Below are 57,252 nucleotides of genomic sequence, written 5' to 3' on the forward strand. Positions count from 1 at the left end.
GGATCAGCTCCGCTCTTATTTCAGGAAGTAGATAACGAGGAACAGCACGATCCAGACGACGTCGACGAAGTGCCAGTAGTAGGACACCACGATCGAGGAGGTCGCCTCCTTGTGCCGGAAGTTCTTGACGGCGTAGGCGCGGCCGATGACGAGCAGGAACGCGACGAGCCCACCGGTGACGTGCAGGGCGTGGAAGCCGGTCGTCAGGTAGAACGCCGAGGCGTAGGAGTCGGCACCGATCGGCATGCCTTCAGCGACCAGCTGCGCGTACTCCCAGACCTGGCCGGACACGAAGATCGCGCCGAGGGCGAAGGTGAGGAAGAACCACTCGACCATTCCCCAGCCGAACAGACGACGGCGGCCGGCGCCGTTCTTCTGCCCCTTGCCGATCTTGTAGGGCTGCAGGTCTTCTGCCGCGAACACGCCCATCTGGCACGTGAAGGAGGACAGGACCAGGATCGCAGTGTTCACTGCGGCGAACGGGACGTTCAGCAGCTCGGTCCGGTCAGCCCACAGCTCCGGTGAGGTGCTGCGGAGGGTGAAGTAGATCGCGAAGAGTCCCGCGAAGAACATCACCTCACTGCCGAGCCACACAATGGTGCCGACAGCTACCGGGTTGGGCCGCTTAATCGTTCTCGCCGCCGGGGCATACGTCGCTGAGGTCGTCACCCCTCCATTATGGCCGATCTCGGGCGTGATTCTTGCACCAGCGGCCTTCGATTCACCCGTCTGCGACTTAGGGGACCCTAAGAAAACCCTGCGAATACCTGGTGAATCCGCGGGAAACAGCGGTCGGCCGCGGATCGGAGCTCCGATGCGAAGGATCTGCATGTTTTCTCCGCGCCGATAGGATCGCACACATGGCTGATTCGCTGACCTGGTCCGACGTGCTCACTTCTCTGCTGGAGCGTCGCGATCTCAGCGTCTGGGAGTCCACATGGGCCATGCGCCAGATCATGCGGGGAGACGTCAGCGAAGCCCAGCTCGCAGGTTTCCTCATCGCGTTGCGGGCGAAGGGCGAGACGATCGACGAGATCGTCGGCTTCCGTGATGCGATCCTCGAGGCGGCCGTTCCGCTGCCGGTGTCGCCGGATGTGCTCGACATCGTGGGAACGGGCGGCGACCGCGTCGGCACGGTGAACGTGTCGACCACGGCGGCGATCGTCATCGGTGCGACTGGCGTTCCGGTGGTCAAGCACGGGAATCGGGCCGCAAGCTCGGCTTCGGGTTCGTCCGACGTCCTCGGGGCGCTGGGACTCGAGCTCTCCCTCGATCCGGCGGCCGTCGCGACCATCCTCGACCGCACCGGCATCACGTTCGCGTGGGCGGGCGCATTCCACCCCGGTTTCAAGCACGCGGGCGCCGTGCGCGCCGAGCTGGGTGTCCCCACCGTCTTCAACATGCTCGGGCCGCTCTGCAATCCCGCACGTGCCGAAGCCAATGCCGTAGGTGTCGCGCAGATCGAGCGCGTTCCTCTCATCACCGGTGTCTTCCGGACCCGCGGCGCCACAGCGCTCGTCTTCCGTGGGGACGACGGCCTCGACGAACTCACCACGACCGGGCACAGCCGGATCTGGGAGGTCACGCGCGGCGACATCCACGAGCATGACCTCGACCCGCGCGACCTCGGCATCCCGATCGCCGATCTCGCCGATCTGATCGGTGGCTCGCCCCAGCACAACGCGGAGGTGCTCCGGCGCACGCTGGCGGGGGAGCCCGGCGCGGTGCGCGACATCGTGCTGTTGAATGCCGCTGCCGGCATCGTGGCCTTCGAGCTGTCTCAGGATGCAGGTCAGGTGCAGCGCCCGATTCTGGAGCGACTGCGCGAGGGCTACGAGAAGGCGTCGGCAGCGATCGACGATGGGCGCGCGCTCGCGAAGCTCGACCAGTGGATCGGTGTGAGTCGCGAGCTGTCGTCACCGAAGGAGTGACCGTGGATCCCGTCGACGCGCTGCTCGAGATCGCCTCCCTGCTGGAGCGTGAGCGTGCGTCGCGGTACCGCGCGAAGGCCTTCCGACAGGCAGCTGCGACGCTGCGGGATCTGCCCGACGACGTTCAGCGCGATCCCACGCGGCTGCGTGCAGCCAAAGGTATCGGCGAGTCCACCTTCGCGGTGATTCGTCAGGCGCAGGCCGGGCAGGTCCCCGACTACCTCGTCGAGTTGCGCGGTGATGTCGAGCCCGAGCGCATGTCGGAGCTCCGCGGGAAGCTCCGCGGCGACCTGCATGCGCACACCGACTGGTCTGACGGGACCACACCGATCTCGGTGATGGCTGCCGCTGCCAGGTCGCTCGGACATGAGTACCAGGCGATCACCGATCATTCGCCGCGCCTCCGGGTCGCTCGGGGACTGTCGGCCGACCGCCTTCGGGAGCAGATGCCGCTGGTCCGCGCGGAATCCGGTGACGGCTTCACCCTGCTCGCGGGCATCGAGGTCGACATCCTGGAAGACGGGGGCCTCGATCAGGAGGACGGTCTGCTCGCCGAGCTGGACATCGTCGTGGCGTCGGTTCATTCCAAACTGCGCATGGATGCGCGGGCGATGACCGCACGCATGATCGCCGCGGTCGCGCACCCTCGGGTCAACGTGCTCGGGCACTGCACCGGACGCCTCGTGCAGGGCGACCGAGGAACGCGCCCTCCGTCGACGTTCGATGCCCAGGCCGTTTTCGCCGCCTGCGCGGAGAACGGCGTGGCGGTCGAGATCAACTCGCGACCGGAGCGGCAGGATCCGCCGGACGATCTGATCGCGATCGCTCTCGCTGAGGGATGCCTGTTCTCGATCGATTCGGATGCGCACGCGCCCGGCCAGCTCTCGCTGCTCGACCACGGAGCAGAACGTGCAGAGCGCGCCGGCGTCCCGTCAGCGCGGATCGTCACGACCTGGGGTCTCGAGCGGCTGCTCGCCTGGGCGGAGTGATTCGCCGTCGAACCCCGGCCGTCAGTCTGCGGCGAGGGCGGCGTTCGACACGGCAGTGAGGGCACGCGTCATCGAGCCGCCGAGGTTCCATTTCTCGGCGAGAGCCGTTGCGGCATCCGCCTCCGCGGGGTCGAGCACGCGCAGGGGGACGTCGGGGACCGTGATCGGCAGCGACGTCGCGACCGCGACCACCGTCGGGGCGACGTCGAGATAGTCGGACGCGGCGAGCAGCTTCGCCCGTACTCCGGCGCTCACCCCTTCGCCCGCTTTCGCCGCGGCACGGATACCCTCCAGGTCTGCGTGCGTCTGCAACAGGGTGGCCGCGGTCTTCTCACCCACGCCAGCGACTCCGGGCAGGCCGTCCGAAGCATCGCCGCGCATGGTCGCGAAGTCGGCGTACTGCGAAGGGAGTACCCCGTACTTCGCGACGACGGTGGCGTCGGTCACGACCTCGAGGTTGCTCATTCCGCGGGCGGTGTAGATGACGCGGACGTCGCGTGCATCGTCCACGAGCTGGAACAGGTCACGGTCGCCGGTGACGATGTCGACGGGCATCGTGGCCTTCGTGGCGAGGGTGCCGATCACATCGTCGGCCTCGTGCTCGGCGACACCGATGATGGGAATGCCGATGGCCGCCAGAGTCTCGCGGATGAGGGGGATCTGCGCTTCGAGGGGGTCGGGTACCTCTTCGACATCGGGGCCGCTGGCGACCACCTCCACGACACGGTGGGTTTTGTAGGTGGGGATGAGGTCGACACGCCACTGCGGTCGCCAGTCGTCGTCCCAGCAGGCGATCACGTGCGTGGGCTCGTAAAGGGTGACGAGCTTGGCGATGATGTCGAGGAGACCGCGAGCAGCATTGATCGGGGAGCCGTCCGGTGCCGTCACCTTGTCGGGGACGCCGTAGAACGCGCGGAAATAGAGGCTGGCGGTGTCGAGCAGCATCAGTCGATCGGTCACGAACGACAGTCTGGCACGGCGTTCCGACGCAGGGTGCGGAGAGCGGACTGTCCTGGCGCTCAACATCCCGTGGCGCGGGGTCGTTCGGCACAGGTACGAGCGACGAGAGCGGTGTCGGCCTCGTAGATTCGGATCCGCTGCGCGGAACCCTCGATGGCGAGTTCGCCGACCACCGGGAACCAGCCTCCACCGATATCGACCTCTGCCGTGTAGTACGCCGTGACGTGGGTGAGGAAGGTTCCGCGTGTGCGATAGGTATGGCTCGTCGGCGTCGGAGTGAACGGCGCCTGCCCGAGTGCGGTCCACGTCTGGCCACCGCCTGCTGTGGTCGCCGTGCTCCCATCCCCATAGGAGAAGACGAAACGAGCGGGGGAGAACCGCACGCTGACCGGTCGGCCCAGGAGAGTGCCGCTGCGAGTCTGCGCCGATGCCGAAGCCACGAAGTTCATCGGCAGCCCTGCGACGCCCACGTTGCCGGGCTCGCCCACTGTCGTCACGGGCGCGGGCGCGAACTGCGCGACATCGGTGATCGTGAGCGGCGCGCCGTCGTCGTTCGTCACGCGCTCCGCCGAGATCCCACAACTCGTGGTCCGGACTGGATCGGGAACACACGGCCGCGGTGCGTCGGGGGTGTCTGGTGAACCGGGGGAAGCGCCGTCCGGAGACTTCTCCGTTTCGGTGGCTGAGATCGTCAACTGGCTCCCGTCGTTCTGAGCGCAACCTGAAACCATTGAGACGGCAGCGTTGCATGAACTGGCTGCGGGGAGTGAGATCGCTGCAGTTGGGATCCACAAGGCGATCACGAGGATCAACGCACGCATCGGTCATCCTCGGAGGATTCCAGTTCGGAAATCGTCAGGCTGTCGCCACCCGGGCCCGCAACGAAGCGCACGCTTATGGACTGACGGGGCGGGCGATCCACCGACACTATCGATGTGCCTGAAGCGTTGGTGACTTCGACATCGCTTACGTCAGTGCAAACTTCCGCTTTGACGACTCCGTTGTGCGGATCTGCCGAGACGCCGATGAACGAGTCGTAGTGCGTAGCACCGGCCTTCCGAATGCCCTCGGCATGAAACTCGCTGAACGCCTTCCTGGTGGAGTCCGCGGCGGTCTCCGAGAGTAACGAGTACACCGGCTCGAAAGTCTTAGGTTTCGCGAAGTCGACCTGATTCAACGCGTCGTTGTACGCGCGGTAGGTGGCCTCGGCGGCGGCGAACGCGTCTTCCTCGGACGCGAAGGCGGCGGTCGGGGTCGGGGTCGGCACGGGGTCGGGGGCGCACCCCACGAGCAGCGCGACGGCGGCCACGAGGATCGCAAGTCGCGGCGGAAGGGCGGGGGTCAGGGGAGTAGCCGGTGTCACCCCGCCACCGTAGGAGGAATGGGGCTCGGCCGGTTCGAGTTATCCACAGGGAGGGCGTTCGGATCCGACTCCTGCGGTGCGCTAACTTCTGATAGCCTTAACCGTCACTCGTGGCGTGCATGCGCATGCCCTCGTGACGAGAAAACCAAAATCCAACTGCTGAGAAGCATGCTGTCGGCCGTGCGCGGTCGTTGACTCTCAGCCCGAGTCTCCATTCAACAAGGACAACCCACTACATGACTACCGCAACGACCGCCCCGGCCACCAAGCAGGTCGCCATCAACGACATCGGATCTGCTGAGGACTTCCTGGCCGCGGTCGAGAAGACCCTGAAGTTCTTCAACGACGGCGACATCATCGAAGGCACGATCGTCAAGATCGACCGCGATGAGGTCCTCCTCGATGTCGGCTACAAGACCGAGGGTGTCATCCCCTCGCGCGAGCTCTCGATCAAGCACGACGTCGACCCCAACGAGGTCGTCGCTGTCGGCGATCTGGTCGAGGCACTCGTCCTCCAGAAGGAGGACAAGGAAGGCCGCCTGATCCTCTCCAAGAAGCGTGCTCAGTACGAGCGTGCATGGGGAGACGTCGAGAAGATCAAGGAGAACGACGGCGTCGTCACCGGTACGGTCATCGAGGTCGTCAAGGGTGGACTCATCGTCGACATCGGCCTCCGTGGCTTCCTCCCGGCTTCGCTCATCGAGCTGCGTCGCGTCCGCGACCTCACGCCGTACCTCGGCCAGGAGATCGAGGCGAAGATCCTCGAGCTCGACAAGAACCGCAACAATGTCGTCCTGAGCCGCCGCGCGCTGCTCGAGCAGACGCAGTCGGAGTCGCGCACCACGTTCCTGAACAACCTGCACAAGGGTCAGGTCCGCAAGGGTGTCGTCTCGTCGATCGTCAACTTCGGTGCGTTCGTCGACCTGGGTGGCGTGGACGGCCTCGTGCACGTCTCCGAGCTGTCCTGGAAGCACATCGAGCACGCCTCCGAGGTCGTCGAGGTCGGCCAGGAGGTCACCGTCGAGATCCTCGAGGTCGACCTCGACCGCGAGCGCGTCTCCCTGTCGCTGAAGGCGACGCAGGAGGACCCGTGGCAGGTCTTCGCCCGCACCCACGCGATCGGTCAGGTCACGCCGGGTAAGGTCACGAAGCTCGTTCCGTTCGGTGCGTTCGTTCGCGTCGCAGACGGCATCGAGGGCCTCGTCCACATCTCCGAGCTCTCCAGCAAGCACGTCGAACTGGCTGAGCAGGTCGTCTCCGTCGGCGAAGAGGTCTTCGTCAAGGTCATCGACATCGACCTCGAGCGTCGTCGCATCTCGCTGTCGCTGAAGCAGGCCAACGAGTCGGTCGACCCCAACGGCACCGAGTTCGACCCGGCTCTGTACGGCATGCTCGCCGAGTACGACGAGAACGGCGAGTACAAGTACCCGGAGGGCTTCGACGCCGAGACCGGTGCGTGGAAGGAAGGCTTCGACGCCCAGCGCGAGGCATGGGAGCAGGAGTACGCTGCAGCCCAGGCTCGCTGGGAAGCGCACAAGGCTCAGGTCGTCAAGGCGGCCGAGGCCGAGGCCGCAGCCGGAGAAGACTTCGGTGGCCAGGCCTTCGCCACCGAGGTTGCCGGCGCCGGCACCCTGGCGGACGACGAGGCTCTCGCGGCTCTGCGCGAGAAGCTCTCGGGCGGCAACGCTTAAGCACGTCTCTGAAACGGGTCGTCGCCTCGCCTTCGGGCGGGTGCGGCGGCCCGTTTCGCGTACCCGCTGTTCCCTCCACGTCTTGCGTGACGGAACATTACGGCCCCATTCGTAACATCGGAGCCCGTCGGCCAGCATGAGGGTATGACCACGCTGTTGCCCTCGCCGCGCCTCGCCGACGCATCGACCGCGGCCGGGTCGGCGCAGAGCGTGCGGCTCGACGGCGTGGAACGCTCCTTCCCGCTGCCGCACGGGCGACGCGACGTGCTCCGGGGGATCGACCTCGACATCAGCGCCGGCGAGATCCTCGCGGTGGTCGGTCCGTCCGGCTGCGGCAAGTCGACGCTCCTGCGCCTCGTCGGCGGGCTGGACACCCCGACCCGTGGCAACATCCGCCTCGATGCCGTCGGCGTCACCGATGTCGACGAGCGCACCGCCATCGCCTTCCAGGAGCCCCGGTTGCTGCCGTGGCGCACGATCGCCCAGAACGTCGAACTCGGCCTGCCCCGGGGAACGGCCCGTCGTGCCGGACGTGAGCGCGTGCGGGAGCTACTGCACCTGGTGGGCCTCGAACAGGCCGCCGATCAGCGTCCGCGCGAAGTCTCCGGCGGAATGGCCCAGCGTGCCTCGCTCGCCCGCGCTCTCGCCCGGAACCCTGGTGTGCTGCTGCTCGACGAGCCCTTCGGCGCGCTCGACGCTCTGACGCGCCTGCGCATGCACGATCTGCTCCTCAAGATCCATGCGGCCGAGCCCACCACCGTCCTCCTCGTCACGCACGACGTCGAAGAGGCCCTCTATCTCGCCGACCGAGTGCTGTTGCTGCGAACGCTGAGCGGTGCAGACGTCGACGAGCCGTCCATCTCGCGCACGATCCTCGTGCCGGGTATCCGTCCTCGCGACCGCGCCGATCGCGGACTCGCCGACCTGCGCGCCGAGCTTCTCGAAGGCCTCGGCGTCGACACCCACCACCGCATCACCGAGGAGTCCAGATGAGCATCACCACCCGCCGAATCATCCCTGCGATCGCGGTCGCCGGGACGATGATGCTCGTCGCGACCGGCTGCGTCGCCGGTGAGAACGCCACCGCATCCGACACCGGGAGCACCTCGGGGTCCACGGAGTGGTCGTCCGACACGCTGTCCGTCGACTTCGCGACATACAACCCGCTCAGCCTCGTCGTCCGCGACCAGGGGCTTCTCGAAGACATCCTCGGGGACGACGTCGACGTCGAGTGGGTGCAGTCGGCCGGCTCGAACAAGGCCAACGAGTTGCTTCGTTCGGGGTCGGTGGATGTCGGCTCGACAGCCGGATCGGCTGCGTTGCTCGCGCGTGCCAACGGTTCTCCGATCCAGGTCATCGACATCTACTCGCAGCCGGAATGGTCGGCCATCGTCGTCGGCCCGGACAGCGACATCGCTTCGATCGAAGACCTCAAGGGCGCCTCGATTGCGGCCACGAAGGGCACGGACCCATACTTCTTCCTGCTGCAGGCGCTCGAAGAGGGTGGGCTGTCTCTCTCCGACGTCGAAGTGCAGAACCTGCAGCACGCCGACGGCAGGGCCGCGCTCGACGGCGGCTCGGTGGACGCATGGGCCGGACTCGACCCGATCATGGCCGCGGCCGAGGTCGAGTCGGGGGACAAGCTGATCTACCGGAACGTGGACTTCAACACCTACGGCTTCCTCAACGCCACCGAGGACTTCCTCACCAACCACCCCGACCTCGCGCAGGCCGTCGTGGACGCCTACGAGGAGGCGCGCGAGTGGGCGCTCGAGCACCCCGAGGAGACCGCGGCGCTGCTCGCCGAGGTCGCAGGTATCGATTCCGAGGTCGCGACGACGGTGATCCAGGAGCGTTCGAACCTCGACGTCAGCGGGATCCCGGGCGACGACCAGATCGCGGTGCTCGAGAAGATCGCTCCCGTGCTCGTCGAATCCGGCGACGTCCAGGGCGGCAAGGAGTCCGTCGACAAGGCACTGGCATCCATCGTGAACGACACATTCGCGAAGAAGGCGGTCGGCGGCGAGTGACGATTCCGGATCGGCTGATCGTCCCTGCGGACTCGCAGGACGCCCTCGACTTCGCCACGGGGAAGCTCGCGAGCTCGGAAAGCGCGAGTCGCCGCACCTGGGATCGTCCCGCGGTCCGGGTACTCGGCGGGCTTCTGCTGCCGGTGGTCATCCTCCTCGTGTGGCAACTCGCGACGACGTCCGGTCTCGTCGAGTCCTATCGTCTGCCGACGCCCGCCTCGGTCTATCAGGCGGGTGTCGAGCTGGCCGAGAGCGGGCAGCTCTGGACGCACATCGCGATCTCGGTGCAGCGCGTCCTCCTCGGGTTCGCGATCGGATCGGTGATCGGGCTCGCCGCGGCGGGCATCGTGGGGCTGTCCCGCTGGGGCGATGTGCTCCTCAGCCCGACACTCGCTGCGGCCCGGGCGGTGCCGTCGCTCGCCTGGGTGCCGCTTCTCATCCTGTGGATGCAGATCGGCGAGGAGTCGAAAGTCACACTGATCGCGATCGGCGCGTTCTTCCCGGTCTACACGACGGTGGCCTCGGCTCTCCGGCACGTCGACCCGCATCTGGTGGAAGCCGGACGCTCGTTCAGCCTGCGCGGATGGTCTCTGTTCCGCACGGTGCAGCTTCCCGCCGTCGTCCCCTCGGTCGTGTCCGGCCTTCGTCTCGCGCTCGCGCAGGCGTGGCTGTTCCTCGTCGCTGCGGAGCTGATCGCCTCATCCATGGGCCTCGGCTTCTTGCTGACCGACTCGCAGAGCACGGGGCGCATCGACCGCATCCTCCTCTCCATCGTGCTGCTCGCACTGCTCGGAACGCTGACCAGTGGCATCCTCGCGCTGCTGGAGAAGTACCTGCTCCGCCGATGGGTGTGAGCGTGACCGAGGCACGGCTGCAGGAGTCGCGGGTGTACGCGGCGGCTTCCGGGTTCGGCGACGCGAACGTCACCGAGGAAGCATATGCACGGGGCGCGGCGGATCCGATCGCGTTCTGGGAAGAGGCAGCGCGTCGGCTCGACTGGTCTGTCCCGTGGGAGACGGCGCACGAGTGGGATCCGCCGGTCGGGGACGCCGTCCCTGCCGCGCGCTGGTTCGTCGGCGGGCGTCTCAATGTCGCCGTCAACTGTGTCGATCGGCATGTCGACGCCGGACGGGGTGACAAGGTCGCACTGCACTTCGAAGGCGAACCCGGCGATCGCCGCGCCGTCACCTACGCCGAGCTGCAGGAGCGTGTCGCCCGCGCGGCAAACGCCTTGCTCGCACTCGGCATCCGACCGGGTGACCGCGTGGTGATCTACCTCCCCGTGCTCGTGGAGACGATCGTCATCACGCTCGCGTGTGCTCGGGTGGGCGCCGTCCATTCTCTCGTCTTCGGTGGGTTCTCTGCGGATGCGGTGCGGTTCCGGCTCTCGGACACCGGGGCGAAGCTCCTCGTCACGAGCGACGGTCAGTACCGACGCGGCGTCGCCACGGAGGTCAAGTCCACGGCCGATGTCGCCGCCGCCGATCTTCCCGAGCTCGAGCACGTTCTCGTGCTCCGCCGCACGGGCCAGGACGTGCCGTGGACCTCCGGTCGTGATGTGTGGTGGCACGACGTCGTCGACTCGGCCTCCCCGGTGCATGAGGCGGACTCGTTCGACGCCGAGCATCCGCTCTTCATCATCTACACCTCCGGCACCACCGGAAAGCCCAAGGGGCTCGTGCATACCTCCGGCGGATACCTCGCCCAGGCGAGTTGGGCGCATTGGGCGCACTTCGATGCCAAACCCGATGACGTGCACTGGTGCACCGCCGACCTCGCGTGGGTCACCGCGCACACCTACGAGATCTACGGCCCGCTCTCCAACGGACTCACACAGGTGATCTACGAGGGGACGCCGGACACCCCGCATCGCGAACGCCACCTCGAGATCATCGAGCGCTACGGGGTGTCCGTCTACTACACGGCGCCAACGCTGATCCGCACTTTCATGACGTGGTTCGGTGCCGAGCTTCCCGCCGGTCACGACCTGTCGACCCTTCGGCTCCTCGGCACGGTCGGCGAGGCGATCAACCCCGAAGCGTGGGTCTGGTTCCGTCGCAACTTCGGTCGCGACGAACTGCCGGTGATCGACACGTGGTGGCAGTCCGAGACCGGTGCCGCGATGATCGCTCCGCTCCCGGGGATCACGAGCCTCAAACCGGGGTCGGCGTCGGTGCCGCTTCCGGGGATCGATGTCGCGGTGGTCGATGCGGACGGACGCGAGGTACCGCCCGGCCGTTCCGGGACACTCGTCGTCCGACGTCCCTGGCCGGGGATGGCCCGCACCGTGTGGGGAGATCCGCAGCGCTATCGGGACGCGTACTGGTCCACGTTCGCCGGACTCGGTGAGTTCGGCGGTTTCTACGTCGCCGGCGATGGCGCGACGCGGGATGCCGACGGGTACATCTGGATCCTCGGTCGTCTCGATGACGTCGTGAACGTCTCCGGTCATCGGCTTTCCACGATCGAGATCGAATCGGCGCTCGTCGCTCACGACACGGTCGGAGAGGCCGGGGCTGCCGGAGTCTCCGACCCGGTCACGGGGCAGGCCGTGGCGGTCTTCGTGACCCCGTCCGGGCGTGCAGACGTGAGCCCGTCCGATCTGCGCACCCAGGTCGCTCAGGCAATCGGCCCCGTCGCGAAGCCGAAGCACATCGTCGTCGTCCCCGATCTGCCGAAGACGCGTTCGGGCAAGATCATGCGCCGACTCCTGGCACAGTTGTGGGAGGCCGAGCAGGACCGCCGCGCGGGGCGCGAGCCGCTTCCGCTCGGCGACACCACTTCGCTGCAGAACCCTTGGGCCGTCGACGACATCGCCGACGCGCTCACCGACGCCGAACTGAGGACAGCATGACGGAAGAACACCGTTTCGGATTCCGCACCCGAGCCCTGCATGCCGGGGGAACCCCCGACGCGTCGACCGGCGCGAGGGCGGTGCCGATCTATCAGACGACGTCCTTCGTCTTCGATGACGCCGCGGATGCGGGCAATCTCTTCGCCCTGCAGAAGTACGGCAACATCTACTCCCGCATCGGCAACCCGACCGTCGCGGCACTCGAGGAGCGTCTGGCCTCGCTCGAAGGCGGCATCGGAGCGGTGGCGACCGCGTCCGGCATGAGCGCGGAGTTCATCACCTTCGCTGCGCTCGTCGGTGCCGGCGACCACGTCGTCGCTGCAGCCCAGCTCTACGGCGGGACGGTGACGCAACTGGACGTGACCCTGCGGCGGTTCGGCGTCGAGACCACGTTCGTCGCCTCGACCGACCCCGCTGACTTCGCTGCGGCGATCCGTCCGGAGACCAAGGTCGTCTACGTCGAGATGATCGGCAATCCGTCGGGCGAGATCGCCGATATCGAGGGGCTCTCCGCCGTCGCGCACGAGGCGGGGGTGCCGCTCGTCGTGGATGCGACGCTCGCCACGCCGTACCTCGCACGCCCGCTGGAACACGGCGCAGACATCGTGATCCACTCCGTCACGAAGTTCCTCGGCGGTCACGGTACGACTCTCGGCGGTGTCGTGATCGAGAAGGGCACGTTCGACTGGGGAAACGGCAAGTTCCCGCAGATGACCGAGCCCGTCGAGTCGTACGGCGGCATCAAGTGGTGGGACAACTTCGGCGAGTACGGCTTCCTCACCAAGCTCCGCTCCGAACAGCTCCGCGACATCGGCCCGGCGCTCAGCCCGCAGGCGGCGTTCAATCTGCTGCAGGGGATCGAGACGCTGCCGCAGCGGATCGATGCGCACCTCGCGAACGCACGGGTCGTCGCGAACTGGCTCGCCACCGATCCCCGGGTCGCGTACGTCACCTGGGCAGGACTCGAGGGACACCCGCACCACGAGCGTGCGGCGAAGTACCTGCCTCTCGGACCGGGTTCCGTCTTCGCGTTCGGCGTCGCAGCGGACGACGGCCGGAGCGCGGGGGAGAGCGTGATCGAGAATCTGCAGCTCGCCTCTCATCTTGCGAACATCGGGGATGCCCGCACGCTGGTCATCCATCCCGCGTCGACCACGCACCGCCAGCTCACCGAGGAGCAGCTCGCCGGCGCCGGCGTGCGCCCCGACCTGATCCGGATCTCGGTGGGCCTGGAAGACCCCGAGGACATCATCTGGGACCTCGACCAGGCACTCACGATCGCGACGGGAGCGAACAGATGACCGCGACGCAGACCACCGGCGGCGAGGCGTGCAGCCTGCCGTCGACGACGGAGGCCGTTTCCTGCGCACTCCCCGGCACCGCGGCCGCACATCCGGAGCGGAGCTGGCGGGGACCGAATCAGCAGGCGCGCTTCTCGCTGATCCGGCGCGCGACGTCGATCGCGATCGTCGGGGCATCGAACAACCCTGCGCGCGCCTCCTTTTTCGTGGCGACGTATCTGCTCTCCAGCACGGCGTACGACGTGTATCTCGTCAACCCGCGCGAGAAGGAGATCCTCGGGCAGCCCGTCCACGCATCGCTGAGCGATCTGCCCGTCGTCCCCGACATCATCGATGTGTTCCGCCGGCACGATGACCTCCCCGGCGTCGCGCAGGAGGCGATCGACATCGGCGCGCGGACGCTCTGGTTGCAACTGGGTTCCTGGAACGAGGAGGCGGCAGCGATCGCGGAGGGGGCGGGACTGTCGGTCGTGATGGATCGGTGCATCAAGATCGAGCACGCACGCTTCCACGGCGGGCTCCACCTCGCAGGTTTCGACACGGGCGTGATCAGCTCACGGCGGCAGCTGCTCGCACGCTGAACCGCATTCGGGCGAACCCTAGACTGGCGTCATGCCTCTCATCGCGCTCACCGGTGGTATCGCCTCCGGGAAGTCGACCATCGCCCGGCGTCTGGCGGAGCACGGCGCGATCGTCGTCGACGCCGATCAGATCGTGCGCGACGTGCAGGCTCCGGGCTCAGCGGTGCTCGATCGCATCGCGGAGACCTTCGGCCCCGAGATCATCGGCGAGGACGGCGCGCTCGATCGCACTGCCCTCGGTTCGAGGGTCTTCGGAGAGCCCGAGCTCCTCTCTCAGCTGAACGCGATCGTGCATCCCGCCGTCCGCGAGGAGGCTCAGCGTCGATTCGACGATGCCTTCGCCGGTGATCCGCACGCCGTCGTCGTGTACGACGTGCCTCTCCTGGTCGAGGCCCGAGTGGACGATCCGTGGGATCTCATCGTGGTCGCCCACGCGCCTTCGGCCGTCCGACGCCGTCGACTCGTCGAACTGCGAGGCTTGGACGAACGTGCGGCGCAGGACCGCATCGATGCCCAGGTGTCCGATGATCGGCGACTCGCCATCGCTGACGTCGTGATCGACACGTCGGATACCCTCGAGCGGACTCATGAGCAGACGGACGCTCTCTGGGAGCGGATCAGCGCGCAGTGACCTTCTCTGGTCACGCGCGTGGTTCACGTGAGTATCGGCGTCTCATCGTCGGCCTGTTCTTCGCGGGCATCGCGACCTTCGCGCAACTCTATTCCGCGCAGGGCGTGCTGCCGCAGATCTCATCCGACCTCTCGGTCAGCCCGGCGACGGCGGCCCTCAGCGTGTCGGCTGCCACCCTCGGCCTGGCGCTGGCCGTGGTCCCATGGTCGATGGTGGCGGACCGTATCGGTCGCGTACCTGCTATGGCCACAGGTGTGCTCACCGCGACCGCCGTCGGTCTCTCGGCGCCGCTGAGCAACGAGATCTTCGCTCTGCTCGCCCTGCGGTTCGTGGAGGGAGTGGCGTTGGGGGCGGTCCCGGCAGTCGCTCTCGCATATCTCAGTGAGGAGGTCGAGGCGGGCTATGCTACTGCCGCGGCCGGCAGCTACATCGCGGGCACCACAGTGGGGGGATTGCTCGGCCGGATCGGCGCGGGGATCGTCGGCGAAGTGGCCGGATGGCGGGCCGGGGTCCTGGCCGTCGCCGTGATGTGCGCGGTGGCCGCGGTGCTCTTCCTCTGGCTCACTCCCCGCGCCCGAGGATTCGTCCCCGGTCGACTGCGTACGGACCGGGGCCCGGGCATCCTCGAGAAGCTCCGTGATCCGTTGCGTTCACCGCGCCAGTGGGCGCTGTACGCGCAGGGGTTCCTGTTGATGGGAGCGTTCGTCGCGGTCTACAACTACCTCGGCTTCCACCTCGCGGCAGAGCCGTTCGACCTGCCGGCGTGGCTGGTGACGATGCTCTTCCTCGCCTACCTCGCGGGCACGGTGTCCTCGCCTTGGGCCGGCGTGCTCGCTTCGCGGATCGGACGCTTCCCCGTGCTGCTCGCCTCGATCGGCGTCATGGCTGTGGGGGCCGTGCTGCTGCTGGCGCAGGTCGCGGTGTTGGTGTTGTTGGGGCTCGTGCTCTTCACGGGCGGCTTCTTCGGAGCCCATGCCATCGCCTCGGGGTGGACACCGGTCGCGGCCACCCCCGGCAGCAGGGCCCAGGCGTCGTCCCTGTACTACTTCGCCTACTACGCCGGATCCAGCCTGTTCGGATGGACGCTCGGCCTCGTGTTCGTGGGCGCGAGCTGGGGATGGTTCGTGGCGGCCGTCATCGTGATGTGCGCGGTCGCGGCTCTCGCTGCCATCTCGGCACTTCGTGGCGCTCCGGGCGTTCACCGGTCTTCCTGATCCCCGCGTCTCTCTCCGTTCGAGGTCGAGTCCGCCGCTCACGGCCTCGATGTCGGAGGGGCGGCATACGCTGGAGTCATGCAACCCACGCGCAGCGTCCGCCCCTTCGAGGTCATCAGCGAGTACGCGCCGGCCGGAGACCAGCCGCAAGCGATCGCCGAGCTCGCGGCACGTATCAATGCGGGGGAGACCGACGTCGTGCTGCTCGGAGCGACGGGTACCGGAAAGTCGGCGACCACCGCGTGGCTCGTCGAGCAGGTGCAGCGTCCGACGCTCGTGCTGGCGCACAACAAGACCCTGGCCGCGCAGCTCGCGAACGAGTTCCGTGAGCTGATGCCGAACAACGCGGTCGAGTACTTCGTGTCCTACTACGACTACTACCAGCCCGAGGCCTATGTGCCGCAGACGGACACTTTCATCGAGAAGGACTCGTCGATCAACTCCGAAGTCGAGCGGCTCCGGCACTCGACGACGAACTCGCTGCTCAGCCGACGCGACGTCATCGTGGTCTCCACGGTCTCGTGCATCTACGGTCTCGGTGCGCCCGAAGAGTATCTCCGGGCGATGGTGGCGCTGCAGGTGGGAGAGCGCTACGACCGTGATGCACTCATCCGGCAGTTCATCGCCATGCAGTACAACCGCAACGACGTCGACTTCTCCCGCGGCAACTTCCGTGTCCGCGGCGACACGATCGAGATCATCCCCGTCTACGAAGAGCACGCCATCCGGATCGAGCTGTTCGGAGACGAGATCGAAGCGCTGTACTCACTTCACCCGCTCACGGGTGAAGTCATCGAGAAGCTCGACTCCGTGCCGATCTTCCCCGCTTCGCACTATGTGGCCGGGACCGATGTGATTCAGCGTTCGATCGGCACCATCGAGGCCGAGCTGGAAGAGCGTCTGGCGGAGTTCGAACGGCAGGGCAAGCTCCTCGAGGCGCAGCGCCTGCGCATGCGGACCACCTTCGACCTCGAGATGCTTCAGCAGCTGGGGTTCTGCTCGGGGATCGAGAACTACTCGAGGCACATGGACGGTCGCGAGCCGGGGGAGCCGCCGCACACGCTGCTCGACTTCTTCCCCGACGACTTCCTCATGGTGATCGATGAGTCGCATGTGACGGTGCCGCAGATCGGGGCGATGTACGAGGGAGATGCCTCCCGCAAGCGCACCCTCGTCGACCACGGGTTCCGACTCCCGAGCGCGATGGACAACCGTCCGCTGCGCTGGGACGAGTTCAAGAACAGGATCGGTCAGACCGTGTATCTGTCGGCCACCCCCGGCAAGTACGAGATGGGAATCGCGGACGGCGTCGTCGAGCAGATCATCCGTCCGACCGGGCTGGTGGATCCCCACATCGTGGTCAAGCCCTCGAAGGGGCAGATCGACGACCTGCTCGAAGAGATCCGCCTCCGTGTCGAGCGCGACGAACGCGTGCTCGTGACCACTCTGACGAAGAAGATGGCCGAGGAGCTCACCGACTTCCTCGGCGAGCACGGTGTGCGGGTGCGCTACCTGCACTCCGACGTCGACACGTTGCGTCGTGTGGAACTGCTCAGCGAGCTGCGGTCCGGGGTCTACGACGTGCTCGTGGGCATCAACCTGCTCCGAGAGGGTCTCGACCTTCCCGAGGTCTCGCTCGTGGCGATCCTCGACGCCGACAAGGAAGGCTTCCTCCGTTCGGGAACCTCATTGATCCAGACGATCGGGCGTGCCGCTCGTAACGTTTCGGGCGAGGTGCACATGTACGCCGACAAGATGACCGATTCGATGGCGAAGGCCATCGAGGAGACCGACCGTCGTCGCGAGAAGCAGATCGCCTACAACAAGGAGAACGGCATCGACCCGCAGCCGCTCCGCAAGCGCATCGCGGACATCACCGAGGTGCTGGCACGCGAAGGTGCTGACACCGCAGAGATGCTGTCGGGTCGTGGTCGCGCGTCGGGCAAGGGCAAGTCGCCGACGCCGAGCCTTCGCCGGACCGGCATCGCCGCCGAAGGGGCCCAGCAGCTCGAGGCCACGATCCAGGATCTCTCGGATCAGATGCTCGCGGCCGCATCCGAGCTGAAGTTCGAGCTCGCGGGGCGACTGCGCGACGAGGTGCAGGACCTCAAGAAGGAGCTTCGCGCGATGGAGCGCGCGGGACACGCGTAAGCGAGGCGGGGATCGATGGATGCAGCAGGAGACGAGCTCGCCGACCGGATCAGGGCACTGTTGAGCGCCGACGTCGAGATCGAGGAGCGGCGCATGTTCGGCACGCGGGCCTTCCTCGACGACGGCCGCATCCTCTTGGGAGCGCGACCGGGCGGCGTCCTCCTGGTGCGGGTCGATGACGAGAGCGGGGCGACGCTGCTCACGCGACCGGGAGTCGCGCGCGCGGTGATGGGATCACGCACGATGAGCTCAGGCTGGCTCGACGTCGTGCCCGGTGTGATCGAAGACGACGACGAGCTGATGTTCTGGCTCGACGTCGCGCGAGAGTCGACAGGGTCAGCCGTGGTGTCGCCGGAGACGGACTGACATCAGGGGCAGTGCACGAGCGGTTTCGGCCCGGAACGGTCGATCGTGTGCAGCGTCATGGGTGCCCCGCAGAGCGGACATGCCCGTTCGGCTCGTTCCGCAGGGCTGGGCGGAGGAGTCTTCTCGTACGGACCGACCGAGGCGGGGCCGGCGAACCGGATCAGGTTCGTGTTCACCCAGGAGTAGACGCCCCCTGCCTCGCGGATGCGCGTACGGAGAGGTGGGCGGTCGGAATCCTTTGCCATGTTGGTTAGTGTACTAATGATTAGCGCGGATGTATAGTTTCCCCTGTGACGGCGACCGATGACCTGCTCAAGTTGGAGAACCAGCTGTGCTTCGCGCTGGTGACCGCGGCGCGCAATGTCGTCGCCCTCTACCGACCGATCCTGGAGCCGTTGGGGCTCACGCATCCGCAGTACCTCGTGATGCTCGCGCTCTGGGAGAAGGCCCCGCGCACGTTGAATGAGCTGGCGGTCGACCTCGCACTCGAACCGGCCACGGCATCGCCTCTGGTCAAGCGGCTCGAATCTGAGGGGCTGGTGGCCAGGCAACGCAGCACTGAGGACGAAAGGCGCCTCGAGATCACGCTGACGACGGCGGGGGCGGCCCTGCGCGAGAGAGCCGTCGACGTCCCTCGTCGAGTCATGGCGGCGGTGGGTATGGACGTCGACGAGATCGCGGCACTCAGGGACGGCCTCAGCCCGTTCGCAGGGCGGCGTCCCGAGCTCGGCTGACTCGTCATCGCTTTCGCCTCGACCCGCGGCGGAGGCGGAAGAGATCGCGGGAGGCTCCAGCGGAGCCGATGTCGGTGGCCCCTCGTAGACTTGTCGGGTGCCCATCGTCCCCGTTGCTTCCTCAGGAAAACTCAGTGTCCGCGGTGCCCGCGTCCACAATCTCAAGAACGTCGACATCGACATCCCCCGCGACTCTCTGGTCGTGTTCACCGGCCTGTCCGGGTCGGGGAAGTCCAGTCTCGCGTTCGACACGATCTTCGCCGAAGGGCAGCGTCGCTATGTCGAATCGCTGAGCGCCTATGCGCGCCAGTTCCTCGGTCAGGTCGACCGTCCAGACGTCGACTTCATCGAGGGGCTGAGCCCGGCGGTCTCGATCGACCAGAAGTCCACCAACCGCAACCCGCGGTCGACCGTCGGCACCATCACCGAGATCTACGACTACATGCGTCTCCTCTGGGCGCGCATCGGCGTCCCGCACTGTCCCGAGTGCGGTGAGCGGATCCAGCGTCAGACGGTGCAGCAGATCGCCGATCAGCTCATGGAGCTGCCCGAGCGCACCCGGTACCAGGTCGTCGCCCCGATCGTCTCGCAGAAGAAGGGCGAGTTCGTCGACCTGTTCCGCGAACTCGGTGCCAAGGGGTACTCCCGGGCGATCGTCGACGGGGAACTGATCCAGCTCGCTGAGCCGCCGACGCTCAAGAAGAGCTACAAGCACGACATCGCCGTGGTGGTCGACCGCCTCGTCGCTTCCGATGACATCCTCGGTCGCGTCACCGACTCCGTCGAGACCGCACTCGGGCTCGCCGGGGGAGTGGTGCAGATCAACTACGTCGACGGCGAGGGCGACGACGCGTGGCAGACGTTCTCCGAGAAGCTGGCATGTCCGAATGGGCACGCGCTCACTCTCACCGAGATCGAGCCCCGCACGTTCTCTTTCAACGCGCCGTTCGGTGCCTGCCCCGCGTGCTCCGGCCTCGGCACCCGGATGTCCGTCGACGTCGACCTGATGCTCGGCGACGAAGACCTCTCGATCCGTGAGGGCGTCATCATCCCGTGGACCACCCAGGGCAAGGGTCTGTTCCAGTACTACGAGCGCCTTCTCGAAGGGCTCTCGCGTGACCTCGACTTCTCGTTGGACACGCCCTGGCGCGAGCTCCACTCCGATGTGCAGGACGCCGTGCTGCGGGGGGAGAACTACAAGGTCACCGTCAAGTGGAAGAACCGTTACGGGCGTGAGATGCGCTACGCCTCCGGTTTCGAGGGCGTGGTGCCCTACATCGAGAGGCAGTACCTGCAGGCGGAGTCAGATAACCAGCGCAACCGGTGGGGCGAATACCTCCGCGAGGTGCCGTGCCCGGTCTGCGACGGCGACCGGCTCAAGCCCGAGGTGCTCGCCGTCCAGGTCCACGGCCACTCGATCGCAGAGGTCTCGCACCTGAGCCTCGCCGACGCCCGCGCGTTCATGGAGACGCTGACCCTCACCGACCGCGAGGCGAAGATCGCTGCGCAGGTTCTGCGTGAGATCCGGCTTCGTCTCGACTTCCTGCTGCAGGTCGGGCTCTCGTACCTCAATCTCAGCCGCTCGGCGGGGTCGCTCTCGGGTGGTGAGGCGCAGCGCATCCGGTTGGCCACGCAGATCGGTTCCGGCCTCACCGGCGTGCTCTACGTGCTCGACGAGCCCTCCATCGGACTCCACCAGCGTGACAACCGTCGCCTGATCGAGACCCTGCTCACGCTGCGCGATCTCGGCAACACGCTCATCGTTGTGGAACACGATGAGGAGACGATCGAAGCGGCAGACTGGGTCGTCGACATCGGACCCGGTGCCGGCGTCAACGGCGGCGAAGTCGTGCATTCGGGCCCCTACTCGGCTCTGCTCAACGACAGCGCGTCAATGACGGGGGAGTATCTCTCCGGCCGCCGCGAGATCCCGATGCCGACGAAGCGTCGCAAGATCGACAAGAAGCGGATGCTGAGTGTCGTCGGTGCGCGGGCGAACAACCTCCGCAACGTCACGGCCGACTTCCCGTTGGGCGTGCTGACCGCGGTCACCGGCGTGAGCGGTTCCGGAAAGTCGTCGCTCGTCAACGACATCCTCTACCAGGTGCTCGCTTCTCGGTTGAACGGTGCCCGCACGGTTCCGGGAAAGCACACGCGCGTGACGGGACTCGACAACCTCGACAAGGTCGTGCACGTGGACCAGGCGCCGATCGGCCGCACCCCGCGATCGAACCCGGCGACGTACACCGGCGTCTTCGACCGCATCCGCACCCTGTTCAGTGAGACGCCCGAGGCGAAGGTCCGCGGGTATCTCCCCGGCCGCTTCAGCTTCAACGTCAAGGGTGGCCGCTGTGAGGCCTGTTCCGGCGACGGCACCATCAAGATCGAGATGAACTTCCTGCCCGACGTGTACGTCGACTGCGAGGTCTGCCACGGCAAGCGCTACAACCGCGACACCTTGGCGGTGCACTACAAGGGCAAGAACATCGCCGAGGTCCTCGAGATGCCGATCGAGGAGGCGGCGGAGTTCTTCGAGCCGATCCAGGCCATCCACCGCTACATGAAGACCCTCGTCGACGTCGGGCTCGGCTACGTGCGTTTGGGGCAGTCGGCGACGACGCTCTCGGGCGGGGAAGCGCAGCGTGTCAAACTCGCCACCGAGCTGCAGCGCCGGAGCAACGGACGCAGCATCTACGTGCTCGACGAACCGACCACGGGCCTGCACTTCGAAGACGTTCGCAAGCTCCTCGAGGTCCTCAACGGTCTGGTCGACAAGGGCAACACCGTGATCGTCATCGAGCACAACCTCGATGTCATCAAGTCCGCCGACTGGGTGATCGACCTCGGCCCCGAGGGCGGTTCCGGCGGCGGTCAGATCGTGGCCACGGGCACCCCGGAGCAGATCGCGCGTGTCGAGGAGAGCCACACCGGCCTGTTCCTCGGCGAGATCCTGGGTGAGGGGCGCGCTGCGCGGAAGGCCAGCTGATGGCCGACGTGCTGCCGTACAAGCCGCGCCCGGGGGAGATCCCGACCGACCCCGGTGTGTATCGCTTCCGGGATGCCGCCGGGCGCGTGCTCTACGTCGGCAAGGCGAAGAACCTGCGTCAACGGCTCTCGAACTACTTCGCGCCCCTGCGGACGCTGCATGAGCGCACTCGACGGATGGTCACCACGGCGGCCTCCGTCGAGTGGACCGTCGTCTCCACGGATGTCGACTCCCTGCAGCTCGAGTACATGTGGATCAAGGAGTTCGATCCACCCTTCAACGTGCGCTACAAGGACGACAAGTCCTATCCCTTCATGGCGGTGACGCTCGCGGACGAGGCACCTCGCGTGATCGTCACCCGAAACAGGAAGATTCCTGGAGCGCGGTATTTCGGTCCGTTCCCGAAGGTCTGGGCGGTGCACGAGACGATCGATCTGATGATCAAGGCGTTTCCGATCCGCACCTGCAGCGACTCCAGCTACCGGCGCGCCATGCAGACGGGCAGACCCTGCTTCCCCGGACAGATCGGCAAGTGCGGTGGCCCGTGCTCGATGACGGTGAGCATCGAGGAGCATCGCGCGATGGTCGACGACTTCGTCGCGTTCATGGCCGGCGGTGATGAGCGCTTCACCCGGGAACTCACGAAGCGGATGCTGGCTGCATCCGCGGCGATGGACTACGAGGCCGCGGCGAAGTACCGCGACAAGCTCTCCGCGATCGAGGCTGTGCTGGGGAAGAGCGCGCTCGTGCTGCCCGCGGACGAGGACGCGGATCTGTTCGGCATCGCGGAGGACGAGCTCTCCGCCGCGGTGCAGCACTTCGTGATCCGCGGCGGCCGAGTGCGGGGTGTGCGCGCGCTGACCATCGAGAAGGAGATCGACATCTCCAGTGGCGAGCTCGTCGAGCAGGTGCTGCAGCAGGCATACGGTGAAGCGCAGGACGTCCCTCGTCGCATCCTGGTTCCGACACTGCCCGACGACGCCGCGGAACTCGAGACGTGGTTGCGCGAGCGACGCGGCAAGAGAGTCGAGATCGCCGTCGCCCAGCGCGGCCAGCGCGCCGACCTGATGCGCACGGCGACATTGAACGCGCAACAGGCGCTGATCCGGCACAAGACTCGACGCACGACAGACTATGTCGCCCGCACCCAGGCCCTCACCGACCTGCAGGAAGCGCTCGGCATGGACGAAGCCCCGCTGCGGATCGAGTGCTTCGACATCTCGCACCTCGGAGGGACGAATGTCGTCGCGTCGATGGTCGTCTTCGAAGACGGGCTGCCTCGCAAGGACCAGTACCGGTCGTTCAACATCGCCGAGACCACGGACGACACCGATTCGATGTACCAAGTGCTCCGTCGGCGGTTGGCCTATCTCGACCGTCCCGAAGAGGAGTCCGAGGTGGTCGACCCGACGACCGAAGAGGTCGTGTCCGAGGACGTCGGCGCAGCGACGGTGCGTCGCAAGCCCCGCTTCGCCTACCCACCCCAGCTTCTGCTGGTCGATGGCGGGCAGCCCCAGGTGGAGGCCGCAGCACGAGCACTCCGCGACGCGGGGCACACGGAGATCGCGGTCTGTGGGATCGCGAAGCGCCTCGAAGAGGTCTGGCTGCCCGGAGATGATTTCCCCGTCATCCTGCCTCGCACGAGCGAGGCCCTCTATCTGTTGCAACGACTGCGTGACGAGGCACACCGATTCGCGATCACGCATCAGCGCAAGAAACGGCGCAACGACATCAGTTCGGTGCTCGCAGAAGTGCCGGGACTCGGCAGTTCACGGATCAAAGTGCTGCTCAAGCATTTCGGCTCGGTGACCGCGCTCCGTGCGGCCGCGCCAGCGGAGATCGAAGAAGTCCAGGGAATCGGCCCCGTGCTCGCCCAGAACATCCACACGCACCTGTCCACTCGCTAGGCTGGAGTCCGAGGGGGAGAGGGAGCACTGAGTAATGGCTGACGAGGAAAAGGGCGAGTTCCTCATCGTCACAGGGATGTCTGGCGCGGGTCGGACCACCGTGGCGAACGCTTTGGAAGATCTCGGCTGGTACGTGGTCGACAACCTCCCGCCGCAGATCCTGCGCCCTCTGCTCGACCTGACCGACATGGGCGGCACCGCATTGCCGAAGGTCGCTGCCGTCGTCGATGTGCGCGGCCGCAATCTCTTCGACGATTTTCCGGGTGTGGCGCGTGCCCTGCGCTCGCGCGGCTCCGTGCGAGTCCTGTTCCTCGATGCGTCCGACGATGTGCTGGTGAGACGGTTCGAGTCCGTCCGACGCCCGCACCCGCTGCAGGGCGAAGGTACCCTGCTCGATGGCATCCGTGTCGAACGGACCCGGCTGGCCCCGATCCGCGAGGGCGCCGACATGGTGATCGACACGTCCACGCTGAACATCCATCAGCTGGCGACCCAGGTCTCGGACATCTTCTCGGAAGAGGGGGAAGCCCGTCACCGCGTCACCCTGCTCAGCTTCGGTTTCAAGTACGGGCTGCCGACCGACGTCGATATCGTCGCCGACATGCGGTTCCTGCCGAATCCGTTCTGGAATGAGGAGTTGCGCGGTCTCACCGGCCAGGACGAACGGGTCAGGGAGTACGTCCTCTCCCGAGAGGGTGCGACGGAGTTCCTGGATGCCTACTCGTCGGCGCTGGTGCCGGTGCTGGAGGGATACCAGCGCGAGAACAAGAGTCACTCGACGATCGCGATCGGCTGCACCGGCGGGAAGCACCGCTCGGTCGCGATGTCGGAAGAGCTTGCGCGCAGGCTCGCCGCCGTCCCCGGCGTTGCCGTGAGCGTCCGTCACCGGGACCTCGGCCGAGAGTAGCGAGCCTCCCGGCCGAGTAAGCTGGACGTTTGCGTCGCGATCCGACGCGTGAACGTGAAGGAGTGTCGTGGCACTAACCACCGACGTCAAGGCCGAGCTGGTCAGCATCCGCAACGCACCCCCGACGGTGCGGGTTGCGGAAGTCACCGCGATTCTCCGGTTCGCCGGTGGTCTGCATTCGATCGCCGGTCGCGTGGCCGTGGAAGCCGAGGTGGACGCTGAGACGCTCGCACGTCGCGTCGCACGAGACCTCGCCGAGATCTACGGAGTGCGCCCCGAGATCGCGCAGGTGCAGTCGAGCACCGCGAACGACGGAGCGCGGTGGGCCGTCCGTGTGATCGCCCAGGGCGAGACCCTCGCGCGCCAGACCGGTCTCCTCGACCAGCGCCGTCGCCCCGTGCGCGGGCTTCCGAACCGCCTCACCACCGGCTCTCGTGCCGAGGTCGCCGGTCTCTGGCGCGGCGCGTTCCTGGCGGCGGGGTCCCTGAGCGAGCCCGGTCGATCCGCGATGCTCGAGGTCGTCTGCCCCTCGTCGGAAGCGGCGATGGCACTCGTCGGCGCTGCCCACCGTCTCGGTGTCGCCGCCAAGGCGCGCGAAGTGCGGGGCATGCCTCGGGTCGTGGTGCGTGAGGGTGAGGCGATTCGCACGATCCTCAACGAGATGGGCGCGCAGAAGACCGCCATCGCGTGGGAAGAGCTCCGTCAGCGACGCGAGGTCCGCGCCGGTGTCAACCGCCTGGTGAACTTCGACGACGCCAACCTGCGCCGGTCGGCTCAGGCTGCCGTAGCCGCGTGTGCGCGTGTCGAGCGGGCGTTGGAGATCCTTGCCGACGAGGTGCCCGATCACCTGAAGGTCGCCGGTGAGCTTCGTCTCGCGCACCGCGACGCCAGCCTCGACGAGCTCGGTCACCACGCCGATCCGCCCCTGACGAAGGATGCCGTCGCCGGCCGGATCCGTCGTCTGCTCGCGATGGCAGACAAGCGCGCGCAGCAGGAGGGCATCCCCGGAACGGAAGCCGCCGTCCCCGTCGGACTCGACGTCTGATCCCTGTCCTTCGACGAAGACCCGCCGCCCACGATGAGGGCGCGGGTCTTCGTCATGTGGCGGAAGGTTCGAGGGCGCATCCGCGTTGTCGTCAGTAGGATGAATCACGTCCGCTCTACGCCGCACATCGGCGGCGCGGAGGATCGGCAAGCGCCGCGGCGCGGCGCGGATTGGATGAAAGCGATATGGCGACTTACACGCTCCCCGACCTTCCCTACGACTTCGCAGCGCTCGAGCCGCACATCAGCGGCAAGATCATGGAGCTGCACCACGACAAGCACCACGCGGCCTACGTCGCCGGCGCGAACACTGCTCTCGACCAGCTCGCCGAGGCCCGTGAGAGCGGCAACCTCGCGAACGTCAACAAGCTCGAGAAGGACCTCGCGTTCAACCTCGGTGGTCACGTGAACCACTCGATCTTCTGGACGAACCTGTCGCCGAACGGCGGGGGACAGCCCGAGGGTGAGCTGAAGGCCGCCATCGACGAGTACTTCGGCTCGTTCGAGAAGTTCCAGGCGCACTTCACGGCTGCCGCCACCGGCATCCAGGGTTCCGGATGGGCCGTGCTCAGCTGGGATTCGATCGGCTCGCGTCTGATCATCCAGCAGCTGTTCGACCAGCAGTCGAACACCGCGCAGGGCACGATTCCGCTGTTCCAGCTCGACATGTGGGAGCACGCGTTCTACCTCGACTACCTCAACGTCAAGGCGGACTACGTCAAGGCGGCGTGGAACATCGCGAACTGGGAGAACGTCGCCCAGCGTCTCGAGGTCGCCCGTGAGCAGACGAACGGCCTGCTGGTACTGTCGTAATCGGGTTGCGTCCCGGCGGGCCTCGGCTCGTCGGGACGCTCTCTCAGCCAAAAAACCCCCGCGCATCACGCATGCTGGAAAGTGGCGTGCTGCGCACGAGAAACAGGGAGACCTGAGTGTCTGTCAAGATCGGTATCAACGGCTTCGGCCGCATCGGACGCAACTACTTCCGCGCGGCTCTCGCGCAGGGAGCAGACCTTGAGATCGTCGCCGTCAACGACCTCACCGACAACAAGACCCTGGCGCACCTGCTGAAGTACGACTCGGTCGGCGGCGTCCTCGACGCCGAGATCAGCTACGACGACGACAGCATCACCGTCAACGGCAAGACCATCAAGGCCTTCGCCGAGCGCGACCCCGCCGGTCTTCCGTGGGGTGAGCTGGGCGTCGACATCGTCATCGAGTCGACCGGCTTCTTCACCAAGGCCGAACTCGCCAAGAAGCACATCGAGGCCGGCGCGAAGAAGGTCCTCATCTCGGCTCCGGGTACCGGTGTCGACGGCACGTTCGTGATGGGCGTGAACGAGGACACGTACAACCCGGAGACGGACCACATCATCTCCAACGCGTCGTGCACCACGAACTGCCTCGCGCCGCTGGCACAGGTCTTCAACGACGCGTTCGGCATCGACCGCGGCTTCATGATGACCGCGCACGCGTACACCGCAGACCAGAACCTGCAGGACGGCCCGCACAGCGACCTCCGTCGTGCACGCGCCGCCGCGATCAACATCACGCCCGCGTCGACCGGCGCTGCCAAGGCGATCGGCGAGGTGCTCCCGGAACTCCAGGGCAAGCTCAGCGGCTCGTCCTACCGCGTCCCGGTTCCCACCGGCTCGATCGTCGACCTCACCCTCATCACCGACCGCGAGAACCTGACGGTCGACGAGGTCAACGAGGCCTACAAGAAGGCTGCGGCCGAGGGTCGCCTCGCGGGCTTCCTCCAGTACAACGAGGACCCGATCGTCTCGAGCGACATCGTGCACAACCCGCACTCGTCGATCTTCGACTCCACCCTCACCAACGTCAGCGGAAACCTGATCAAGGTGTCCAGCTGGTACGACAACGAGTGGGGTTACTCCAACCGTCTGGTCGACCTGACCGAGTACGTGGCCGAGCGCCTCTAAACTCAGAAACATGACTCTGCGCACCCTGGACACTCTGGGGTCGCTCGAGGGCAAGCGTGTCATCGTCCGTTGTGATCTCAACGTCCCCCTGCGGGATGGGATCATCACGGACGATGGCCGTGTCCGCGCCTCGCTGCCGACCCTCAACACACTGATCAACGCGGGCGCCCGCGTCATCGTGTGCTCCCACCTCGGACGCCCGGACGGCGCGCCCGACCCGCAGTACAGCCTGGAGCCGGTGGCGCAACGCCTCTCCGAACTCCTCGGCTCCCCGGTCGCGTTCGCACGCGACACGGTCGGCGAGTCGGCGACGGATGCCGTCGAGTCGCTCGAGGACGGTGGAGTCGTCGTCATCGAGAACCTGCGGTTCAACCCGGGGGAGACCTCGAAGGATGAGGCGACGCGTGCGGCCTTCGCGGCAGAGCTCGCGAAGCTCGGCGACGTGCTCGTCTCCGACGGGTTCGGGGTGGTGCACCGCAAGCAGGCGAGTGTCTACGAACTCGCCGAGTTGCTGCCTTCCGCTGCCGGTCTGCTGATCGCAGCCGAGCTCGATGTGCTGGACCGTCTGACCGAGAATCCGGAGCGTCCCTACGCGGTCGTGCTCGGAGGCTCGAAGGTCAGCGACAAGCTCGGCGTCATCTCGCATCTGCTTCCGCGGGTCGACAAGATCCTCGTCGGCGGCGGGATGCTGTTCACCTTCCTCAAGGCACAGGGCCACGCCGTGGCATCGAGCCTCCTGGAAGAGGATCAGCTCGATACCGTTCGTGGCTACATCGCCGAGGCCGCCGAGCGCGGTGTGGAGCTCGTGCTCCCCACCGACGTCGTCGTCGCCGCGTCGTTCGGCGCGGACGCCGCGCACGAGGTCGCTGCGGCCGACGCCATCGAATCCACGCCGTTCGGCGCCTCGGGCATCGGCTTGGACATCGGTCCCGAGACGGCGGCGCGATTCGCCGAGGTGATCCGCGGCTCGAAGACGGTGTTCTGGAACGGCCCGATGGGCGTGTTCGAGTTCCCCGCCTTCGCAGCGGGGACCAAGGCCGTCGCGCAGGCGCTCACCGAGGTCGACGGTCTCAGTGTCGTCGGCGGGGGCGACTCCGCCGCCGCCGTGCGTCAGCTGGGCTTCTCCGATGAACAGTTCGGTCATATCTCGACCGGCGGCGGCGCGAGCCTCGAATTCCTCGAGGGCAAGAAACTACCTGGGCTGGAGGTCCTCGGATGGGCGTGAACTCCCGTACCCCGCTGATCGCGGGAAACTGGAAGATGAATCTCGACCACCTTCAGGCGGTCGCGTTCGTGCAGAAGCTGCACTGGACGCTGAAGGATGCGAAGCACGAAGACGGGTCCGTCGAGGTGGCGGTCTTCCCGCCCTTCACGGACATCCGCAGCGTGCAGACGCTCATCGATGCGGACAAGATCCCCTTCGCTCTCGGCGCGCAGGATGTCTCGGCGCACGACTCCGGGGCGTACACCGGCGAGGTGTCGGGCGCGTTCCTGGCGAAGCTCGACGCGAAGTACGTCATCATCGGCCACTCCGAGCGTCGGGAGTACCACTCCGAGGGCGACGACGTCGTGGCGGCCAAGGTGCAGGCTTCCCTCAAGCATGGCCTCGTTCCGGTGATCTGCGTCGGTGAGACGGCAGAGGACCTCGAGAAGTTCGGTGCGAGCGCGGTTCCCGCCGGTCAGCTCGAGGCCGCACTCCAGGGCGTCTCCGCGCAGGCGGACATCGTCGTGGCGTATGAGCCGGTGTGGGCCATCGGCTCCGGTCAGGCGGCGACTCCGCAGCAGGCGCAGGATGTCTGCGCCGCGCTGCGTGGGGTCATCGCGAAGGTTCTGGGCGACGAGGCCGCCGCGCGCACGCGGATCCTCTACGGCGGATCCGTGAAGGCGGCGAACATCGCCAGCTTCATGCGTGAGCCCGATGTGGACGGCGCTCTCGTCGGCGGGGCGAGCCTCGTCGTGGACGAGTTCGCGGCGATCATCCGCTTCGAGAAGCACGTCGGCGTGTGAGTGCAGCGGGGCTGCGGCCCCGCTGCACCGTATACTTGACCGTTACGGGGGCGCTCCGGCCCCATCGAAAGGCTCTTTCTCGTGGCAATTCTTGAGTTCGTCCTGCAGGTCGTGCTGGGTATCACCAGCGTCCTGCTGACCCTCCTCATCCTCTTGCACAAAGGTCGCGGCGGTGGCTTGTCCGACATGTTCGGTGGCGGCATGACGTCTGCCGTCGGCTCCTCCGGCCTTGCGGAGCGGAACCTGAACCGCTTCACCGTCGTCCTGGCTCTGACGTGGTTCATCTCCATCGTCGCGCTGGGCCTCATCACGAAATTCGAGGTCATCTGATGGCTACCGGTGGAAACGCGATCCGCGGCACCCGCGTGGGCTCCGGCCCGATGGGGGAGCAGGACCACGGTTATCACGCCGACCGCATCGCGGTCTCGTACTGGGACGGGCTCGGCAACGAGACCGTGCGCTACTTCGCAGCCGGTCTCCCGGAAGAGGAGATCCCGGAGACGATCGACCACCCGCAGTCCGGTCTGCCTGCCGGACGCGACAAGGAGAATCCGCCTGCGCTCGCGAAGGCGGAGCCCTATAAGACGCACCTCGCGTACGTGAAGGAGCGTCGTACAGACGAGGAAGCGGTCCAGCTGCTCGACGACGCGCTCACGCAGCTGCGTGAGCGTCGGGGCCAGTGACCTCGACCTGACATCGAAGAAGCCGCCGCGATCACTCGCGGCGGCTTCTCTCGTCTTGCCCGGGTGCGGGGCTCAGCGGCACCCGGCAGCGGCGTCGATGTACTCCTGCGGCGGGTAGCCGTATGCCCAGACTCCGTTGGCGTCATCGGTGTATCCCATGCTGATCGCCCAGGCGGTCGCCCACTTCTCGATGCTGTCCTGCGTGGAGGCGTCGTACATGTCCTCGCACTTCACGCTGATCGCGTGGCCCACCTCGTGTGCGACGAGTGCTTTGCTCCGCTCGGCGGGCCACTGTTCGGCGACCGAGTTCGACAACTCGATGATCGCGCGATCCGGGTCGTCCCACCACCACGTCGTGTAGCCGCCCATGCTGCCGTTGTACCCAGCGCCGTTCACCACGGGAGCCCAGTCGAACTCCAGCAGGACTCCGGGGGCGAGTGACCGCGCGAAGGCCTCGATCTCCAGTCTCGCGTTCTGCAGGGGCCCCGCCTTCTCCGCCAGTTCTTGGGCCTCGGTGGCGACGACCTCGGCGGCGGCTCCCTGCAGGGACAGGTACGTCGTCGCCGCAGCGGCGTCCAGGGTGGTCGTCGCGGCGGCGTCTGCAGCGGCGTTCCGCAACGCGATCACGGCATCGTTCCTCGCGGAGAGATGCGCCTTCTCGAAGCCGGCGGCGGCCTCGCCCGCTGTCGCGAGAAGGGCCACCCCGCTCCGGGAGACACCGTCACCGGCGGTGGCGATCTCGGTCGTCACCGTGCGCAGATCGTCGGAGAGGCGGCTTGTCGATGCCAGGTGCTGCTCCAGAAGCGTCGTCGATCCGAAGAGCTCCCAGAACCACACCGGCTTCTCGCCGGATGAGGGAACCTCGGTCGCCACGATCTCCTCGGCGGAGACGGCGACGATCTCCGCGTCCTCGGTCGCAGTGGTCAGTGCGGCCCCCAGCTCCGCATCCACGGCGACAGCCGGCTTCTCGACGGAGAGGATCTGCTCCGCCGCATCGGTGACATCGCGCAGTTCGGTGATGCCGCTGCGAACCTCCGTCTTCGCCGTGGACGCCGTCTCCGCGGCCACGACGTACCGCGATGCGGCGTTGTCGTAGCCGAGGTTCGCAGCCACCTGCGTGATCGAGAGCGCGGCGATCACCGCGACGCCGCCGACCAGTCCCAGGATCAGCCCACGGCGGTTCTTCCGCTGTGCGGGAGGGGAGGGGGGAGGCGGGGTGGACCAGAACGCGACGGGTAGTCGATGCTCGCCGGAAGAAGGCGTCGGCGTGTCGAGAGGTGGCGGGGTCGGGATTGTCACATCGTGCCCATTCGGTGGGGCCTTCCGGCCGGTGGCTGCCTGCATCGATGCTGTCAGCGTATTCGACTGCCGGGCGGAGAGACGAGAAGGCCCCCACCGCGGGGGTGGGGGCCTTCTGGAGCGGAGGGGCTGACGGGAATCGAACCCGCATCATTAGTTTGGAAGACTAAGGCTTTACCACTAAGCTACAGCCCCGGATCCGAGACTCCGGAAGTCTCGGTACCGACTCAACGACTATACCGGACTCTGGCGCATGCTCCGGTCCGTTAGACTCGGTGGGGCTGAATCTGCGTGCGGATTCCCCGGGGCGTAGCTCAGCTTGGTAGAGCGCCCGCTTTGGGAGCGGGAGGTCGCAGGTTCAACTCCTGTCGCCCCGACACGGCCCCACGGACCTTACAGCCGCGATACCGCGCGGAAATCACAAGGAGAACACACCAGCATGGCGAACAGCACCGTCGAGAAGCTGACCCCGACCCGGGTCAAGCTCACCATCACGGTCACCCCGGACGACCTCAAGCCCAGCATCGCGCACGCCTATGAGCACATCGCTCAGGACGTGCAGATCCCCGGCTTCCGCAAGGGCAAGGTTCCGGCGCCCATCATCGATCAGCGCATCGGCCGCGGCGCCGTCATCGAGCACGCGGTGAACGAGGGCCTGGACAAGTTCTTCCGCGACGCCACGGTCGAGCACAAGCTGCGTGTCGTCGGTCGTCCCTCGGCGGACATCACCCAGTGGCCGAGCGAGAAGGACTTCTCGGGCGATCTGCTCGTCGACATCGAGGTGGACGTCCGTCCGGAGATCGAGCTCCCCTCCTACGACGGCATCACGGTGACCGTCGACGCCGTCGAGGCGGATGACGCTGCGCTCGACGCTGAGCTCGACAACATGCGTGCCCGCTTCGGCACGCTCGTCCCGGTCGACCGTCCGGCCACGAAGGGTGACTTCGTGGACCTCGACCTCGTCGCCACCATCGACGGCGCCGAGATCGACCGCGCCGAGGGCGTTTCCTACGAGATCGGCTCCGGCGAGCTGCTCGAGGGCATCGACGACGCGATCGAGTCCCTCACCGCGGGGGAGGACACCACGTTCCGCTCGGCTCTCGTCGGTGGCGACCACGCCGGCTCCGAGGCCGAGGTCTCCGTGACGGTCAAGGCCGTCAAGGAGCGCGAGCTGCCCGAGGCGGACGACGACTTCGCTCAGATCGCGAGTGAGTTCGACACGATCGCGGAACTCCGCGAGAGCCTCGCCGAGCGTGTCGCTCAGCAGGGCGTCTTCACGCAGGGCTCCGCGGCGCGCGACAAGCTCGTCGAGGTGCTTCTCGAGCAGATCGAGATCCCGGTTCCGCCGCAGCTCATCGAAGACGAGGTCCACAACCACCTCGAGGGCGAAGGCCGTCTCGAGGACGACGTGCACCGTGCCGAGGTCACCGAGGCGAGCGAGAAGCAGTTCCGCACGCAGGTGCTGCTCGACACGATCGCCGAGCAGGCCGACGTGCAAGTCTCGCAGGAGGAGCTCAGCCAGTACCTCATCCAGTCGGCCGCGCAGTACGGCATGGCGCCGCAGGAGTTCGTCGAGGCTCTGCAGTCCTCGAACCAGCTCCCCGCGCTCGTCGGTGAGGTCGCCCGCAACAAGGCCCTCGCGATCGCGCTCGGCAAGGTGAAGGTCGTCGACAGCAACGGCAAGGCCGTCGACCTGTCCGACTTCATCGTGACCGATGACGAGGCCGCTGAGGCTGAGGCTGAGACCGCCGAGGCCGAGGAGAAGCCCGCCAAGAAGGCGCCGGCCAAGAAGCCGGCCGCCAAGAAGGCTCCGGCCAAGAAGGCTGACGAGGCTGACGAGGCCGAGAAGCCGGCCGCCAAGAAGCCGGCTGCCAAGAAGGCTCCGGCCAAGAAGGCTGCCGACAAGGCCGAGTGATCGACACGATCCAGTGAAGAGGGCGGATGCTGCGGCATCCGCCCTCTTTTCCTATCGAGGGGACAACCATGACGAAGAGCTGGGACGAGCGCGTGGATGAGGTGTGGGCGCAGGCCTCCGGCGAGGAGGTCGGAGCCGACACGATCGCGCGCATCGACGCACTGGCCGCGGAGCGCGGACCCGATGACGCCCGTGCGGAGTTCGAACGGGCCGGTGCCCGCGACTCCGCGGGCTTGCCGGCCGAAGCGGTCGCGCTGTATCGACGTGCTCTCGCGCTGGGGCTCGACGAGGAGCACCGTCCGCAGTGCGTGATCCAGCTGGCGAGTTCGCTGCGGAACCTCGGTGAGTACGACGACGCCCTCGCCGTCATCCGCGCGGAGGAGGAACGGTCGGCCGACGGTCCGTACCGCGATGCCGTCGCCACGGTGCACGCGCTCATCCTCGCGAGCGCGGGTCGGCCGGCACAGGGCCTCTCCGTGGCGTTGCTCGCCCTGGTGCCCCACCTTCCGCGTTACCACCGGTCGATGACGGCATACGCCCTCGAGATCGCTGACGCCGACACCTGATATGCCGACGGCGAACACGGCCTGGGTGCCGCGCCTGCGCCGGTAGATTCGAATCACTGAAACACGGAATCAGGAGCTGACATGGCTGCAGAACCCCTCCTCGCAACGAGCGTCTTCGACAGGTTGCTGAAGGACCGCATCATCTGGCTCGGCTCGGAGGTGCGAGACGAGAACGCGAACGAGATCTGCGCGAAGATCCTTCTTCTCGCCGCAGAGGACTCCGAGCGAGACATCTACCTCTACGTGAACTCGCCCGGTGGCTCGATCACCGCCGGCATGGCGATCTACGACACGATGCAGTTCGTGCCGAACGACATCGTCACGGTCGGAATCGGTATGGCCGCATCGATGGGGCAGCTGCTCCTCACCGCGGGCACCAAGGGCAAGCGCTACATCACCCCGAACGCGCGTGTGCTGCTTCACCAGCCGCACGGTGGCTTCGGCGGGACGTCGAGTGACATCCAGACCCAGGCGCAGCTCATCATGTCGATGAAGAACCGTCTCGCGGAGATCACCGCGGCCCAGACCGGCAAGTCGGTCGAGCAGATCAACGCCGATGGTGACCGCGACCGCTGGTTCACCGCCGAGGAAGCGCTGGAATACGGCTTCGTCGACCACATCCGCGAATCGGCCTCCGACGTCATCGGCGGCGGCGGAACCGACCAGGACACCGAGTAACGGAAAGCGAAAGGACGCTCATGTACACACCCACCTTCCGCTCATCCGGTGACCTGCCCTCCAGCCGCTACGTGCTCCCGCAGTTCGAGGAGCGCACCGCCTACGGCTTCAAGCGTCAGGACCCGTACAACAAGCTGTTCGAAGACCGCGTGATCTTCCTCGGCGTGCAGGTCGACGATGCGTCTGCCGACGATGTGATGGCTCAGCTCCTCGTCCTGGAGAGCCAGGACTCCGAGCGCGACATCACGATGTACATCAACTCGCCCGGTGGATCGTTCACCGCGATGACGGCGATCTACGACACGATGCAGTACGTCGCGCCGCAGATCCAGACCGTGGTCCTCGGGCAGGCGGCCTCGGCGGCCGCCGTGCTGCTCGCGGCCGGTGCGCCGGGCAAGCGACTCGCGCTTCCGAACGCTCGCGTGCTCATCCACCAGCCCGCGATGGGCGAAGCCGGTCACGGACAGGCTTCCGACATCGAGATCCAGGCCGCGGAGATCCTCCGCATGCGGACCTGGCTCGAGGAGACCCTGGCCGGGCACACGAACCGCACCCCGGAGCAGGTGAACCGCGACATCGATCGCGACAACATCCTCTCCGCCACGCAGGCACTCGAGTACGGCATCGTCGACCAGGTGCTCACCACGCGCAAGCGCGTCTGAGCGTCTCAGACATCGAAAGGACGCCCGTCGGATCTGACGGGCGTCCTTTCGTCGTCTCCGGCGGATGTGCAACCTCCTTCGCTCGATCTGCGCATATGAGCACACAGGTGCGCGTACGCAGTATTGGGCCTACCCTGGAGGAGGAAGGAGGATGCCGTGGAAGAAGATCTGCTCATGGTCCGCGTCGCCGAGCTGTACTACGACGAGGACAAGACCCAGGACGAGATCGGCGGACTTCTCAAGATCTCCCGCTGGAAGGTCGGTCGTCTGCTCACTCAGGCGAGGGAACGCGGAATCGTGCGTATCGAGATCGTGCATCCTCGGGCCCGGCGCCTCGGCCTCGAACGGCTCCTCGTCGAGAGGTTCGGACTGACGGACGCCGTCGTCGTTCCTTCGCCGGAGGGTGACGACGGGACGCTGGAGCGCGTCGCGCAAGCCGCGGCCGACTTCCTCACCGCTCTGCGACCGGTTCCCCGTACCCTCGGCGTGAGCTGGGGTCGCACCCTGCGCGCCGTCGCGGAGGCTCTTCCCGACGGGTGGGCCAACGGCGTCACCGTGGTGCAGCTCAATGGGGGAGTGAGCCTGAACCGCCGTTCGGGTGGCGCCGCGGGGCTGGCCGTCACGATCGCCCAGAGGGCCTCGGGTCAGGTATCGCTGCTCCCCAGTCCCGCCATCCTCGAGCGAGTCGAGACCAAGCAGGCCATCGAGTCGGACCGCACGGTCGCGGCCGTGCTCGAAGAGGCTGCGGAGGCGCAGGCGTTCCTCTTCACCGCAGGCCCCTGCGACGCCTCGTCCGCCCATGTCGAGAACGGATACCTCCGTGCGGAGGACGTGGAGGAACTCGCACGCCGAGGCGCGGTCGGCGACGTTCTCGGCCGCTACGTCGACGCGGAGGGCAACATCGTCGACTCGCAACTCGACGCCCGGACGGTCGGCGTCTCGCTCGACCGTCTTCGCGGAGCCACCCATGCGATCTTCGTGACGGCGGGTCCCGCCAAGCACGACATCGCACGTACAGTCGTGACCAGTGGCCTGTGCGGCGTTCTGGTGACCGATGAGACCACAGCACGAGCATTGTTGGAGGAACAGTGACGACCAAAGAACTCAGCCGCAGGACGGCGGTGGATGTTCTCGGCGCCGAGCCGGACGACGCCACTCTCCGGCGCTTCCTGCACGGACTTCCGGGAGTGGACGCCGTCGGTCTGGAACAGCGCGCAGCCGGACTCGGCACGCGTTCGATCAAGACCACGTCGAAAGCCTGGGCGCTCGACACCATCATCAAGCTGATCGACCTCACGACGCTGGAGGGAGCGGACACCCCCGGCAAGGTGCGCTCGCTCGTCGCGAAGGCCAAGACCCCCGATGCCGCCGATCCGTCGACACCTCGCGTTGCGGCGGTCTGCGTCTACGGCGACATGGTCGGCGACGCGGTGAGCGCGCTCGGCGGTCTGCACGGCGACCCCGACGACGGTCTGATCTCGGTCGCGGCGGTGGCCACGGCATTCCCGAGTGGGCGCTCGTCGCTCGCGATCAAGCTCGCCGACACCGCTGAGGCGGTCGCCGCCGGAGCTGACGAGATCGACATGGTCATCGACCGCGGGGCGTTCCTCTCCGGCCGCTACGGGCTCGTGTTCGACCAGATCGCCCAGGTCAAGGAAGCCTGCCGGCGCGAGGACGGCTCGTACGCCTCTCTCAAGGTGATCCTCGAGACCGGTGAGCTGAACACGTACGACAACATCAAGCGCGCGTCCTGGCTCGGCATCCTTGCGGGCGGCGACTTCATCAAGACCTCGACCGGCAAGGTCCAGCCTGCCGCGACGCTCCCAACGACGCTGCTCATGCTCGAGACCGTCCGCGATTGGTATCGCGGGACCGGGGAGAAGATCGGTGTGAAGCCCGCCGGTGGCATCCGCTCCTCGAAGGACGCGGTGAAGTACCTGGTCACCGTCGCCGAGACGGTGGGCGAGGAGTGGCTGCAGCCGCACCTCTTCCGTTTCGGGGCCTCCAGCCTCCTCAACGACGTTCTCCTGCAACGTCAGAAGCTCACTTCCGGCCACTACTCGGGCCCCGACTACGTCACGATCGACTGACGGGAAGACGAACATGTCATTTCTGGAATACGCTCCGGCACCGGAGTCCACCGCGATCCTGAACCTCAAGGACAGCTACGGTCTGTTCATCGACGGCGAGTTCGTCGACGGCTCCGGTTCCTCCTTCTCGACGATCTCGCCGGCGAGCGAGAAGCACATCGCCGAGATCGCCTCCGCCAGCGATGAGGACGTCGACCGTGCGGTCGCCGCTGCGCGCCGCGCCTATGACAAGACGTGGTCGAAGATGAGCGGACGCGACCGCGGGAAGTACCTCTTCCGTATCGCTCGCCTCGTGCAGGAGCGCGCCCGTGAACTCGCGGTCGCCGAGAGCCTCGACAACGGAAAGCCGATCAAGGAGAGCCGCGACGTCGACGTGCCCCTCGTCGCCTCCTGGTTCTTCTACTACGCAGGGTGGGCGGACAAGCTCGATCACGCCGGACTCGGGGCGAACCCGCGCGCGCTCGGCGTCGCCGGACAGATCATCCCGTGGAACTTCCCCCTGCTGATGCTCGCGTGGAAGATCGCGCCCGCTCTCGCGGCCGGGAACACCGTCGTGCTCAAGCCCGCCGAGACCACCCCGCTGACGGCGCTCCTCTTCGCGGAGATCCTGCAGCAGGCCGACCTTCCGGCCGGTGTCGTGAACATCGTGACCGGAGCCGGCGCGACCGGATCGACGCTGGTGCGCCACCCCGACGTGGACAAGGTCGCCTTCACCGGTTCCACGGGGGTCGGTCGTGACATCGCCCGGGCCGTGGCAGGAACCGCCAAGAAGGTCACCCTGGAGCTCGGCGGCAAGGCGGCGAACATCGTGTTCGACGACGCGCCGATCGACCAGGCCGTCGAGGGCATCGTGAACGGCATCTTCTTCAATCAGGGCCATGTGTGCTGTGCCGGAAGCCGTCTGCTGGTCCAGGAGTCGATCCACGACGAGGTAGTCGACCGACTCAAGACTCGCCTGTCGACGCTGCGGCTGGGGGATCCCCTCGACAAGAACACCGACATCGGTGCGATCAACTCCGCCGCGCAGCTCGCGCGGATCCGCGAGCTCAGCGACATCGGTGAGGCGGAGGGTGCGGAGCGGTGGACCGCTGACTGCGCCATCCCCGAACAGGGGTTCTGGTTCGCTCCGACGATCTTCACCGGGGTCGAGGCGTCGCACCGCATCGCCCGCGATGAGGTCTTCGGCCCTGTGCTGTCGGTGCTGACCTTCCGCACCCCGGCAGAGGCGATCGCGAAGGCGAACAACACACCGTACGGCCTCTCCGCCGGCATCTGGTCGGACAAGGGATCGCGCATCCTCGCGGTGGCCGACCGACTGCGCGCCGGTGTGATCTGGGCCAACACGTTCAACCGATTCGACCCGTCGAGCCCGTTCGGCGGTTACAAGGAATCCGGGTACGGCCGCGAGGGCGGACGTCAGGGACTCACCGCCTACCTCAAGGGAGCCGCAGCATGAGCAAGCGTCTGACCGTTCCGAAGACGTACAAGCTGGCGATCGGCGGCGCCTTCCCGCGCAGTGAGTCCGGACGCACCTATGAGGTGCTCTCGCCCAAGGGTGCGTTCCTCGCGAACGCCGCCAAGGGCTCACGCAAGGACGCCCGCGATGCCGTGGTCGCCGCGCGTGCCGCGGTGAAGGGCTGGTCGGGTGCGACCGCCTACAACCGCGGGCAGGTGCTGTACCGTGTCGCCGAGGTGCTCGAAGGCCGCAGGGCGCAGTTCATCGACGAGATCGTGGCGCAGGAGGGGGCTTCGTCGTCCGCTGCTGCCGCTCAGGTCGACGAGGCGATCGATCTGTGGGTCTGGTACGCCGGATGGTGCGACAAGTACGCCCAGGTGGCGGGCAATGCGAACCCGGTGTCCGGTCCGTACTTCAACATCTCCGTACCGGAGCCGACCGGTGTGGTGGCCATCGTCGCCCCGCAGGACTCGTCGTTGCTCGGGTTCGTCTCGGTCGTCGCGCCTGCTCTGGTCGCGGGCAACACCGTCGTGGTCGTCGCGAGTGAGCAGCACCCGCTGTCGGCCATCAGCCTCGCGGAGGTTCTGGCCACGAGCGACGTCCCCGGCGGCGTCGTCAACGTGCTCACCGGTTCGCCGGCCGAGATCGCCCCGTGGCTCGCCTCGCATCAGGACGTGAACGCCATCGATCTGGCCGGCGCGGGTGACCTCGACTGGGTCGACATGCAGATCGCGGCCGCCGACACGCTCAAGCGCGTGCTCACACCGGGTGAAGTGATCGCCTCCCCGGAGCGGATCGGTGCCTTCACCGAGGTGAAGACTGTCTGGCACACCAAGAGCATGGTCTGATCCGCGTCCGCGGATCTCTCCGAATGCTGCGGCGTCTCGACCGGTGCGCACCGGCCGAGACGCCGCAGCGTCGTCCGGCATCCGACGTGTCCGCGCCAATGCGGCCCTGTGTCACATGCAGCGGTTAGGCTCGAAGGACGATCTCTGATCCCCCCATAGGAGGACGCGCATGGCACGCATCGGTGAAAGCGCTGACCTGTTCAAATGCTCTTTCTGCGGAAAGAGTCAGAAGCAGGTCCAGCAGCTCATCGCCGGCCCCGGCGTGTACATCTGCGACGAGTGCGTCGAGTTGTGCAACGAGATCATCGAGGAGCGGATGGCGGAGTCGTCCGCCGATGGGGCAGCGGAATTCGAGTTGCCCAAGCCTCGTGAGATCTTCTCCTTCCTGGAGGAGTACGTCGTCGGCCAGGAGCCCGCGAAGCGCGCTCTCTCGGTCGCGGTCTACAACCACTACAAGCGCGTCCGCGCGCACGGCACACTTCAGACGGCGGAGCAGCGCGCCGAAGAGGTCGAGATCGCGAAGAGCAACATCCTCCTCATCGGCCCGACAGGCTGCGGGAAGACCTATCTCGCGCAGACGCTCGCCAAGCGCCTCAACGTTCCCTTCGCCGTCGCGGATGCCACGGCGCTGACCGAGGCCGGCTATGTCGGTGAAGACGTCGAGAACATCCTGCTCAAGCTCATCCAGGCCGCCGACTACGACGTCAAGCGCGCCGAACAGGGCATCATCTACATCGACGAGGTCGACAAGATCGCCCGCAAGGCGGAGAACCCGTCGATCACGCGTGATGTCTCGGGCGAGGGTGTGCAGCAGGCACTGCTCAAGATCATCGAGGGCACGGTCGCCTCGGTGCCCCCGCAGGGCGGACGCAAGCATCCGCATCAGGAGTTCCTGCAGATCGACACGTCGAACGTCCTGTTCATCGTCGCGGGAGCCTTCGCCGGCCTGGAAGACATCGTGTCGGCACGAGTCGGCAAGCACGGCATCGGTTTCGGTGCCCCGCTGCACGACAAGGGCAAAGACCTCGATCTGTTCAGCGAGGTGCTCCCGGAAGACCTGCACAAGTTCGGCCTGATCCCCGAGTTCATCGGGCGCCTCCCTGTCGTCACGAACGTGTCGCCCCTCGACCAAGACGCCCTGATCGACATCCTCACCGGACCCCGTAATGCGCTGGTGAAGCAGTACCAGCGCATGTTCGAGATCGACGGTGTGCAGCTCGAGTTCGAAGAGGATGCGCTCCGATCGATCGCCGACCTCGCCGTCGAGCGCAAGACCGGCGCACGTGGCCTCCGCGCGATCCTCGAGGACGTCCTCGGACCCATCATGTTCGAGATCCCGTCGGCGGAAGACGTCGCCAAGGTCATCGTGACTCGGGCGGCCGTCGAAGAGGGCGCGCCGCCGACCATCGTAATGGAGCGCAAGCGCAAGAGCGCGTGACCGGACGCCCGGCGCCCTGGACGACGCCGTCGGATGCGGCCGCGCGAACAGACGCTCGACGACAGCGAGGCGATCGCTGTACACGTGCTGTCACTCGAGGGACTCAGCGACCACCTCTCCCAGAGCTACCACCAGCTCACGTGGTACAAGGCGATGGACTGGCTCCGACGGTGACGACGACGCTGGTCCCGCGGGTTCGCAGCTTATGGGAAGCGGGGAAAGCGGTCAGCCTCCCACGATTCCGTCGCTGAGTCCCCGCCGTTTCAGGAGCGGTTCGATCTCGGCGTCGCGTCCACGGAAGTCACGGTAAGCGGCGAGAGGATCTTTCGAGCCCCCGACGCCGAGCAGCCGCTCGCGGAAACGATCGCCGTTGCCACGAGCGAGACCGCCGTTGTCGCGGAACCACTCGACGGTATCGGCGTCGAGCACCTCGCTCCAGATGTACGAGTAGTAGCCCGCGCTGTATCCGCCGGAGAACACGTGGGCGAAGTAGGTGGAGGAGTAGCGCGTCGGCACCGCGAGGTCATCGAGGCCGATGTCGGCCAACGCGGCAGCCTCGAACGCGGCGACGTCGATGACCTTCGCGTCGGTGCCCAGCCGGTGCCAGGCTTGGTCGAGCCAGGCCGCCGCCAGGTACTCGCTCGTCGCGTGCCCCTGGTCGAACGTCTCGGTGGCGCGCAGACGCTCCACGATCGCGGGATCCAGAGGGGCGCCGGTCTCATGATGACGCGCGTAGTTGTCGAGGACCTCCGGCCACAGGATCCACATCTCGTTCACCTGGCTCGGGAACTCGACGAAGTCGCGGAACACGTTCGTCCCCGCGAAGTGCGGGTACGTCACGCGCGCGAAGAGTCCGTGCAGGGCATGCCCGAACTCGTGGAACAGCGTCGTCACTTCGTCGAGCGTCAACAGGGTCGGCTCCCCGTCACCCGGCAGCGGCACGTTCAGGTTGTTGACCACGACGGGAGCCGTGCCGCGCAGTCGCGACTGACTCACGATCGCGTTCATCCAGGCGCCGCCGCGCTTCGAGTCACGCGTGTAGAGGTCGAGCACGTAGAGGCCGACAGGTGAGCCGTCGGCGTTGCGCACCTCGAAGACCCGCGCACCCGGGTGGTAGGCGACGAGATCCTCACGCTCGGCGAAGGTGACGCCGTACAGCCGCGTCGCCGCGTAGAAGACACCGTCCTGCAGGACACGCTCCGCTTCGAACCAGGGGCGCAGGGCACGGGAGTCGATGTCGTAGCGCGCAGTGCGGACCCGCTCGGTGTAGAACGCCCAGTCGTGGGCTTCGACGGCGAACGGCGCAGGCTCGGTCTCGTCGACGATCGCCTGGAGCGCCGCCCGCTCTTCGCGCGCATTCCGCGCTGCGGGGCCGGCGAGGCGACGCAGCATCTGCTCGACAGCGTCCGGAGTACCGGCCGTCTCGTCGGCGGTGACGTAGGCGGCATGCGACTCGTACCCCAGCAGAACCGCTCGCTCCGCGCGCAGCCGCACGATCTCGGTCAGCACGGCACGGTTGTCGTTCGCGTTCCCTCGCGAAGCGCGTGCGAGCGATGCCGTCATGATGCGACGACGAGACTCCCGCACGCGCAGCTGGGCCAGCGCAGGGTGCCCGGTGAAGAGCGGAAGCGTGATGAGGAACTTCCCCTCCAGCCCGCGGTCGGCCGCCGCACGTGTGGCCGCTGAGAGCTCACCGCTGCTCAGACCCTCCAGCTCGGCCGCGGAGTCGAAGACGACGGCGAGGTCGTTCGTGTCGTTGAGCAGGTTGCGCTCGAAGGTGTTGGTCAAGGTGGACAGCCGCTGGTTCAGCGCGGTCAGCCGCGTCTTGGCCTCGTCATCCAGGCCCGCGCCCGCGTGCGTCATCTCCCGGTGATGACGTTCCACCAGATACCGCTGCTCGGCGTCGAGGTCCAGAGCATCGCGCTGCTCGTACACCTGCCGTATCCGCCAGTACAGGGCGCCGTCGAGCGTGATCGCGTCCTGGTGTGCGGCCATGAGCGGCGCGAGCTGCTCGTCGATCTCCTGGATCTCCGGCGTCGCATCTGCTGAGCTCACGGTGTAGAAGACGTGTGCGACGCGGTCGAGCAACTCGCCGGAGCGCTCCAGAGCCTCGACGGTGTTCTCGAACGTCGGCATCGACCGGACCATCGTGATGCGCTGGATCTCGCGGAGCTGCTCGTCGAACCCTGCCTGGAACGCGGGGAGGTAGTGCTCGGGCCGGATCGCCGGGTAGTCGGGGAGGCCGTACGGGAGGGGCGACGGCTGCAGCAACGGGTTCGTGGCGTCGGTCATCCTCCGAGCCTATCCATCGACCTGCGCAGGCTCAGGAACCGTCTTCGCTCAGGCGCGTCATCACCCGCCGCAGTGCTTCCACGACCGTGCGGACCGAGCGTCGACGCAGGTTCTCCGGACGTGCGAGCACGTCGATCATCCGATGGGTGCTCACCCCTTCGAGCGGGATGCGCACGATGTCCCGGTCGTCCACACTGCGCGACGTGTATCGCGGCAGCATCCCGAGCACCCCGCCGGCGGCGACGACGGCGGAGACGGCACCGTAGTCGTTGATGCGGTGATGGATCTCGACGGGCCGGTTGGCGACGGCAGACACGGCGCGGAGCACGTCGTCGGGGGAGTAGCCGATGCGGCTGGTGACCCACCGTTCCCCAGCGACGTCGGCCGGCATGAGGCTCGACCGGGTGGAGAGCGGGTGCGACTTCGACAGGGCGACGTCGAGGGGCTCGCGTACCAGCGTCAGGCTTCGCATCCCCGCTGTCGGCCAGGGTGCCGAATGCTCCATGCGATGCGCCAGGACGAGATCGTAGCGCGCTGTCAATGCGGGGAACTCGCTCTGTGCGACGTCCTCGTCGGTCACCTGCACGCTCGGTGCGGACGCGTCGCCCGTGAACTCGCGTAACAACGGTCCGAACAGGGCTTGCCCCACGCTGTGGAATCCGCTGACGCTGACGACCCCGGTTGGGGAGTCCTCGAACTCCTCCACGGCATGCCGGGCTGCGGCCATGGCATCGATCGCCTCGGTCGCCGCCGCTGCGAGGACCGCGCCCGCGGGAGTGAGGGAGAGGGTCCGTCCCTGCTTCTTGGTGAGGGGTGTGGGGAAGCCTCTCTGGAGTGCCGTGAGCTGCTGCGAGACCGCGGAGGGGGTGACCCGGAGGGCGTCGGCCACGGCCGTGACGCTTCCGAGCGCGCCGAGTTCGCGCAGAATCCGCAACTGATGGAGCTCCATCCGCAAAACATTAGCATTTGCTAAATGATCACTGCAGACGATGGCGATTGCTCTACATGGTCGGATGCGGTGGGATCGGAAGCATGAAGGCACTGTTCAAGGACGCACCGGGTGCCGGGCTGGAGCTCGTCGAGCGTCCGGACCCGACCGCCGGCCCCGATGAGGTCGTGATCCGGGTCCTGCGCACCGGGATCTGCGGCACCGACCTGCACATCCTCCGCTGGGACGACTGGGCGGCCTCGGCGATCGCCGCCCCACTGATCCCCGGCCATGAGTTCTACGGCGAAGTCGTCGAGGTGGGACCCTCGGTGCACGACATCGCCGTCGGGGACCGCGTCTCGGGAGAAGGGCACATCGTGTGCGGCACGTGCCGCAACTGTCGAGCAGGTCGTCGTCAGATGTGCATCCGCACGATCGGCCTCGGGCTGCAGCGGGACGGCGCCTTCGCGGAGTTCCTCGCGCTGCCCGCGGCGAACGTCTGGGTGCATCACGCCGATGTGACGCCGGAGCTCGGAGCGATCTTCGATCCGCTGGGGAACGCCGTCCACACGGCGCTGACCTTCCCGCTCGTCGGCGAAGACGTTCTGGTGACGGGCTGCGGTCCGATCGGACTCATGGCGATCGCCGTCGCCCGGCATGCCGGAGCCCGTTTCATCGCGGCGACCGATGTGAGCGCCCCGCGGCTGGAGATGGCTCGCCGGATGGGTGCCGACGAGGTCGTCGACGTCTCGGTGCGGGACATCCGCGACGCGCAGCAGGCCCTCGGCATGAGGGAGGGCTTCGACATCGGATTCGAGATGAGCGGCGCGGCATCGGCGCTCCCGGCGCTGATCGACAACATGAACCACGGCGGGCGCATCGCCATGCTCGGTCTGCCGAGCAGCGGCTTCGAGATCGACTGGGGCAAGCTGGTCACCCACATGCTCACGATCAAGGGGATCTACGGTCGCGAGATGTTCGAGACCTGGAACGCGATGGGAGCGATGCTCCAGACGAGCGCGACCCTGCGCGATGCCATCGGACGTGTGATCGCCGACGTCGTCCCGGTGCGCGATTGGCGACGAGGCTTCGCCGCGGCGGAGTCAGCGGGAACGGGCAAGATCATCCTCGACTGGACGGAGTTGTGATGTACGGAACCTTCAAGGACCACGTGGCGGGAGAGCTGGCGGCCATCGAGGAGGCCGGGCTCACCAAGCATGAGCGTGGCATTCGCGGCCCCCAGAGTGCCGAGATCACGGCGGACGGCGCGGAAGTGCTGAACTTCTGCGCGAACAACTACCTCGGCCTCGCCGATGACCCGCGCATCCTGGATGCGGCGACCGGGGCACTGCAGGAATGGGGCTACGGACTCGCGAGCGTCCGCTTCATCTGCGGTACGCAGGAGCAGCATCTCGAGCTCGAACGCCGTCTCGCCGACTTCCTCGGGACGGACGAAGCGATCCTCTACTCGTCGTGCTTCGATGCGAACGGGGGAGTGTTCGAGACGCTCTTCTCCGCGGAGGACGCCATCATCTCGGACGAGCTCAACCACGCGTCGATCATCGACGGCATCCGGCTCTCGAAGGCGCGCCGACTCCGCTACCGCAACCGTGACCTGGCCGACCTCGAGGACCAGCTGCGGGCGGCGTCGGATGCGCGGCACAGGGTCATCGTGACCGACGGGGTCTTCTCGATGGACGGCTACATCGCACCCCTCGCTGAGATCTGCGACCTGGCCGAGCGCTACGACGCCCTGGTGTTCGTGGACGACTCCCATGCCGTCGGGTTCGTGGGCGAGAACGGGCGGGGGACGCCGGAGCTGTGCGGAGTCGCCGACCGCGTCGACATCTACACCGGAACATTCGGGAAGGCCCTGGGCGGAGCATCCGGCGGCTACGTCGCATCGCATGCGGAGATCGTCGCGCTGCTGCGTCAGCGTTCGCGCCCGTACCTGTTCTCGAACACGCTCGCGCCCGCGATCGTCGCCGGGACCCTGACCGCACTCGATCTCGTGGAGGGCTCGGAAGACCTCCGGTCGCGTCTGCGCAGCAACGCGGCACTCTTCCGCGAGCGGATGGAAGCCGAGGGATTCGACCTGCTTCCCGGTGAGCATCCGATCGTCCCGGTGATGTTCGGGGACGCCGCGAAGACAGCACGGATCGCTCGCGAGATGCAGGAGCGGGGGGTCTACGTCACCGCCTTCAGCTTCCCGGTCGTCCCCCGCGACCTGGCGCGGATACGGGTGCAGCTCTCGGCGGCGCACACGCCGGAGCAGGTGGAGAGATGTGTCGCGGCGTTCGTCGCGGCCCGTGCTGCCGTGGCCTAGACGAGAGTGCAAAGGAAACCTTGCAAAGAAGTACTTGCAAAGAAGTCTTTGCAAGAGTATCTTTGCATGCATGACGAACGAGACGCAGGTACGCACCCTCGACGCCGGTGCGCTGAAGGCTCTGGCGCATCCGCTCCGAGTGAAGATCTTCGACCTGCTCGCCTCACGCGGCCCGCAGACCGCCAGCTCACTGGCGGCCCTCGTCGGAGAGACCTCCGGATCCACGAGTTATCACCTCCGCGCTCTCGCCGCCCATGACCTGATCCGCGAGGTCGAGGGGCGGGGCACCGCACGGGAGCGCTGGTGGGAGCGGCCCAAGGGGCGCATCGACGTGCCCGGGCCTGATGACATGACGTCTCCGGCCAATCGCGCGGCGGCACAGATCGTGACCTCGGAGTTCTTCCGCCTGCGTCATGAGACGTTGATGTCGTACCTGAATCGCCCGCAGTCTGAGGTGCCCGAGGCCTGGAGCGAGGTGGGAATCACGATCACGACCCACCTCGACATGACTCCCGACCAGGCGATGTCCCTCCGGCAGGAGCTCGAGGCGATCGTCGAGAGTGCCATCGAACGCTACCGAGGTCAGACCGGACCCGACGTGCGGCGGGTATCGCTCCGCGCGGAACTCTTCGACCTGCCGACGCCGTCGACCGCGGTGCAGGGTTCGACCGACGATGCTGTGGAGGAATCATGACCAGTGCGACACTTCACCTGACGGCGCCGACGCAGACCGAGCGGGGGCTGCTGAAGCTGGCCGACCGCCTCACGGCCTACGTCGAGCACCGGATCGCCCGGCGTGCGCAGAAGCGCGTGCTCGCGCTCGACCTCCTTCGCGAACAGCAGGCGCGACGACAGGACCCCCGCGCGGTGGACCACCTGCTCGCGCAGCTGGGAGCTCCCCGCCGCTGACTCGTCCGGACACGCGCCGACGCCCCCGCTGAATGCCGAGACCCCCTGCTGCCTACGCGGCCAGCAGGGGGTCTCGGCGCTGCACGGGGGTCTCGCGTCAGTCCTCGAAGGGGCGCGCGATGATCTCGCCGGAGCGGTCCTGGAAGACCTCCCAGCCGGCATCGAGCTCTGCGATCGCGCGGCCCTCGAGCCACGTGAGCGTCCAGTGGCCCGTGAAGCCTTTCGACTCCACCTCCGCGATGGCGGCCCGGAGGGAGGCGGGCACCGAGGCCGGAGCCTCCGACCCTGCGGCCCAGCGCGTACCGAGCTGCATCAGGACGCCTCGACCGGGGCGAGCTCGATCGCCGTGACCGTGAACTCCTCCGATTCGCTGAACTCGAGCTCGGCGATGCGGCCGACCGCACGCAGGTCATCCGCCGCTGCACGGAGTGCGTCGAGCTTCACGGAAGGCGCGGAGATCGCGGCGCGGGACACGGGGGTCTTCTGCGACGCCTTGGCTTCGGTCTTCGCACGACGGATGCCGATCAGCGCCTCGCTCGCGGCGGCGAGGACCCCCGGATCGCCGTCGATGCCGAGGGGCGTCGGCCACGCGGCCGTGTGCACCGAGCCCTCCTCGAACCACGACCAGGACTCTTCGGTCGCGAACGAGAGCACCGGGGCGAGCAGACGGAGCAGCGTCGAGAGCGCCAGCCGCAGCGAGAGTGCCGCGGATGCCTGCCCCACGTCGGTCTGGTCGTAGGCACGCTCCTTGACGAGCTCGAGGTAGTCGTCGCAGAACGTCCAGAAGAACGCCTCCGTGAGCTCCAGGGCCCGCGCGGCGTCATACCGGTCGAAGGCCTTCGTGGCTTCGACGACCACGTCGTCGAGCGCGGTCAGCATCGACGCATCCAGTGCGTGGGTCACCTGCGCACCTTCCGGCACGGGGAACGACAGCACGAACTTCGCGGCGTTGAGCACCTTGATCGCCAGACGGCGGCCGATCTTCACCTGCGTGGGGTTCTGCGGGTCGAAGGCGGCGTCCATGCCGAGGCGGCTCGATGCGGCCCAGTAGCGCACCGCGTCCGAGCCGTGGGCGTCGAGCACGTCGGCGGGTGTGACGACATTCCCCTTCGACTTCGACATCTTCTTGCGGTCGGGGTCGACGATGAAGCCGGAGATCGCGGCGTTGCGCCACGGCGTCCGGTCATCCTCGAGCGTGGAACGCAGCATCGTGGAGAAGAGCCAGGTGCGGATGATGTCCTGTCCCTGCGGGCGGAGATCGAACGGCGCAGTGAGCTGCCAGAGCTCCTCGTCGCGCTGCCAGCCCCCGGCCAGCTGCGGCGTGAGCGACGACGTCGCCCAGGTGTCGAGGATGTCCGCCTCGGCCTCGAACCCGCCCGGGACACCGCGCTGGTCCTCGGTGTACCCCGCCGGCACATCGGTCGTCGGGTCGATCGGGAGCGTCGCCGCATCCGGGGTGAGCACGCGGTCGTAGTCGCGCTCCCCGTTCTCGTCGAGGGCGTACCAGAGGGGGATCGGCACGCCGAAGAAGCGCTGACGGGACACCAGCCAGTCGCCGGTCAGGCCACCGACCCAGTTCTCGTACCGCACCCGCATGAACTCCGGGTGCCAGGCCAGCTCCTGACCGTGTGCGAGGAGCTTGTCGCGCAGCTCGCCGTCACGGGCGCCGTTGCGGATGTACCACTGGCGAGTGGAGACGATCTCGAGCGGACGGTCGCCCTTCTCGAAGAACTTGACGGCGTGGTTGAAGGGCTTGCCGACCGCGGTCATGTCGCCGGTCGCCTGCAGCTTCTCGACGATCGCCTTGCGCGCGCTGAAGACGGTCTTGCCCGCGAGCTCCTCGGCGTACCAGGCGATCGCGTCGCCGTTCGCGACAGAGGAGGGTGCTTCGGGCAGGAAGCGACCATCGAGGCCGATCGTGGTCATGTTCGGCAGCGGCTGGTCGTCGGTGGTCCGCAGCTCGCGCCACCACACGATGTCGGTGACGTCACCGAAGGTGCAGACCATCGCCGCGCCGGTGCCCTTGTCGGGCTGGGCGAGGTGATGACCGTGGATCTCGATCTCCGCACCGAAGAACGGCGTCCTCACCTTGGTGCCGATGAGGTGCTTGTGGGGCCCTTCCGGATGCGTCACGAGAGCGATGCAGGCGGGAAGCAGCTCCGGGCGGGTGGTGTCGATGGCGATCGATCCCGAGCCGTCGGCGAAGGGGAACTCGATCGTGTGATAGGCCGCCTGCTGGTCGCGGTCCTCGAGCTCGGCCTGCGCGATCGCGGAGCGGAAGTCGATGTCCCACAGGGTCGGGGCCAGGGCCTGATAGGCCTCGCCGCGCTCGATGTTGCGGAGGAACGCGAGCTGGCTCTGACGGATCGTGTCGTCCGAGATCGTGCGGTAGGTCTGCGTCCAGTCCACGCTCAGCCCGAGCTGGCGGAACAGCGCCTCGAACTGCTTCTCATCCTCGATCGTGAGGCGCTCGCACAGCTCGATGAAGTTGCGACGGCTGATCGGCTGCTGGTCGGCGGCACGGCTCGACTTGTTGTCGCCGCCCTCGAACGGCGGGACGAAGTCCGGGGTGTAGGGGAGGGACGGGTCGCAGCGCACGCCGTAGTAGTTCTGCACACGGCGCTCGGTGGGCAGGCCGTTGTCGTCCCAGCCCATCGGGTAGAACACGGTCTTGCCGCGCATGCGCTCGTATCGCGCCTTCACGTCGGTGTGGGTGTACGAGAACACGTGGCCGATGTGCAGGCTGCCGGAGGCCGTCGGCGGCGGGGTGTCGATCGAGTACACGCCCTCACGGCCGGCCTGTGCCGCACGCAGGCGGTCGAACAGGTACGTGCCCTGCTCCGCCCACGCGGAGTCCCACTTCGCTTCGAGGCCTTCGAGAACGGGCTTGTCGGGAATCTGGTTCTGCGTCGATTCGGATGCAGGCATGGAAGGTCTCCTCGAACGATGTATGCGGCACTGTGTGAGCGTGCCTGAGTGTGGGTGTGCCGATCAGTCTACCGAGACGTCCCGGAGAGCGGCCGACCTGGCATATCGACCCAGTCCAACAATTCGCCGTAGGATGGGATCACCCCGACCCGTTCTTTCTGAGGAATCGTCATGCCCGCACACCCCGCGCGCCGCCTGCTGCCCTTTGCCGCGCTCGCCGCCACCACCGCTCTGGTGCTGAGCGCCTGCGCCACCCCCGGTTCCGACGGGGACGGCGGAGAGCTCGTCTGGTCCATCGAAGGGGCGAACCTCTCGGCCGGGCACATGGATCCGCAGGTGAGTCAGCTCGACGTTTCCGGCATGGTGCAGCGGGCGGTGCTCGACTCGCTCGTGTTCCAGGAGGATGACGGATCCTTCTCACCCTGGCTCGCGAAGGACTGGACCGTCTCGGACGACAGCACCGAGTACACGTTCACCCTCCGCGACGACGTGACCTTCACCGACGGTGAGAAGTTCGACGCCGCTGCGGTCAAGGCGAACTTCGACCGCATCGTCGACCCCGAGACCGTGTCCGCGCAGGCGGCCAGCATGCTCGGCGCCGACTTCTATGAAGGCACCGAAGTCGTCGACGAGTACACGGTGACGGTGACTTTCACGCAGCCGTACGCCCCCTTCCTGCAGGCCGCGAGCACGCCGCAGCTGGGCTTCTACTCGCCGGCCGTCCTCGAGACCTCGGCGGACAAGCTGAAGGCGGGCGGGCCCGACATCACCGTCGGCACCGGTCCGTTCGAACTCACCGAGTACACCCCGGATCAGGAGATCGTCTACACCCGCAACGACGACTACGCGTGGGGTCCGCACGGTACGAAGGCCCCGAAGTTGGAGACGCTCCGCGTCGAGATCCAGCCGGAGGCGGCCGTCCGCACCGGCGTGGTGACGAGCGGTGAGGCCGACCTCGCCAGCAACATCCCGCCGAACCTCGCGAAAGACCTCGGCGACGGCATCACGGTCGACTCGATCGAGTACCCCGGTCTGCCGTACTCGCTCTACCTGAACGAGAAGTACGGGGTGTTCGCAGACGAGAAGGTGCGTCAGGCGTTCGCCCGCGGCATCGACATCGACGCCGCGGTGGAAGAGATCTACTTCGGCCAGTTCCCGCGTGCATGGAGCATCCTCGGTTCGACGACCCCGGGCTACGACGCGTCGCTGGAGGGCAGCTGGCCGTTCGACCAGGACGCCGCGAACACGCTCCTCGACGAGGCAGGGTGGACCGCACGCGACACCGACGGCATCCGGATGAAGGACGGCGAGCGGCTGTCGGTGCGATGGATCGCCTGGACCCCGGTGCCGGATGACCGTGCCGCTCTCGCGAACGCGATCCAGTCCGACCTCAAGGGGATCGGCTTCGAGGTCGAGCGCGAGGTTCTCGAGCCCGGTGCGTACAACGCGCAATACGAGCCGAAGACCTTCGACCTCACCGACTGGGGTTTCTCGGGCGTCGACCCCGATCTGCTGCGCAGCCACCTGCACACCGACGGGATCCAGAACGCGTCACAGGTGAGCGACCCGCAGATCGACGCACTGCTCGAACAGGCCGTGGCGACCAGCGACCAGGATCAGCGCAATGAGCTGTACGCGCAGCTGCAGCAGTGGAACGCCGAGTACACGGCCATCGTGCCGCTCTACAGCCCCTCGGCGATCACGGCTGTCGGCGACCGCGTCGAGGGCCTGCAGTACGACCTCTACGGTCGGCCGCTGTTCTACGATGTGACGGTCGGCTGAACCACCGGCTGAGCGGAGGGCACGAGTGGTGAAGACTGCTCTCGTCCGCATCGCCGGCCTCGCCGCCTCCGTCGTGCTCGTCCTGTGGGGTGCGGCGACTGTCGCCTTCCTCGCGTTCCGGGTGATCCCCGGAGACCCGGTGTCGGTGATGCTGGGGCCGCAGGCGCAGGTGAGTGACGCGGTCAAGGACGGCATCAGGGCCGATCTCGGGCTCGATCGACCCCCGTTCGAGCAGTACCTCGGCTTCATCGGTCAGCTCGCGCGGGGCGACCTGGGGGAGTCGTACCAGCTGCGGATGCCGGTGACGGAGGTGATCGGGCGTCAACTCGGTGCGACGGTGCAGCTGTCCGTGCTGGCGCTGCTGATCGCCGTCGTCCTCGCGCTCGCCGTGGCGGTGTTCGTCCGCGGGCAGGTCGGACGCACGGTCGCCGCCGGCATCGAGCTGGTCATCCTCTCCTCGCCGGTGTTCTGGATCGGGCTCGTCCTGCTCAGTGTCTTCGCCTTCGGGCTGGGCTGGTTCCCGGTGTCGGGTGCCCGTAACCCCGCCACCCTCGTGCTGCCGGCGATCACTCTGGCGCTTCCCGTGGCTGCGCTGCTGAGTCAGGTGCTGCGCGACGGACTGGTGCAGGCGGAGCGCATGCCGTTCGCCGAGACCGTCCGGGCCCGTGGTGCGAGCCCTTCGTGGTTCACGCTGCGGCACGGGCTCAGACACGGCGCGGCTTCCGGCGTCACCCTGACCGCGTACCTCACGGGATCCGTCCTCGGGGGTGCCGTGCTCGTGGAGACGGTGTTCGCACGCCCGGGTCTGGGCAGGGTCACGCTCGCTGCGATCAACGACCGCGATCTTCCCGTCATCACGGGCATCATCCTGCTGAGCGCCCTGGCGTTCGTCGTGGTGAACCTCGTCGTCGAGCTCGTGCATCCGTTGATCGATCCCCGGGTGGTGGCGGCTCCGTCTCGAGGCACCCGTCGAGGCACCCGATGAAGCGGGCGCAACGCGTGCTGCTGTGGGCCGCCGTCGCCGTCCTCGCCGTGATCGCGTTCTCGGCGCTCTGGCCCGCTGCCCTCGCGACCCACGACCCCCTCCAGACAGAGGTGCGCTCCGCCTTGCTCCCGCCGAGCACGGAGCACCTGTTCGGCACCGACCAGAGCGGGCGCGACGTCTACTCCCGGGTCGTGTACGGAGCCGGACGCTCCCTCGGCATCGGACTACTCGCGACCGTCGTCGCCCTCGCGGTCGGTCTGCTCCTCGGAGCCTTCGCGGGGGTCGCGCCGCGGGGCGTCGACGCCACCGTGATGCGGGTGAACGACATCCTGATGGCCTTTCCCGAATTCCTCGTCGCGCTCGTCGTCGTCGCGGTGCTCGGCCCGGGCACGGTGAACATCGCGATCGCGGTGACGCTGGCCGCGGTTCCCGTGTACATCCGACTGGCACGGGTGCAGACGCAGACCCTCCGGGCCGCCGAACACGTGGAGGCTGCGCGCATCCTCGGGGTGCCGCGAGCGACGGCCTTCCTGCGACACGTCGCTCCCGGTGTGCTCGGGGCGCTGAGCGTGCTGGCGACGATCGGCATCGGGTCGAGCATCCTCGCCGCGGCGGGGCTCAGCTTCCTCGGTCTCGGGCCGTCCGAGCCGACACCGGAGTGGGGACTGATGCTGGCGGGTGGTCGCAACGTGCTCGGGCAGGCATGGTGGATCTCGGTCTTCCCCGGCATCGCGATCACCCTCACCGTCGTCTCGGCGACCGTGGTCGGGCGCATCCTCCGCGCGCGCGGAGACGGGAGGACGGCATGAGCGCTGCACTGCAGGTGCGGGGTCTGCGCATCTCCTTCGAGGGTGAGCCGGTCGTGGACGACGTGTCCTTCACCGTCGACCGCGGAGAGTGCATCGCGATCGTGGGGGAGTCCGGGGCGGGAAAGTCCCTCACGGCACGCGCACTGCTGGGTCTGACTCCCGCGGAGGCCGACGTCGCGCTGGATGAGCTCATCGTGGACGGCACGGACACCGCCGGGCTCACGGAGCACGCGTGGCGTGCGGTGCGCGGCGCCGGGATCGCCCTCGTCTCCCAGGATGCACTGGTCTCTCTCGATCCTCTGCGACGGATCGGGACCGAGATCGCCGAGCCGCTGCTCCTTCATCGGCTCGTCCGCGGACGCGCGGAGCGGGCGGCTCGGGTGCGGGATCTCCTGCGGAAGGTGTGGATGCCGGATCCCGACCGCCGTGCCCGCCAGCACCCGCACGAACTCTCCGGCGGGTTGCGGCAGCGCGCGCTCATCGCTTCCGCGCTCGCTGCGGTTCCGGCCGTGCTGGTGGCGGACGAGCCGACGACCGCTCTCGACGCGACCGTGCAGGCGCGGATCCTCGGGTTGCTGCGCGAGATCACGGATGCAGGAACAGCTCTCGTGTTCATCAGTCATGACTTCGCGGCCGTCCGCCGGATCGCCGACCGCGTCCTGGTGATGAGGGGCGGCGTCATCGTGGAGTCCGGGCCGGTGGCCGAGGTGCTCGAGAATCCACGGCACGAGTACACGAAGCAGCTCCTCGCGGCCACGATCCACGAACCGCGAGCCTCGGTCCCCGCCGACTCGCCGCCGGTGCTGATCGCGGACGGGGTGTCACGGAGCTTCGGCACGGTGCCTGCGGTCATCGACGCCTCGTTCACGTTGAAAGACGGGCGGACGCTCGGCGTCGTCGGCGAATCGGGCTCGGGCAAGACGACGCTGGCCCGCATGATCGTCGGCGTCGACGCACCGGACTCCGGCTCTCTGCAGTGGACCACGGAGCGCAGGGTGCAGCTCGTGCACCAGAATCCGCTCGGGGCGTTCGACCCGCGCTGGACGATCGGCCGTTCGTTGCGTGAGGCGCTGGAAGCCGGGGGAGTGCCTCGCGCTCAGCGGCCGGCGCGCGTAGCCCGGCTCCTCGCCGAAGTCGACCTCGCCCCGGAACTCGCCGAGCGGCGTCCGAGCGCGCTCTCCGGCGGGCAGCGGCAACGCGCGGCCATCGCGAGGGCGCTCGCCGCGGATCCGCAGGTGCTCGTGCTCGACGAACCCGTCTCGGCGCTCGATCCGTCGGTGCGGGAGCGGGTGCTGCGGGTGCTCGCACGGTTGCAGCAGGAACGGCAGCTGACGATGATCTTCGTCTCGCACGACCTCGACGTGGTCGGAGCGGTCGCAGACGAGGTGCTGGTGATGCAGGACGGGCGGATCGTCGAGCAGGGCACCACCGCGGAGGTGTTCGCGACGCCTCAGCACCCGTTCACTCGGGAGCTGCTCGATGCCGGCGGCGCTGCCGGTCGTTGATCGGCCGTCAGTCCTTGATCTGGATGCCGATGCCCGCCGCGATCACCGGAGCGAGCTGCTGCACCTGGAACGAGGTGAGGGTGGCCCCGCGGAGGCTGTTGGCATCGAGGAACGCGACGGCGTCGAGGCCGCGCAGATCCAGGTCTTTCGCCCGCATGCCTCGGGAATCGACCTCATCGGTCGACGTGGAGGTGAACCGCACGCGCGTGAGCTCGGCCTGGGGCATGTCGATCGTTCGGATGGTGCACTCCGAGACCTCGAGGTCGGTGACCTTCGACGCGCCGAGGTTCAGGTAGTCGATGCGCACGTCGCGCAGGTCGAGTTCCGAGATACGCGCCTCGCTCAGGTCGAGCGTGCCGATGCGTCCTCCGCTGATCCGCATCCGCCGCACTCCGGCGTCACGCAGGCGGAGTGAGGCGATCCGCGCGCCCGACATGTCGACGTCGATGACGGTCGCTCCGGTGAGATCGACGGCGTCGGCATCGGCCCTCACGGCGCACTGCTCGAGCGTCGCGTAGGCGAGGTCGACGGTGCCGGTGAGCTCGAGGCTCGACCCCAGGATGTCGGCACTGCGCGCAGCGGCGGCCTGCTCGAGGACGGACGGGAGGTCGGGAGCGGTCACGCGGGGCGGGGCCGGTGATTCCGAGGTGCGGGCCATCCTTTGAGGGTAGGTGCTGCCACGGACAGCGTCGGAGGTCGGATGCCGCGTACACTGGAGGGACGAGCATCGATCCGGCCATCACCGGGGAGCTCTCGGAAGAACGGTGCGGCCCCCGGGCGGCGCTCAGTAGAACCGAGCGGGGCAGGCCCGTCACAGCCGCAGTGAGAGTGGTCGCGTCGCAGGGCGTGGCACGCGAGGTGGTACCGCGGTCCGCGAGGGTCGTCCTCGCAGGAGCATCCGCCACGACGAACACTGCGAGACACGATGACCTACCCCCGTTCCTCCTTCGGCCCCGCCGCCGACTCCGTCGCGCCCAGCCCCCGCTTCCCGCAGATCGAGGAAGAGGTGCTCGCGTTCTGGAAATCCGACGACACCTTCCGCGCCTCGATCGAGCAGCGTGAGGGCGCACCGGAATGGGTGTTCTACGACGGTCCGCCGTTCGCGAACGGCTTGCCGCACTACGGGCACCTCCTGACCGGCTACGCCAAGGACGTCTTCCCGCGTTTCCAGACCATGACCGGCCACAAGGTCGATCGGGTCTTCGGATGGGACACCCACGGTCTGCCGGCCGAGCTCGAGGCCATGAAGCAGCTCGGCATCACCGAGAAGTCGGAGATCGAGGACATGGGCATCGACGTCTTCAACGCGAAGGCGAAGGACTCGGTGCTCACGTACACGCGCGAGTGGCAGGACTACGTCACCCGCCAGGCGCGCTGGGTCGACTTCGACCGCGGCTACAAGACGCTCGACCTCGGGTACATGGAGAGCGTGCTCTGGGCGTTCAAGACCCTGTACGACAAGGGCCTCGCGTACGAGGGATACCGCGTCCTGCCGTACTGCTGGCGAGACGAGACGCCGCTCAGCGCCCATGAGCTGCGCATGGACGACGACGTGTACCAGATGCG

General features: G+C 67.3%; 54 protein-coding genes and 2 tRNA genes (1 of these 56 only partly in view). 44 read left to right on the forward strand and 12 right to left on the reverse strand.

The features are described 5' to 3' along the window. Positions 1-15: 15 nt before the first annotated feature. Positions 16-573: a heme-copper oxidase subunit III gene (locus LVJ59_RS00565; RefSeq protein WP_226533298.1), complete on the reverse strand. Its 558-nt coding sequence runs from the start codon at positions 571-573 to the stop codon at positions 16-18. A 287-nt stretch (positions 574-860) separates the two neighbouring features. On the opposite strand from LVJ59_RS00565, the gene trpD reads away from it, so the two are divergent. Further along, a complete protein-coding gene (gene trpD / locus LVJ59_RS00570; RefSeq protein ID WP_232761647.1) occupies positions 861-1,931 on the forward strand; it encodes an anthranilate phosphoribosyltransferase in 1,071 nt (356 codons plus the stop codon). Positions 1,932-1,933: 2 nt separating this feature from the next. Further along, positions 1,934-2,920, forward strand: a complete 987-nt coding sequence (locus tag LVJ59_RS00575; protein ID WP_232761648.1) for a PHP domain-containing protein — start codon at positions 1,934-1,936, stop codon at positions 2,918-2,920. Positions 2,921-2,941: 21 nt separating this feature from the next. On the opposite strand, the gene LVJ59_RS00580 is transcribed toward LVJ59_RS00575, so the two are convergent. The 3 genes from LVJ59_RS00580 to LVJ59_RS00590 all read right to left on the reverse strand — a co-directional run bounded on the left by LVJ59_RS00580 (position 2,942) and on the right by LVJ59_RS00590 (position 5,189). Continuing rightward, complete coding sequence (locus LVJ59_RS00580; protein WP_232761649.1) at positions 2,942-3,880, reverse strand: 5'-3' exonuclease; 939 nt, start codon at positions 3,878-3,880, stop codon at positions 2,942-2,944. Between the two features lie 59 nt (positions 3,881-3,939). After that, positions 3,940-4,440 (reverse strand): hypothetical protein, encoded by a 501-nt coding sequence (locus tag LVJ59_RS00585; protein ID WP_232761650.1) that lies wholly within the window; start codon positions 4,438-4,440, stop codon positions 3,940-3,942. A 248-nt stretch (positions 4,441-4,688) separates the two neighbouring features. Beyond that, entirely contained in the window at positions 4,689-5,189 is a 501-nt protein-coding gene (locus LVJ59_RS00590) for a hypothetical protein (protein WP_232761651.1), read from the reverse strand. 290 nt (positions 5,190-5,479) lie between these two features. Here LVJ59_RS00590 and rpsA point away from each other — a divergent pair, with 290 nt between their 5' ends. The 11 genes from rpsA to LVJ59_RS00645 all read left to right on the forward strand — a co-directional run bounded on the left by rpsA (position 5,480) and on the right by LVJ59_RS00645 (position 18,062). Further along, a complete protein-coding gene (rpsA, locus tag LVJ59_RS00595) occupies positions 5,480-6,934 on the forward strand; it encodes a 30S ribosomal protein S1 (RefSeq protein ID WP_047524042.1) in 1,455 nt (484 codons plus the stop codon). 144 nt (positions 6,935-7,078) lie between these two features. Further along, a complete protein-coding gene (locus LVJ59_RS00600; protein ID WP_232761652.1) occupies positions 7,079-7,927 on the forward strand; it encodes an ABC transporter ATP-binding protein in 849 nt (282 codons plus the stop codon). Continuing rightward, positions 7,924-8,964, forward strand: coding sequence for an aliphatic sulfonate ABC transporter substrate-binding protein (locus LVJ59_RS00605; protein ID WP_232761653.1), 1,041 nt, complete (start codon positions 7,924-7,926; stop codon positions 8,962-8,964). The genes LVJ59_RS00600 and LVJ59_RS00605 overlap by 4 nt, the downstream gene beginning before the upstream one ends. Positions 8,965-8,966: 2 nt before the next feature. Beyond that, a complete protein-coding gene (locus LVJ59_RS00610; RefSeq protein WP_374199065.1) occupies positions 8,967-9,818 on the forward strand; it encodes an ABC transporter permease in 852 nt (283 codons plus the stop codon). Beyond that, positions 9,809-11,818, forward strand: coding sequence for an acetate--CoA ligase (acs, locus tag LVJ59_RS00615; protein WP_232761655.1), 2,010 nt, complete (start codon positions 9,809-9,811; stop codon positions 11,816-11,818). The genes LVJ59_RS00610 and acs overlap by 10 nt, the downstream gene beginning before the upstream one ends. Next, complete coding sequence (locus LVJ59_RS00620; RefSeq protein ID WP_232761656.1) at positions 11,815-13,119, forward strand: O-acetylhomoserine aminocarboxypropyltransferase/cysteine synthase family protein; 1,305 nt, start codon at positions 11,815-11,817, stop codon at positions 13,117-13,119. The genes acs and LVJ59_RS00620 overlap by 4 nt, the downstream gene beginning before the upstream one ends. Then, positions 13,116-13,700, forward strand: coding sequence for a CoA-binding protein (locus LVJ59_RS00625; RefSeq protein ID WP_232761657.1), 585 nt, complete (start codon positions 13,116-13,118; stop codon positions 13,698-13,700). Before LVJ59_RS00620 ends, LVJ59_RS00625 begins: the two co-directional genes overlap by 4 nt. A gap of 31 nt (positions 13,701-13,731) precedes the next feature. Continuing rightward, complete coding sequence (coaE, locus tag LVJ59_RS00630) at positions 13,732-14,331, forward strand: dephospho-CoA kinase (protein ID WP_232761658.1); 600 nt, start codon at positions 13,732-13,734, stop codon at positions 14,329-14,331. Beyond that, positions 14,328-15,545 (forward strand): MFS transporter, encoded by a 1,218-nt coding sequence (locus LVJ59_RS00635; RefSeq protein WP_232761659.1) that lies wholly within the window; start codon positions 14,328-14,330, stop codon positions 15,543-15,545. The genes coaE and LVJ59_RS00635 overlap by 4 nt, the downstream gene beginning before the upstream one ends. Positions 15,546-15,623: 78 nt before the next feature. Next, a complete protein-coding gene (gene uvrB / locus LVJ59_RS00640) occupies positions 15,624-17,696 on the forward strand; it encodes an excinuclease ABC subunit UvrB (protein ID WP_153244353.1) in 2,073 nt (690 codons plus the stop codon). Positions 17,697-17,711: 15 nt separating this feature from the next. Further along, positions 17,712-18,062: a TfoX/Sxy family protein gene (locus LVJ59_RS00645; RefSeq protein WP_232761660.1), complete on the forward strand. Its 351-nt coding sequence runs from the start codon at positions 17,712-17,714 to the stop codon at positions 18,060-18,062. Between the two features lie 2 nt (positions 18,063-18,064). Here the strand turns inward: LVJ59_RS00645 and LVJ59_RS00650 are convergent, their stop codons facing one another. Beyond that, the gene (locus LVJ59_RS00650) at positions 18,065-18,307 is read right to left on the reverse strand and encodes a hypothetical protein (RefSeq protein ID WP_081997077.1); all 243 of its coding nucleotides are present in this window, start codon (positions 18,305-18,307) and stop codon (positions 18,065-18,067) included. Positions 18,308-18,352: 45 nt separating this feature from the next. On the opposite strand from LVJ59_RS00650, the gene LVJ59_RS00655 reads away from it, so the two are divergent. The 11 genes from LVJ59_RS00655 (at position 18,353) to LVJ59_RS00705 (ending at position 30,270) form a co-directional block, all read left to right on the forward strand. Beyond that, the gene (locus tag LVJ59_RS00655) at positions 18,353-18,796 is read left to right on the forward strand and encodes a MarR family winged helix-turn-helix transcriptional regulator (RefSeq protein ID WP_232761661.1); all 444 of its coding nucleotides are present in this window, start codon (positions 18,353-18,355) and stop codon (positions 18,794-18,796) included. Between the two features lie 97 nt (positions 18,797-18,893). Further along, positions 18,894-21,782 (forward strand): excinuclease ABC subunit UvrA, encoded by a 2,889-nt coding sequence (gene uvrA / locus LVJ59_RS00660; RefSeq protein WP_047524031.1) that lies wholly within the window; start codon positions 18,894-18,896, stop codon positions 21,780-21,782. Then, positions 21,782-23,689 (forward strand): excinuclease ABC subunit UvrC, encoded by a 1,908-nt coding sequence (gene uvrC / locus LVJ59_RS00665; protein ID WP_232761662.1) that lies wholly within the window; start codon positions 21,782-21,784, stop codon positions 23,687-23,689. The genes uvrA and uvrC overlap by 1 nt, the downstream gene beginning before the upstream one ends. Before the next feature lie 34 nt (positions 23,690-23,723). Next, positions 23,724-24,596, forward strand: a complete 873-nt coding sequence (gene rapZ / locus LVJ59_RS00670) for an RNase adapter RapZ (RefSeq protein ID WP_047524029.1) — start codon at positions 23,724-23,726, stop codon at positions 24,594-24,596. 67 nt (positions 24,597-24,663) lie between these two features. Then, positions 24,664-25,641 (forward strand): DNA-binding protein WhiA, encoded by a 978-nt coding sequence (gene whiA, locus LVJ59_RS00675; protein ID WP_017830285.1) that lies wholly within the window; start codon positions 24,664-24,666, stop codon positions 25,639-25,641. Between the two features lie 185 nt (positions 25,642-25,826). After that, positions 25,827-26,453, forward strand: coding sequence for a superoxide dismutase (locus tag LVJ59_RS00680; protein ID WP_232761663.1), 627 nt, complete (start codon positions 25,827-25,829; stop codon positions 26,451-26,453). Between the two features lie 116 nt (positions 26,454-26,569). Further along, complete coding sequence (gene gap / locus LVJ59_RS00685; protein ID WP_047524027.1) at positions 26,570-27,580, forward strand: type I glyceraldehyde-3-phosphate dehydrogenase; 1,011 nt, start codon at positions 26,570-26,572, stop codon at positions 27,578-27,580. A gap of 10 nt (positions 27,581-27,590) precedes the next feature. Beyond that, the gene (pgk, locus tag LVJ59_RS00690) at positions 27,591-28,805 is read left to right on the forward strand and encodes a phosphoglycerate kinase (RefSeq protein WP_047524026.1); all 1,215 of its coding nucleotides are present in this window, start codon (positions 27,591-27,593) and stop codon (positions 28,803-28,805) included. Then, entirely contained in the window at positions 28,796-29,587 is a 792-nt protein-coding gene (gene tpiA, locus LVJ59_RS00695; RefSeq protein WP_047524025.1) for a triose-phosphate isomerase, read from the forward strand. The genes pgk and tpiA overlap by 10 nt, the downstream gene beginning before the upstream one ends. An 81-nt stretch (positions 29,588-29,668) precedes the next feature. After that, positions 29,669-29,917, forward strand: coding sequence for a preprotein translocase subunit SecG (gene secG / locus LVJ59_RS00700; RefSeq protein ID WP_047524024.1), 249 nt, complete (start codon positions 29,669-29,671; stop codon positions 29,915-29,917). After that, positions 29,917-30,270 (forward strand): RNA polymerase-binding protein RbpA, encoded by a 354-nt coding sequence (locus LVJ59_RS00705; RefSeq protein ID WP_017830291.1) that lies wholly within the window; start codon positions 29,917-29,919, stop codon positions 30,268-30,270. Before secG ends, LVJ59_RS00705 begins: the two co-directional genes overlap by 1 nt. A gap of 72 nt (positions 30,271-30,342) precedes the next feature. On the opposite strand, the gene LVJ59_RS00710 is transcribed toward LVJ59_RS00705, so the two are convergent. Beyond that, positions 30,343-31,569, reverse strand: coding sequence for a hypothetical protein (locus LVJ59_RS00710; protein WP_232761664.1), 1,227 nt, complete (start codon positions 31,567-31,569; stop codon positions 30,343-30,345). A 124-nt stretch (positions 31,570-31,693) separates the two neighbouring features. Continuing rightward, a tRNA-Gly gene (locus LVJ59_RS00715) sits at positions 31,694-31,764 on the reverse strand. 108 nt (positions 31,765-31,872) lie between these two features. Here LVJ59_RS00715 and LVJ59_RS00720 point away from each other — a divergent pair. From LVJ59_RS00720 to LVJ59_RS00770, 11 genes are all read left to right on the forward strand, one after another. Continuing rightward, a tRNA-Pro gene (locus LVJ59_RS00720) sits at positions 31,873-31,946 on the forward strand. A gap of 62 nt (positions 31,947-32,008) precedes the next feature. Beyond that, entirely contained in the window at positions 32,009-33,484 is a 1,476-nt protein-coding gene (gene tig / locus LVJ59_RS00725; RefSeq protein WP_232761665.1) for a trigger factor, read from the forward strand. A 68-nt stretch (positions 33,485-33,552) separates the two neighbouring features. After that, positions 33,553-34,050 carry a tetratricopeptide repeat protein gene (locus tag LVJ59_RS00730; protein ID WP_232761666.1) on the forward strand — a complete coding sequence of 166 codons (498 nt, stop codon included), beginning with the start codon at positions 33,553-33,555 and terminating at the stop codon, positions 34,048-34,050. Between the two features lie 81 nt (positions 34,051-34,131). Beyond that, positions 34,132-34,728 carry an ATP-dependent Clp protease proteolytic subunit gene (locus tag LVJ59_RS00735; protein ID WP_017830295.1) on the forward strand — a complete coding sequence of 199 codons (597 nt, stop codon included), beginning with the start codon at positions 34,132-34,134 and terminating at the stop codon, positions 34,726-34,728. A 20-nt stretch (positions 34,729-34,748) separates the two neighbouring features. Next, the gene (locus tag LVJ59_RS00740) at positions 34,749-35,390 is read left to right on the forward strand and encodes an ATP-dependent Clp protease proteolytic subunit (protein ID WP_047524020.1); all 642 of its coding nucleotides are present in this window, start codon (positions 34,749-34,751) and stop codon (positions 35,388-35,390) included. A 156-nt stretch (positions 35,391-35,546) separates the two neighbouring features. Then, positions 35,547-36,482: a sugar-binding transcriptional regulator gene (locus LVJ59_RS00745; protein WP_047524019.1), complete on the forward strand. Its 936-nt coding sequence runs from the start codon at positions 35,547-35,549 to the stop codon at positions 36,480-36,482. Next, positions 36,479-37,480, forward strand: a complete 1,002-nt coding sequence (gene deoC / locus LVJ59_RS00750) for a deoxyribose-phosphate aldolase (RefSeq protein WP_153244346.1) — start codon at positions 36,479-36,481, stop codon at positions 37,478-37,480. Before LVJ59_RS00745 ends, deoC begins: the two co-directional genes overlap by 4 nt. Before the next feature lie 13 nt (positions 37,481-37,493). Next, a complete protein-coding gene (locus LVJ59_RS00755) occupies positions 37,494-38,936 on the forward strand; it encodes an aldehyde dehydrogenase family protein (RefSeq protein WP_232761667.1) in 1,443 nt (480 codons plus the stop codon). Next, the gene (locus tag LVJ59_RS00760) at positions 38,933-39,784 is read left to right on the forward strand and encodes an aldehyde dehydrogenase family protein (protein ID WP_232761668.1); all 852 of its coding nucleotides are present in this window, start codon (positions 38,933-38,935) and stop codon (positions 39,782-39,784) included. The genes LVJ59_RS00755 and LVJ59_RS00760 overlap by 4 nt, the downstream gene beginning before the upstream one ends. A 169-nt stretch (positions 39,785-39,953) precedes the next feature. Beyond that, positions 39,954-41,222, forward strand: a complete 1,269-nt coding sequence (gene clpX / locus LVJ59_RS00765) for an ATP-dependent Clp protease ATP-binding subunit ClpX (RefSeq protein WP_047524015.1) — start codon at positions 39,954-39,956, stop codon at positions 41,220-41,222. A gap of 33 nt (positions 41,223-41,255) precedes the next feature. After that, positions 41,256-41,396 carry a hypothetical protein gene (locus LVJ59_RS00770; RefSeq protein WP_232761669.1) on the forward strand — a complete coding sequence of 47 codons (141 nt, stop codon included), beginning with the start codon at positions 41,256-41,258 and terminating at the stop codon, positions 41,394-41,396. 51 nt (positions 41,397-41,447) lie between these two features. Here LVJ59_RS00770 and LVJ59_RS00775 read toward each other — a convergent pair whose 3' ends face one another. Both LVJ59_RS00775 and LVJ59_RS00780 read right to left on the reverse strand, forming a co-directional pair. Beyond that, positions 41,448-43,514 (reverse strand): M3 family metallopeptidase, encoded by a 2,067-nt coding sequence (locus LVJ59_RS00775; RefSeq protein ID WP_232761670.1) that lies wholly within the window; start codon positions 43,512-43,514, stop codon positions 41,448-41,450. Positions 43,515-43,545: 31 nt separating this feature from the next. Continuing rightward, positions 43,546-44,463 carry a LysR family transcriptional regulator gene (locus LVJ59_RS00780; protein WP_232761671.1) on the reverse strand — a complete coding sequence of 306 codons (918 nt, stop codon included), beginning with the start codon at positions 44,461-44,463 and terminating at the stop codon, positions 43,546-43,548. Between the two features lie 83 nt (positions 44,464-44,546). On the opposite strand from LVJ59_RS00780, the gene tdh reads away from it, so the two are divergent. The 4 genes from tdh to LVJ59_RS00800 all read left to right on the forward strand — a co-directional run bounded on the left by tdh (position 44,547) and on the right by LVJ59_RS00800 (position 47,677). Continuing rightward, positions 44,547-45,590, forward strand: coding sequence for an L-threonine 3-dehydrogenase (gene tdh / locus LVJ59_RS00785; protein WP_232761672.1), 1,044 nt, complete (start codon positions 44,547-44,549; stop codon positions 45,588-45,590). After that, the gene (locus LVJ59_RS00790) at positions 45,590-46,768 is read left to right on the forward strand and encodes a glycine C-acetyltransferase (RefSeq protein ID WP_232761673.1); all 1,179 of its coding nucleotides are present in this window, start codon (positions 45,590-45,592) and stop codon (positions 46,766-46,768) included. Before tdh ends, LVJ59_RS00790 begins: the two co-directional genes overlap by 1 nt. 70 nt (positions 46,769-46,838) lie before the next feature. Continuing rightward, entirely contained in the window at positions 46,839-47,462 is a 624-nt protein-coding gene (locus tag LVJ59_RS00795) for a transcriptional regulator (protein WP_131491240.1), read from the forward strand. Then, entirely contained in the window at positions 47,459-47,677 is a 219-nt protein-coding gene (locus LVJ59_RS00800) for a hypothetical protein (protein ID WP_232761674.1), read from the forward strand. The genes LVJ59_RS00795 and LVJ59_RS00800 overlap by 4 nt, the downstream gene beginning before the upstream one ends. Before the next feature lie 97 nt (positions 47,678-47,774). Here LVJ59_RS00800 and LVJ59_RS00805 read toward each other — a convergent pair whose 3' ends face one another. Beyond that, positions 47,775-47,990: a hypothetical protein gene (locus LVJ59_RS00805; protein ID WP_134351457.1), complete on the reverse strand. Its 216-nt coding sequence runs from the start codon at positions 47,988-47,990 to the stop codon at positions 47,775-47,777. Further along, positions 47,990-50,605, reverse strand: coding sequence for a valine--tRNA ligase (gene valS, locus LVJ59_RS00810; protein ID WP_232761675.1), 2,616 nt, complete (start codon positions 50,603-50,605; stop codon positions 47,990-47,992). The genes LVJ59_RS00805 and valS overlap by 1 nt, the downstream gene beginning before the upstream one ends. Before the next feature lie 171 nt (positions 50,606-50,776). Here valS and LVJ59_RS00815 point away from each other — a divergent pair, with 171 nt between their 5' ends. Genes LVJ59_RS00815 through LVJ59_RS00830 form a run of 4 tightly spaced genes read left to right on the forward strand, consistent with a single transcriptional unit; the run spans position 50,777 to position 55,686 of the window. Next, complete coding sequence (locus LVJ59_RS00815) at positions 50,777-52,387, forward strand: ABC transporter substrate-binding protein (RefSeq protein ID WP_232761676.1); 1,611 nt, start codon at positions 50,777-50,779, stop codon at positions 52,385-52,387. 28 nt (positions 52,388-52,415) lie between these two features. Continuing rightward, complete coding sequence (locus LVJ59_RS00820; protein ID WP_232761677.1) at positions 52,416-53,372, forward strand: ABC transporter permease; 957 nt, start codon at positions 52,416-52,418, stop codon at positions 53,370-53,372. Beyond that, positions 53,369-54,181 carry an ABC transporter permease gene (locus LVJ59_RS00825; RefSeq protein WP_232761678.1) on the forward strand — a complete coding sequence of 271 codons (813 nt, stop codon included), beginning with the start codon at positions 53,369-53,371 and terminating at the stop codon, positions 54,179-54,181. The genes LVJ59_RS00820 and LVJ59_RS00825 overlap by 4 nt, the downstream gene beginning before the upstream one ends. Beyond that, positions 54,178-55,686 (forward strand): ABC transporter ATP-binding protein, encoded by a 1,509-nt coding sequence (locus LVJ59_RS00830; RefSeq protein ID WP_232761679.1) that lies wholly within the window; start codon positions 54,178-54,180, stop codon positions 55,684-55,686. The genes LVJ59_RS00825 and LVJ59_RS00830 overlap by 4 nt, the downstream gene beginning before the upstream one ends. Before the next feature lie 7 nt (positions 55,687-55,693). Here LVJ59_RS00830 and LVJ59_RS00835 read toward each other — a convergent pair whose 3' ends face one another. Further along, positions 55,694-56,344: a pentapeptide repeat-containing protein gene (locus LVJ59_RS00835; RefSeq protein WP_232761680.1), complete on the reverse strand. Its 651-nt coding sequence runs from the start codon at positions 56,342-56,344 to the stop codon at positions 55,694-55,696. A gap of 267 nt (positions 56,345-56,611) precedes the next feature. Between LVJ59_RS00835 and ileS the strand changes: the two genes are divergently transcribed. Next, positions 56,612-57,252, forward strand: the 5' end (the start) of a protein-coding gene (gene ileS / locus LVJ59_RS00840; protein ID WP_232761681.1) for an isoleucine--tRNA ligase. The gene runs 2,710 nt beyond the window's last position; the window shows 641 of its 3,351 coding nt (coding positions 1-641); it begins with the start codon at positions 56,612-56,614; its stop codon lies off the right edge, out of view.

Origin of the sequence: Microbacterium sp. KKR3/1 (assembly GCF_021272365.1) — a bacterium.
Taxonomy (GTDB): domain Bacteria; phylum Actinomycetota; class Actinomycetes; order Actinomycetales; family Microbacteriaceae; genus Microbacterium; species Microbacterium aurugineum.

Coding starts and splice junctions, on each gene's coding strand:
- LVJ59_RS00600 (WP_232761652.1), top strand. CDS start 7,079: ATGACCACGCTGTTGCCCTCGCCGCGCCTCGCCGACGCATCGACCGCG.
- LVJ59_RS00770 (WP_232761669.1), top strand. CDS start 41,256: ATGCGGCCGCGCGAACAGACGCTCGACGACAGCGAGGCGATCGCTGTA.
- LVJ59_RS00825 (WP_232761678.1), top strand. CDS start 53,369: ATGAAGCGGGCGCAACGCGTGCTGCTGTGGGCCGCCGTCGCCGTCCTC.
- LVJ59_RS00650 (WP_081997077.1), bottom strand. CDS start 18,307: ATGGCAAAGGATTCCGACCGCCCACCTCTCCGTACGCGCATCCGCGAG.
- tdh (WP_232761672.1), top strand. CDS start 44,547: ATGAAGGCACTGTTCAAGGACGCACCGGGTGCCGGGCTGGAGCTCGTC.
- rpsA (WP_047524042.1), top strand. CDS start 5,480: ATGACTACCGCAACGACCGCCCCGGCCACCAAGCAGGTCGCCATCAAC.
- LVJ59_RS00780 (WP_232761671.1), bottom strand. CDS start 44,463: ATGGAGCTCCATCAGTTGCGGATTCTGCGCGAACTCGGCGCGCTCGGA.
- acs (WP_232761655.1), top strand. CDS start 9,809: ATGGGTGTGAGCGTGACCGAGGCACGGCTGCAGGAGTCGCGGGTGTAC.
- LVJ59_RS00705 (WP_017830291.1), top strand. CDS start 29,917: ATGGCTACCGGTGGAAACGCGATCCGCGGCACCCGCGTGGGCTCCGGC.
- LVJ59_RS00605 (WP_232761653.1), top strand. CDS start 7,924: ATGAGCATCACCACCCGCCGAATCATCCCTGCGATCGCGGTCGCCGGG.
- LVJ59_RS00800 (WP_232761674.1), top strand. CDS start 47,459: ATGACCAGTGCGACACTTCACCTGACGGCGCCGACGCAGACCGAGCGG.
- LVJ59_RS00815 (WP_232761676.1), top strand. CDS start 50,777: ATGCCCGCACACCCCGCGCGCCGCCTGCTGCCCTTTGCCGCGCTCGCC.
- LVJ59_RS00735 (WP_017830295.1), top strand. CDS start 34,132: ATGGCTGCAGAACCCCTCCTCGCAACGAGCGTCTTCGACAGGTTGCTG.
- LVJ59_RS00645 (WP_232761660.1), top strand. CDS start 17,712: ATGGATGCAGCAGGAGACGAGCTCGCCGACCGGATCAGGGCACTGTTG.
- coaE (WP_232761658.1), top strand. CDS start 13,732: ATGCCTCTCATCGCGCTCACCGGTGGTATCGCCTCCGGGAAGTCGACC.
- LVJ59_RS00795 (WP_131491240.1), top strand. CDS start 46,839: ATGACGAACGAGACGCAGGTACGCACCCTCGACGCCGGTGCGCTGAAG.
- uvrC (WP_232761662.1), top strand. CDS start 21,782: ATGGCCGACGTGCTGCCGTACAAGCCGCGCCCGGGGGAGATCCCGACC.
- LVJ59_RS00620 (WP_232761656.1), top strand. CDS start 11,815: ATGACGGAAGAACACCGTTTCGGATTCCGCACCCGAGCCCTGCATGCC.
- valS (WP_232761675.1), bottom strand. CDS start 50,605: ATGCCTGCATCCGAATCGACGCAGAACCAGATTCCCGACAAGCCCGTT.
- LVJ59_RS00565 (WP_226533298.1), bottom strand. CDS start 573: ATGTTCTTCGCGGGACTCTTCGCGATCTACTTCACCCTCCGCAGCACC.
- LVJ59_RS00755 (WP_232761667.1), top strand. CDS start 37,494: ATGTCATTTCTGGAATACGCTCCGGCACCGGAGTCCACCGCGATCCTG.
- LVJ59_RS00625 (WP_232761657.1), top strand. CDS start 13,116: ATGACCGCGACGCAGACCACCGGCGGCGAGGCGTGCAGCCTGCCGTCG.
- LVJ59_RS00760 (WP_232761668.1), top strand. CDS start 38,933: ATGAGCAAGCGTCTGACCGTTCCGAAGACGTACAAGCTGGCGATCGGC.
- LVJ59_RS00680 (WP_232761663.1), top strand. CDS start 25,827: ATGGCGACTTACACGCTCCCCGACCTTCCCTACGACTTCGCAGCGCTC.
- trpD (WP_232761647.1), top strand. CDS start 861: ATGGCTGATTCGCTGACCTGGTCCGACGTGCTCACTTCTCTGCTGGAG.
- LVJ59_RS00805 (WP_134351457.1), bottom strand. CDS start 47,990: ATGCAGCTCGGTACGCGCTGGGCCGCAGGGTCGGAGGCTCCGGCCTCG.
- pgk (WP_047524026.1), top strand. CDS start 27,591: ATGACTCTGCGCACCCTGGACACTCTGGGGTCGCTCGAGGGCAAGCGT.
- clpX (WP_047524015.1), top strand. CDS start 39,954: ATGGCACGCATCGGTGAAAGCGCTGACCTGTTCAAATGCTCTTTCTGC.
- LVJ59_RS00790 (WP_232761673.1), top strand. CDS start 45,590: ATGTACGGAACCTTCAAGGACCACGTGGCGGGAGAGCTGGCGGCCATC.
- LVJ59_RS00830 (WP_232761679.1), top strand. CDS start 54,178: ATGAGCGCTGCACTGCAGGTGCGGGGTCTGCGCATCTCCTTCGAGGGT.
- tig (WP_232761665.1), top strand. CDS start 32,009: ATGGCGAACAGCACCGTCGAGAAGCTGACCCCGACCCGGGTCAAGCTC.
- LVJ59_RS00835 (WP_232761680.1), bottom strand. CDS start 56,344: ATGGCCCGCACCTCGGAATCACCGGCCCCGCCCCGCGTGACCGCTCCC.
- rapZ (WP_047524029.1), top strand. CDS start 23,724: ATGGCTGACGAGGAAAAGGGCGAGTTCCTCATCGTCACAGGGATGTCT.
- uvrB (WP_153244353.1), top strand. CDS start 15,624: ATGCAACCCACGCGCAGCGTCCGCCCCTTCGAGGTCATCAGCGAGTAC.
- tpiA (WP_047524025.1), top strand. CDS start 28,796: ATGGGCGTGAACTCCCGTACCCCGCTGATCGCGGGAAACTGGAAGATG.
- LVJ59_RS00775 (WP_232761670.1), bottom strand. CDS start 43,514: ATGACCGACGCCACGAACCCGTTGCTGCAGCCGTCGCCCCTCCCGTAC.
- LVJ59_RS00740 (WP_047524020.1), top strand. CDS start 34,749: ATGTACACACCCACCTTCCGCTCATCCGGTGACCTGCCCTCCAGCCGC.
- LVJ59_RS00730 (WP_232761666.1), top strand. CDS start 33,553: ATGACGAAGAGCTGGGACGAGCGCGTGGATGAGGTGTGGGCGCAGGCC.